The following is a 57671-nucleotide window of genomic DNA, read 5'->3' as shown; positions in this document are numbered from 1 at the left end:
CAACCACAAGAACCTCTTCCCGCTGCGCGTCGAGTTCCACGACTACTTCGAGTGGGCGGCGGCCAAGGTCGACGACATGGTCTCCTACGGCCACGAGGTCGTCTCCGTGGAACCCGTCGTGCGCGACGGCGTGATCGAGTACCTGGACGTGACGGCCCGCTCCGGCACCGAGACGGTGGTCCACCGGGCCCGCAACCTCGTCGTCGGCACCGGCCTGCGGCCCCTCATGCCCGAGGGCGTCGAGCGGAGCGACCGCGTCTGGCACACTTCCGAACTGCTCGCCAAGGTCGACGGCCTGGAGGGCACCGGCCCCGCCCGCCTCGTCGTCGTCGGCGCCGGCCAGAGCGCCGCGGAGAACGTCGCCTACCTGCACCGCCGCTTCCCCGACGCGGAGATCTGCGCCGTCTTCTCGCGCTACGGCTACAGCCCCGCCGACGACAGCGGCTTCGCCAACCGCATCTTCGACCCCGCCGCGGTCGACGAGTACTACACGGCGCCCGACGACATCAAGCGCAAGCTGATGGAGTACCACGGCAACACCAACTACTCCGTGGTCGACATCGACCTCATCGACGACCTCTACCGGCAGGCGTACCGGGAGAAGGTCCTCGGCGCCGAGCGGCTGCGCTTCCTCAACGTCTCCCGCCTCACGGGGGTCGAGGAGGGCCCGGACGGCGTCCGCGCCACCGTCACCCACCTCGTCACCGGCGAGGAGAGCGTCCTCGACGCCGACGTCGTGGTCTTCGCCACCGGTTACCGGCAGGCCGACGGCCTCGGCCTCCTCGGCGACGTGGCCGACCGCTGCCACCGCGACGAGCGGGGCCGCGTCCGCGTCGAGCGGGACTACCGCGTCACGACCGACCCCGAACTGCGCTGCGGCATCTACCTCCAGGGCGGCACCGAGCACACCCACGGCATCACGTCGTCGCTGCTCTCCAACACCGCGATCAGGGTCGGCGAGATCCTGGAGTCCATCGTCGAGCGAGGACCCCGGCACCTCTCCGGCCCGGTCCGCCCGGTCGCCGACGGGATCGGCACGGCCCGCTAGGGCGGGTGCCGGACGCCGCCTGGCAGGCGGACTTTCGGCACACGTCCGGGTCCCGCTCACGTCCGGGTCCGGCTCGCGCCCCGGGTCCCGCTCCGGAACCCCTGCCCGCCTCTCCGGGGCGGACGGCACCGCTTCCGCGACACGCCCGACCGGGCCCGGCCCGCCCGGCAGCCCCCCCGGGCCGCCGCCCGGCCCGGGACCCACCCCCGGCGGGAGGCGCCCGCCGACCCGTTTCCGCTCCTCCCCACATCGTCACGCCCCGGCGGCACTCCGTGCCGGACGGGCCTGACCGCACGGTGAAAGTCCCCCCGAAAGGAACATTCGTGTCCACTGGTTCACGCCCCGCGCCGAAGCGGTTCGTCAGGAACGCCCCCCGCGTGGCCGTCGCCGCCGTCGCCGCGCTCGCCCTGTCCGCCTGTGGGGGCGGCACGGAGAAGACCGGGGGGGCCGAGCCCCCGGGTGGGCCGGACGCGACCGCGCCGTCGGCCGGGGCCTTCCCGGTGACCGTCGCGCACAAGTACGGCACCACGACGATCGACGCCGAGCCGAAGAAGGTCGTCACGCTCGGCCTCTCCGACCAGGACGCGGTGCTCGCCCTGGGCGTCAAGCCGGTGGGCTCGGTGGACTGGTTCAAGGAGAAGCCGTACGGCAAGTGGCCGTGGGCCAAGGACAAGTGGGGCTCCACCCCGCCGCAGATCGTCGGCGAGCGCGACGAGTACAACATCGAGAAGATCGCGGCGCTCAAGCCGGACCTGATCGTCGCCCAGTACTCGGGCATGAAGAAGGAGCAGTACGACACCCTCTCCAAGATCGCCAAGGTCGTCGCCCAGCCCAAGGACCACCCGGACTACGGGGCCCCCTGGCAGGTCATGACCCGGCAGATCGGCAAGGCGCTCGGCAGGGGCACCGAGACCGAGAAGCTCATCACCGACGTGGACGCCCGCTTCAAGTCCGTCCGGGCCAAGCACCCCGAGTGGGCGACCAGGACCCTGACCGTGGCCGACAGCTTCGAGGCCGGCAAGTACTCGGCGTTCACGAAGACCGACCCCAAGTCGATCTTCTTCGCCGAACTCGGCTTCAAGCTGAAGCCCGAGATCGACACCCTCGCCAAGCCGGGCTGGAACGTCGCCGAACTCAGCGCCGAGAAGCTGAACGTGCTCGACGTCGACCGCCTCGTCTGGGTCACCTCCAGCACCGAGGCCAACGACCGCGTCAAGGCCGAGCCGCTCTACAAGAAGCTCAAGGTCAGCCAGGAGAAGCGCGACCTGTTCGTGCCCTACCAGAACCCGGACATCGGCGCCGCCTTCTCCTTCAACACGGTCCTCTCGATCCCCTACGCGATCGACCGGATCGAGCCGCTCCTGACGGCCGTCAAGTAACCGCCGAAGGGAAACCGCCGGCGCACCCCCCTCCCGCGGCCCGCCCGCCCGCCGACCCGGCGGGCGGGCGGCGGCCGCCGCCCCGGACCGCCGTGCCCCGCCGCACCTCACCGACGCACCACCAGGGAAAGGCCCTTTCGAACGATGTTTGACGTCGAGTCGGACCGGACGACCACCGCCGGACTCCCCCTCACGGGCGGACAGTCCGGAATCTGGCTGGCCCAGCAGATCGAGCCGGACGGCTCGGCCTACAACATCGCGTTCGTCCTCCGGCTCCACGGAGACATCGACCCCGACCGCCTCGAGGCCGCCGTCCGGCGGACCGTGGAGGAGGCGGAGAACCTGCACGTCCGGATCGGCGACGCCGGCGACGGCCCCCGGCAGACGCCCACCCGCTTCCCCGTCGACGTGCTCCGCGTCGACCTGCGCGGCGAGCCCGACGCCCGGGAGGCGGCCCACCGCTGGATGGAGGCCGACCGCGACCGCCCCGCCGACCCGGCCGGGGGCCCGCTGTTCGCCCAGGCGCTCCTCAGGGTCGCCGACGACCGGATCTGGTGGTACCAGCGCTACCACCACCTCCTCGTCGACGGCGCGGGCGTCGCCCTGATCGCCCGCCGCGCCGGCGACCGCTACACGCTCGGCGACGCGGCCCCCGCCCCCGACTGGTCCCTCGCCCGGCTCGTCGGGTCGGACACCGCGTACACCGGCTCCGGGCGGTACGAGACGGACCGGGCCTACTGGCGGGAGCGGATGGCCGGCCGGCCCGAACCGGTCCGCCTCGTCCCGCGCTCCACCGCTCCCATGCGCCGCCGCGTCCGCGACACCGTCGCACTCGACCCCGCCACCACCGCCCGGCTGCGCGCCCGCGCGGCCGAGTCCGGCGTGCCCACGTCCCGCCTCCTGATCGCCGCCGTCGCCGCCCACCTGCACCGCGCCACCGGCGAACAGGACCTCGTCCTCGGCCTCCCCGTCACCGCCCGCCGGGACCCCGCGACCCGGGGCGTCCCCGGCATGGTGTCCAACATCCTGCCGCTGCGCCTCTCCGTCCGCCCCGACACGACCGTCGCCCGGCTCCTGGACGACGTCGCCACCGCCGTCTCCGAGGCGCTCGCCCACAGCCGCTACCGCGCCGAGGACCTCGCCAGGGACCTCGGCCTCACCGACGGCGTGCGGGAACTCGTCGGCCCCACGGTCAACGTCCTGCCCCAGCCCGAAGGGGTCCGCTTCGGCGGCGCCGAGGCCGAGTTCGTCCCCCACTGGCTCGGCCCGGTCGGCGACCTCGCCCTCACCTTCGGGGACTTCGGGGAGGACCACGCCCTCCAGGTCCACCTCGACGCGGACGCCGACGTCTGCGACGAACGGACCCTGGCCGGGCACCGGCGGCGCCTCCTCGCCGTCCTGCGGGCCTTCACCGGGGACCCCGCCCGCCCCGTGGGACACATCGAGCAGACCTCCGAGGAGGAACGCGCCCTCCTCCTCGGGGAGTTCGGCGTCTCGCCCCGGCCCGCGCCCGAGCTGACCTGGCCCGCCGCCTTCGCCGAACGCGTCCGCCTCGCCCCCGGAGCCGTCGCGCTCGTCTGCGAGGACCGCGAACTGACGTACGCCGAACTCGACGCCGCCGCCAACCGCCTCGCCCGGCTCCTCATCGCCCGGGGCGTGGGCGCCGAGGACGTCGTCGCCGTCGCCCTGCCGCGCTCCCCGGAGCTGGTGACCGCCCTCCTCGCCGTCATGAAGGCCGGCGCCGCGTACCTGCCGCTGGACGCCGACCACCCCGCGGACCGCATCGCCTACATGCTGGACGACGCCGGCGCGCGCACGGTCCTGACCACCCGCGAGCTGTCCGCCGCCCTGCCCGACGCGCCCGGCACCGCCCGCGTCCTGCTCGACGACCCGGACGTGGCCGCCCGGTGCGCGGCCCTCGACCCCTCGGACCCCGCCGTCCCCGTCGCGCTCGACCAGGCCGCGTACGTCATCTACACCTCGGGCTCCACCGGCCGCCCCAAGGGCGTCGTGGTCTCCCACGACGGCATCGGCAGCCTCGTCGCCACCGCCACCGACCGCATCGGGATCACCGCCGAGAGCCGGGTCGTGCAGTTCGCCTCCGCCGGCTTCGACGTGACCGTCTGGGACCTCGTCATGTCGCTGTGCGTCGGCGGCCGCGTCATCGTCGTCCCCACCGAGCGCCGCGTCGCCGGACCGGCCCTCACGGACTACATCGCCCGCCACCGCGCCACCCACATGATCCTGCCGCCGTCCCTGGTCTCCGCGCTGCCTCCGGAGTGCGACCTGCCCGACGGCTCCGTCCTCGTCGTCGGCACGGAGGCCGTGCCCGCCGAACTCGTCGCCCGCTGGGCCGGCCGCGTCCGGGTCGTCGTCGCCTACGGCCTCACCGAGGCCACCGTCAACTCCACCCTCTGGACCGCCGACGCCGCCCGGCCGGGCCCCGCCCCCATCGGCCGCCCCGACCCCAACACCCGCGCCTACGTCCTCGACTCCGCCCTGCGCCCCGCCCCCGTCGGCGCCGAGGGCGAGCTGTACGTCGGCGGACGCGGCCTCGCCCGCGGCTACCTGGGCCGGCCGGGACTCACCTCCGAACGCTTCGTCGCCGACCCGTACGCGGACGAGCCCGGCGCCCGCATGTACCGCACCGGCGACCGGGTCCGCTGGAGCGCCGACGGCAACCTCGAGTTCCTCGGCCGCGCCGACGGCCAGATCAAGATCCGCGGCCACCGCGTCGAACCCGGCGAGGTCGAGAGCGCCTTCATGGCCTGCCCCGGCATCGCCCAGGCCGCCGTCCTCGCCCGCGACGACCACCGGGGCGTCAAGCGCCTCGTCGGCTACCTCGTGGCCGAGGCCGGCACGGACGCCGGGGCCGCCGACGACGCCGTCGCCCGGGCACGCGCCCGGATCGCCGCGACCCTCCCGGCCCCCATGGTCCCCTCCGCCCTCGTCCGCCTCGAAGGACCCCTGCCGCTCACCCCGAACGGCAAGCTCGACCGCCGCGCCCTCCCCGAGCCCCGGTGGACCGCGATGGCCGGCGACGACGCGCCCACCACCCCCGCCGAGACCGCGCTCGCCGCGCTCTTCGCCGAAGTCCTCGGCCTGCCGTCGGTCGGCGTCCACGACAGCTTCTTCGAACTGGGCGGCGACAGCATCGTCGCGATCCAGCTCGTCAACCGCGCCCGTGCCGCCGGCCTCGGCCTCACCCCGCGCGACGTCTTCCGGCTCCGCACGGTCGCGGCCCTCGCCGGGGCCGCCGCCCCCGTCGGCCCCGGCACCGCACCGGCGGCGTCCCCGGCGGCCGTCCTCGACGAGGACGCCCTGCCCGTCTCACCGCTCCAGGAGGGCTTCTTCTTCCACGCGGCGTACGACGACGGGGCCGACGACCTCTACGTCGTCCAGGAACTCCTCGACCTCGCCGGGCCCGTCGACCCCGGCCGGCTGCGGCGCGCGCTCCAGCTCCTCCTCGACCGGCACCCGCTGCTGCGCGCCTCCTTCCGCCAGCTTCCCGGCGGCGGGGTCGTCCAGCGGATCGCGGACCGCGTGACCCTCCCGTGGTCCGAGGCGGACACGGACGGCGCCGGCCCGGACGAGATCCTGCGCCGGGACCGCGCCCGGGGCTTCGACCTGGCCGAGCCGCCGCTGCTGCGCGCCACCCTGATCCGGGACGGCCGGCGCCACCGCCTCCTGCTCACCCTGCACCACATCGTCGCCGACGGCTGGTCCGTCACCGTCCTGCTGCGCGAACTGAACGCCGCCTACGCGGGCGAGACCCTGCCCGAGCCCGCCGACCCGCGCCCCTACCTGGCCTGGCTGGCCACCCGCGACCGCGACGCCGCCCGGGAGGCCTGGCGCGGGGCGCTGGCCGGCCTGGAGGGCCCGACCCGGCTGCCCGACCCGGCCGGCACCCCCGCCGGGGACGCGGCACGGACGCCGCGCACCCGCACCGAACGCGTCGACGTGCGCCTGTCCGAGGACCTCACCGCCGAGCTGACGGCCCGCGCCCGGAGCGGCGGCCTCACCCTCGGCACCGTCCTCAACGGCACCTGGGCCCTGCTCCTCGGCGGCCTGACCGGCAGCGGGGACGTCGTCTTCGGCACCACCGTCTCCGGCCGCACCACCGAGGTCGAGGGCCTGGACGCGGCCGTGGGCCTCTTCGTCAACACCGTGCCCGTACGCGTCCGCCCCCGCGCCGGCGAACCCCTCGTCGCCCTGCTGCGGCGCGTCCAGGACGAACACGCGGCGCTCCTCGACCACCAGCACCTCGGCCTCGCCGACATCCAGCGGCTCGCGGGCGGCGGCGAACTCTTCGACACCCTCGTGGTGTTCGAGAACCACCCGGCCGCCGCCCCCGCCGAAACCCCCCTGGTCACCGGCGGCGAGGTGCTCGACGCCGTCCACTACCCGCTCGCGCTCGTCGCCGAGCCCCGCGACGGACACCTGTCGCTGCGCTTCACCTACGACCCGGCCCGCCTCGACCGGACGGCCGTGGCCGTCGTCGCGCACCGCTACGAGGCGCTGCTGCGCACCTTCGCCACCGACCCCGGCCGCCGGACGGCCCGGATCGGGCTCCTCTCCGAGCGGGAGACGGAACGCCTCGCCCGGCTGAACGCCACCGACCACGCGCTCCCCGACCCGGACGCCACCCTCGCGACGCTCTTCGCCGCCCGCGCGGCCCGCACCCCCGACGCGCCCGCCGTCGTGTACGAGGGCACCACCCTCACGTACGCGGAACTCGACCGGCGCGCCGAGGCCCTCGCCCGGCGGCTGCGGGCCCGGGGCGCGGGACCCGAGGAGTTCGTCGCCGTCGCCGTGCCCCGCTCGGCGGAGCTGATGGTCGCCCTGCTCGCCGTCCACAAGGCCGGCGCCGCCTACCTGCCCGTCGACCTCGACTATCCCGCCGACCGGGTCGCGTTCATGCTGGCCGACTCCGGCGCGCGCACGGTCGTCACCACCACCGGGGCCGCCGGCCGGCTGCCCGGCGCGCCCGGTCTCGACGTCCTCCTCGCGGACCGCGAGGAGGAGGCACCGGACGCGCCCCGCGTCCCGGCGGGCCCCGACCACCCCGCCTACCTCATCTACACCTCCGGCTCCACCGGCCGCCCCAAGGGCGTCGCCGTCACCCACCGGGCGATCGTCAACCGCCTCGCCTGGATGCAGGGGGAGTACGGGCTGACCGCCGGCGACCGGGTCCTGCAGAAGACCCCGGCGAGCTTCGACGTGTCCGTGTGGGAGTTCTTCTGGGCCCTGACCGAGGGCGCCACCGTCGTCCTCGCCCGCCCCGACGGCCACCGCGACCCCGAGTACCTGGCCGGACTGATCCACGCCGAGCGGATCACCACCCTGCACTTCGTCCCGTCGATGCTGGCCGCCTTCGTCCAGGCCCTGGAGGCCGCGCCCGGCGGCCCCGACTGGGCGGCGTCCCTGCGCCGGGTGTTCTGCAGCGGCGAGGCGCTCACCGGCCCCGACGCCCGGCGCTGGTCGGAGCTGACGTCCCGGACCGGCCGGGAACCCGTACCGCTGCACAACCTGTACGGCCCCACCGAGGCCGCCGTCGACGTCACGCACTTCCCGTACGAGGGCGGCACCGACCCCGCCGTCCCCATCGGCCGGCCCGTCTGGAACACCCGCCTGTACGTCCTCGACCCCTTCCTGCGGCCCGTCCCGGACGGCGTCCCCGGCGAGCTGTACCTCGCCGGTATCCAGCTGGCGCGGGGCTACCACGGCCGGCACGGCCTGACCGCCGAACGGTTCGTCGCCGACCCCTTCGGGGCGCCCGGCACCCGCATGTACCGCACCGGGGACCTCGTACGGCGCCGGCCCGACGACACCGTCGAGTACCTCGGCCGCACCGACCGGCAGGTCAAGATCCGCGGCAACCGCGTCGAGCCGGGCGAGATCGAGGCCGCCCTCGCCGCCCTCCCCGGCGTGGCCCGCGCGGCCGTGACCGTCCGCGACGGCGCCCTCGTCGGCTACGCGGTGCCGGCCCCCGGCGCCCCCGCCCCGGACGCCGCCGCCCTGCGCGACGGCCTCGCCGGCGTCCTGCCCGCCCCCATGGTGCCGAGCGCCGTCGTCGTCCTCGACGCGCTGCCCCTGACGCCCAGCGGCAAGCTCGACCAGAACGCCCTGCCCTCGCCGTCCGCCGCCCCCGGGGCGGGCGGACGCGCGCCCCGCGACGCACGCGAGCGCGCCCTGTGCGAGGTCTTCACCGCCGTCCTCGGCATCCCCGGAATCGGCGCCGACGACGACTTCTTCGTCCTCGGCGGCGACAGCCTCACCTCGATCGCCGTCGCGACCGGGGCCCGTGAGAAGGGACTGGCCATCAGCCCGCGCGACGTGTTCCAGCACCGTACGCCCGCGGCGCTCGCCGCCGCGGCGAGCGCCGCACCCGAGGCCTCCCGGGAGGACGGCGCCCCCGGGGCGACCCCCGACGTGACCGTCTCCGCGACCGACGCCGGGCAGGCCGCCGCCGCGCTCCGGGCCGTGCTCGCGCAGCAGGACCGGGTCGATCCCGCGCTCCGGGCCCTCCTCGACCGGCTCACCGCCGCGGGCGCCCCCCAGGAGCCCCCGGCCCCGGCCGCCCCGCTCGGCGGCCTGGAACTGACCGAGGAGGAGACCACCCGCGTCGCGGAGACCGCGGGACTGCCCGTCACCGACGTCTGGCCGCTCTCCCCGCTCCAGGAGGGCATGTACTTCCACGCCACCTACGACACCGGGGACGCCCTCGACGTCTACCTGTCCCAGGAGACCCTGGACCTCGACCACCGCCTCGACGCCGGCCGGCTGCGCGCCGCCTGCCGGGCCCTCCTCGACCGCAACGAGGGCCTGCGCGCCGGATTCACCAGCGACGGCCTGCCCCGGCCCGTCCAGTTCGTCGTGGACGGCGCCGAGATCCCCCTGACGGAGACCGACCTGTCCGGACTGCCCGCCGACGAGCGGGACGCGCGCGTGGAGGAACTCCTCGCGGCCGACCGCCGGCAGCGCTTCGACCTGTCGGCCCCGCCCCTGTGCCGCCTCCGCCTGATCCGCCTCGCCGACGGCCGCGACCGGCTCGTCGTCACCCACCACCTCATCCTGTGGGACGGCTGGTCCGCCTGGCTGTTCCTGGAGGAACTGTTCACGCTGTACGAGAACGGCGGCGACACCACCGGCCTGCCCGCCCCCGGCTCGTACCGCGACTACCTCGCCTGGCTGGACGGACAGGACACCGCCGAGGCCCTCGCCGCCTGGCGCGACGCCCTGGCCGGCTTCGACGAGCCGACCCTGGTCGCCCCGAGCGGCCGCGACGCGGGCCCGGTCATCCCGGCCGACTTCGACGCGGTCCTGACGCGGGACACGAGCGACCGGCTGCGCGCCGCCGTCCGCCGGCACGGACTCACCCTGAACACGGTCCTCAACGCCGCCTGGGGCCTGGTCCTCTCCGCCGTCACCGGCCGCCGCGACGTCGCCTTCGGCACGGCGGTCGCCGGACGCCCCGCGGACCTGCCGAACGCCGCCGGCATCATCGGCATGTTCCTCAACACCGTTCCGGCGCGCACCGCGTTCGCCCCCGACGAGCCGCTGCTCGACCTCCTGCGCCGCCTCCAGGCCGAACGCGCCGCCGTCATGCCCCACGAATACGTGGGCCTCGGAGCCCTCCAGCGGGAGACCGGCCACCGCCGCCTCTTCGACACGCTGTTCGTGCTCCGCTCCGCCGACGGCGAGGACCGGGCCGAGGCGCTCCGGCGGCGGCACGGCATCACCGGCGTGTCGAACGTCGACGGCACCCACTTCCCGCTGACCCTGATCATCACCCCCGAGGCCCGCCTCCGGGTCACCCTGGCGGCCCGCCCCGACCTGTTCGGCGCCGAGGCCGCGACCACGGTCCTCGACCGGTTCACGGCCGTCCTGGAGCGGCTCGCCGATCTCCTCGCCGGACCGGACGCCGCCACCACCCGCACCGCGGCCCTCGACCTGCTGCTCCCGGCCGAACGCGCCGCCCTGACCGCCGGGTCCGCCGCGGGCCGCGAGCCCGTGCCGAACGAGACCGTCGCCGACATGCTCGCGGCCCAGGCCGCCCGCACCCCCGACGAGACCGCCCTGGTCTTCGGCGAGCGGTCCCTCACGTACGCCGCGCTCGACGCGCGCGTCAACCGGATCGCCCGGCTGCTCCTCGCCCGGGGAGCGGGCCCCGAGAAGGTCGTGGCGCTCGCGCTGCCCCGCTCCCTCGACATGGTCGCCGCGCTCTTCGCCGTCCTGCGCACCGGCGCCGCCTACCTGCCCCTCGACCTCGACCACCCGGCCGACCGGCTGCGCCTCATGGTCGAGGACACCGGACCGCTGTGCCTGGTGTCCACCACCGCCGTCGCCCCGGCCCTGGCCGCCGCCGCGCCCGAAGTCCTCCTCGACGACCCGGCCGTCGCCGCCGCACTCGACGCCCTGGACGGCGGCGCGGTCACGGACGCCGAGCGGCCCGCGTTCGCGCACGACGTCCCGGACCGCCTGGAGCACCCGGCGTACGTCATCTACACCTCCGGCTCCACCGGCCGCCCCAAGGGCGTCGTCACCCCCTACCGGGGCCTGACGAACATGCAGCTCAACCACCAGGAGGAGATCTTCGCCCCGGCCATCGCCTCGGCCGGCGGACGGCGCCTGCGCATCGCGCACACCGTCTCCTTCGCCTTCGACATGTCCTGGGAGGAACTGCTCTGGCTCGTCGAGGGCCACGAGGTCCACGTCTGCGACGAGGAGCTGCGCCGCGACGCCGAGGCGCTCGTCGCCCACTGCGACCGGCACCGGGTCGACGTCGTCAACGTGACCCCCACCTACGCCCAGCTCCTCGTCGAGGAGGGCCTGCTCGACCACGACGAGGCGGCCGGCAAGCACCGGCCCGCCCTGGTCCTCCTCGGCGGCGAGGCCGTCTCCGACACGGTGTGGAACCGGCTGCGGGACACGGACGGCTGCTACGGCTACAACCTGTACGGACCGACCGAGTACACCATCAACACCCTCGGCGGCTCGACGGACGACAGCGCGACCCCCACGGTCGGCCGGCCCATCCGCAACACCCGCGCCCACGTCCTCGACTCCATGCTGCGCCCGGTCCCCCCGGGCTGCCCCGGCGAGCTGTACATCGCCGGCACCGGCCTGGCCCGCGGCTACCACGACCGCCCCGGCCTCACCGCCGAACGCTTCGTCGCGGACCCCTTCGGGGAGCCCGGCGAGCGGATGTACCGCACCGGCGACCTCGTGCGGCAGCGGCCCGACGGCCTCCTCGACTTCCTCGGCCGCACCGACGACCAGGTCAAGATCCGCGGCTACCGCGTCGAACTCGGCGAGATCGCCACGGCCCTGTCCGCGCACCCCGGGGTCGCCCACGCGGCGGTCGTCGTGCACACCGGCACCGGCACGAAGCGCCTGGTCGGCTACTTCGTGCCGGAGGACGGCACGGAGCCCGGCGAGGAGACGGTCCGGGACCTGCGCGCCCACCTCAAGGCCGCGCTGCCCGACTACATGGTCCCGTCCGCGCTCGTCGCCGTGGACACCCTGCCGCTGACCGTCAACGGAAAGCTCGACACCAGGGCCCTGCCCGCCCCCGACCCCGCCCGGACCGGGGGTGCCGGGCGCGCCCCGCGCACCCCGCGCGAGGAGACGCTGTGCGCGCTCTTCGCCGAGGTCCTCGGACTGCCCGCGGGAAGCGTCGGCATCGACGGCGACTTCTTCGACCTCGGCGGCCACTCGCTCCTCGCCACCCGTCTCGTCAGCCGCGCCCGCACGGTGCTCGGCGCCGAACTCGCGATCCGCGACCTGTTCGAGGCCCCCACGGTCGTCGAACTGACCGAGCGCGCCGACCGCGCCACCGGCCCCGCCCGGCCCGCCCTGACGGCGGCCGGGCGCCCCGGGGAACTGCCCCTCTCCCACGCCCAGCAGCGCCTCTGGGTCGTCCAGCAGATCGAGTGCACCTCCGCCGCCTACAACTTCCCGCTCGTCCTGCGACTGCGCGGCACCCTCGACACCGGCGCGTGGGAGGCTGCCCTGGCCGACGTCACCGCCCGCCACGAGGCCCTGCGCACCGTGTTCACGGAGCGCGACGGACACGTGTTCCAGCGCGTGCTGCCCGCCGGGGAGGCACGGCCCGCCGTCGAGCGGCTGACCGCCACCGAGGACGAACTGCCCGGCCTCGTCGACGCGGCCGTCAACCGGCCCTTCGACCTCGCCGCCGAACTCCCGCTCCGCGCCGCCGTCGTGGAACTCGGCCCCGAGGACCACGCCGCGATCCTGCTCCTCCACCACATCACCACCGACGAGTGGTCCGACCGCCCCTTCCTCCGCGACCTCGCCACCGCCTACGCGGCCCGGACCGCCGGCACGGCGCCGGAGTGGGAGCCGCTGCCCGTCCAGTACGCCGACTACGCCCTCTGGCAGCAGCGCCTCCTCGGCGACCCGGCGGACCCCGACAGCACGGCCGCCCGGCAGCTGGAGTACTGGCGCACCGCCCTCGACGGCGCGCCCGAGGAGCTGGAGCTGCCCACGGACCGGCCGCGCCCGGCCCGGCCCGCGTTCACCGGCGCCGAACTCGACGTCGTCTTCGACGCCGACGTCCACGAGGGCCTGAAGCGCCTCGCCCGGGAGACCGGCGCCAGCATGTTCATGGTGGCGCACGCCGCCGTGGCCACCCTGCTGCACCGCCTGGGCGCCGGGACCGACATCCCCCTCGGCGCGCCCATCGCGGGCCGGGGCGACGAGGCCCTCGACGACCTCGTGGGCTTCTTCGTCAACACCCTCGTGCTCCGCGCCGACCTGAGCGGCGACCCGAGCTTCACCGAACTCCTCGCCCGGATCAGGGAGACCGACCTCGCCGCGTTCTCGCACGCCGACGTGCCCTTCGAAGCGGTGGTGGAGAAGCTCAACCCGACCCGGTCGCTCTCCCGCAACCCCCTCTTCCAGGTGATGGTCGGCTACCACGCCCGCACCGGCGACGCCCTGGAACTGCCCGGCCTGCGCGCCGAGTACCTGCCCTTCCACGTCCGCTCGGCCAAGTTCGACCTGGTCTTCAGCTTCACCGAACGCGTCCCGGCCGACGGGGGCCCCGGCGCCCTGGGCTGCCGTCTGGAGTTCGCCACCGAACTCTTCGACCGGGAGACCGCCGAACGGCTCGGCGAACGCCTCCGCACGCTCGTCGCGGCCCTGGCCGCCGACCCCGGCCTGCCCGTCTCGCGGGCCGAGGTCCTCGGCGACGACGAACGCCGCCTCGTGCTCGGCGAGTTCAACGCCACGGAACGCGAGGTCGACGAGGAGACGTTCCCCGCCCTCTTCGCGCGCCGGCGCGCCGAACGCCCCGACGCGGTCGCCGTCGTCGACCGCTCCCGCTCCGTGACCTACGCCGAACTCGACGCCCGCGCCGACCGGGTGGCCGGCCTCCTGGCCGCCCGCGGCGTGGGAGCCGAGAGCGTCGTCGGCGTGGCCGTGCCCCGCTCGGCCGACACGGTCGCCACGGTGCTCGCCGCCATGAAGCTGGGAGCCGCGTTCCTGCCGCTCGACCTGGTCCACCCGGCCGACCGCCTCGCGTACATGATCGAGGACTCGGGCGCGGCCCTCGTCGTCGGCACCGAGCAGGTCGCGGGCAAGATCCCCGGCGTGCCGGGCGTACCGGTGCTGCTGCTCGACGATCCGGCGGTCGCCGCCGAACTGCGCGACCTCCCGGCGACCCCCCTGGGGAGCGGCCCCGCCGCCCTGGACACGGCCGCGTACGTGATCTACACCTCCGGCTCCACCGGCCGCCCCAAGGGCGTGGTCGTCCCCCACGAGGGCATCGCCAGCCTGGTCGTCACCGCCGTCGACCGGATGGGCCTGGAACGCGACAGCCGCGTCCTGCAGTTCGCCTCCGTCGGCTTCGACGTCTTCGTCTTCGAACTGGCCATGGCGCTCTGTCACGGCGGCCGGCTCGTCCTGATCACCGACGAGGCCCGCGTCGCGGGCCCCGCCCTCACCGACTTCCTCGCCGCCCAGCGGATCACCCACATGATCCTGCCGCCGTCCCTCGTCTCCGCGCTGCCGCCCGGCTGCGCGCTGCCCGAGGGGTCCACCGTCCTCGTCGGCACCGAGACCGTGCCGCCGGACCTCTTCGAGCGCTTCGGCGACACGGCCCACCTGATCTGCGCGTACGGGCTCACCGAGGCGACCGTCAACTCCACCCTGTGGTCCGCCCGCGAGCACCCCGGCCGCCCGTCCGGCCGGGTGCCCATCGGCCGGCCCGACCCCAACACCCGCTGCTACGTCCTCGACGAGCGCCTCAGGCCGGTCCCGCCCGGCGTCGCGGGCGAGCTGTACGTCTCCGGACGCGGCCTCGCGCGCGGCTACCTCGGCAAGCCCGGACTGACCTCGGAGCGGTTCGTGGCCGACCCGTACGGCCCGCCCGGCAGCCGCATGTACCGCACCGGCGACCGCGCCCGCTGGCGCGCCGACGGCAACGTCGACTTCCTCGGACGCGTCGACACCCAGGTGAAGGTGCGCGGCTTCCGCATCGAACTCGGCGAGATCGAGGCGGCGCTCACCTCCCACCCGTCGGTGGCCCAGGCCGCCGTGGTGCCCGACCGCGACGGCGACATCGTGCGCCTGGTCGGCTACGCCGTGCCGGAGACGGGCGAGGAGGCGCCCGAACCGCAGGAACTGCGCGCCCACGTGGCCGGCGTCCTGCCCGAGTACATGGTCCCGGCGCTCGTCGTCCCGCTGGACGGCCCGCTGCCCCTCACGCCCAACGGCAAGCTCGACCGCAAGGCGCTGCCCGCGCCGGACTGGGCCGCCATGACCGGCGACGCCCGCCCGGCGAACGCGACGCAGGAGAAGCTGGCCGGACTGTTCCGCGAGATCCTCCGCCTCGACCGGGTCGGCGTCCACGACAACTTCTTCGCCCTCGGCGGCCACTCCATGGCCTCGATGCGGCTCCTGAGCCGCGTCCGCACCGAGTTCGGGGTCGACCTGAGCATCCGCGACGTCTTCGACGCCCTCACGGTCGCCGGCCTGGAGGCCAAGCTGAAGGGCGCGGCCGCGGCCCGCCCGGCCCTCCTCCCGGGCGGCGACCGCGAAGGACCCCTGCCGGCCGCGCCCGTGCAGCGCAGGCAGTGGGACGCGCACCACCGGGCCCCCGCCTTCGACCACGCCCTGGTGCTCCGCGCGCCGGGCGCCCTGGACGCGGAGGCCCTGGAGGCCGCGCTCGCCGACGTGGCCGACCGCCACGAACCGCTGCGCACCGCGTTCGCCGAACGCGACGGCGTCCTGCACCTCGTGCCGGCCGGACCGCCGGTCCTGGTGCGGGAGGAGTGCGCGGACCCGGAGGCCCGGGCGCGCGAACTGGCCGGGGGAGCACCCGACCCGGAGCACGGCGCCCCGCTGCGGGCCCACCTCCTGACCGGTCCCGACGGGCGGCAGTCGCTGCTCCTGTGCCTCCACTACCTGGCCGTCGACGAATGGTCGGTCGTCCCCCTCTTCCGCGACCTGACGTCGGCGTACGCGGCCCGTACGGAGGGCCGGGCGCCCGGCTGGGAGCCGCTGCCCGTCTCGTACGCGGACTACGCCCGCTGGGCCCGTGAGGTCCTCGGCGACCCGGACGACCCGGACAGCCGGGCGGCCCGCCAGCTCGCCCACTGGCGGCGGACGCTCGACGGCGTGCCGGCCGGACCGGTCCTCCCGTCCGACGGCCCGTCCACGTCCGCGCCCGGCGCGGACCACGTCGCCTTCGTCCTGGACGAGAAGCTGCACGCGGCCGTCGACGAGCTGGCCCGGACCACCGGGACCAGCATGTTCATGGTCCTGCACTCCGCCCTGGCCGCCCTGCTCACCGCCCGCGGCGCGGGCACGGACCTGCCCCTCGGCACGATGGTCGCGGGCCGCTCCGACGACCGGCTCGCGGACCTCGTGGGCTGCTTCTTCAACACGGTCGTCCTGCGCACCGACACGGCCGGGGACCCGGCCTTCACGGAGCTGCTGTCCCGCGTCCGGGAGACCACCCTGAGCGCCCTCGACCACCAGGACGTCCCCTTCGAGGAGGTGGCCCGGGCGGCCGGCCTGCCCCCTGAGGGCCCGCAGGTCATGGTGATCCACCACGAGCAGGCCGACCTCGACCGCCTGGAGGGCGGCATCGGTTCCCTGGACGTCGTGCCCACCGGCTCGTCCCGGGCCCGGCTGACCCTGGGCTTCCACGAACCACGGGACGAGGGGCCGGTCCACTGCGCCCTCGTCCACGCGACCGACCTGCTCGGCCCGGCCGGGGCACGACGGCTCGCCGACGAATTCCAGAGGCTGCTGCGCACCGCGGTCGCCGACCCGGAGCAGCCGCTCTCGGAACTGTTCACCACCATGTCCACGAGGAGTGACGACGCATGACCACCAACCCGTTCGAGGACCCGCAGGGCCGATTCCTGGTCCTGGTCAACGAGGAGAACCAGCACTCGCTGTGGCCGTCCTTCGCGGAGGTGCCGGCCGGATGGCGCACCGTCTTCGGCGAGGAGACGCGGGAGGCCTGCCTGGAGTACGTGGAGACCCACTGGACCGACCTGCGCCCGGCGAGCCTGGCGGCCGGGCGGAGCTGAGGAACAGGAAACGGGGAAGGGCCCCCTCCTTCGGGAGGGGGCCCTTCCCCGTTTCCGTCGTTCCCGGCCGGGGTGCCCCGGGCGGCGCTTCCGCCGTTCGCGGGCTGCGGGCTGCGGGCTGCGGGCTGCGGGCTGCGGGCCGTGGTTCATGGTTCATGGCCTTACGGTCCGCAGTCCGCGGTTCATGGCTTACGGGGCGCGGCGCGGCCCGCAGTCCCGGACCGGGGGCCGGCGTCCCCGTCAGTCCCGTACGGCGGCCGGCTCGCGGCGGCTGTCGGACCAGGCCGACCACAGCTCGGCGTAGCGTCCGCCCGCCGCGACCAGCTCGTCGTGGGTGCCGGTCTCGACGACACGGCCCCCGTCGAGCACGACGATCCGGTCCGCGGCGGCGGCCTGCGGCAGCCGGTGGGCCACCATCAGGCCCGTACGGCCCTCCAGGGCGCGCAGGGCGGCCGTCTCCAGGACCCGGGCGCCCGCGCTGCCGGCGTCGGCCGTCGCCTCGTCGAGGAGGGCGACGGGAGCGTCCGTGAGGACGAGCCGGGCCAGGGCCAGGTGCTGGGCCTGGGTCACCGTGAGCCGGTGACCGCCCTCGCCCACGACCGTGGCCAGGCCGTCGGGGAGCGCCTCGGCCCACTCCAGGGCGCCGACGTGCTCCAGGGCCGCGCGCAGTTCCGCGTCCGTCGCGTCCGGCCGGGCGAGGCGCAGGTCCTCCGCCAGGGGCCCGGCGAAGACGTGGACCTCCTGGCTGATGAGGGCGACCGTCCGCCGGACGCCCGCCGGGCCCAGCTCCCGGGTGTCCACGCCGCCCAGGAAGATCGTGCCGGTCTCCGGGGCGTGGACGCCCGCGATCAGCTTGGCGAGCGTGGTCTTCCCCGCGCCGCTGGCGCCGACCAGGGCGACGCGTTCGCCGCACCGCACGTCGAGGTCGACCCCGTGGAGCACCGGGTGGCCGTCCACGTAGGCGTGGCCGAGCCCCGTCACCTTCACCGAGCCGTCCACGGGCACGGCGGGCCGTTCCCCGGGCTCCCGCTCGGCCGGGAGGTCCGTCACGCCGACCAGCCGGGCGAGGCCGGCCCCCGCGGACTGGGCGTCGTCGATGAGGAAGAGGGCGGCGTTGATCGGGTTGAACAGGCCGAGGAAGTAGAGCGCCGCCGCCGTGGCCGTGCCGACGCTCACCGATCCGGCGTCGACCAGGAGGAAACCGGTGACGAGGAGCGAGGCCAGGCCGAGGAACTCGGCGGCGTTCAGGCGGGAGAAGAAGCCGGACACCAGGCGCATGCCGCTCGCCGCCAGGTCGACGGCCGTCCGCGACCGCCCTTCGAGCAGGTCCGTGTGACGGCCGGTCAGCCGGAACGCCCGTACGGTGCGCACGCCTCCGACGCTGTCGAGCAGCTGGTGCTGGAGGGCGCCGGTCGCCACCCGCTGCTCGGCGTAGATCCGCGCGGCGCGCGGGATGTACCAGCGGACGGTGAGGACGTGGACGGGGACGGCGACGAGGACGGCGAGCAGGAAGCGCCAGTCGAGGACGGTGAGGCCCACCAGGGTCAGGACGATGGTGAGGAAGGCGCTCGCGAACTCGGGCAGGGCCTGCCGGACCACCCGCGCGATCAGGGTGACGTCACCCGTGACCCGGGCGGTCAGGTCGCCCGAACCGGCCCGTTCGACCCGTTCGAGCGGCAGCCGCAGCGCCCTGTCGATGAACCGTTCCCGCAGGTCCGCGAGGATCGTCTCGCCGAGCCGGGCGACCAGCGACTTGCCGACGGCGGTCGCCACGCCCCGGGCCACGGCCACGGCGAGGAGCAGCGCCGTCGGCACGGTCAGCGCGGCCGTGCCGCGCCGGTCCACGACCAGGTCCACGATCCGTCCGAGCAGCGGCGCGGTCAGCAGGCCGATGCCGGTGCCGGCGACCAGGACGGCCAGCGCCGCCGCGGCGAGCGGCCGGTGCCGGCGCAGCAGCCCGCGGACGACGGCGAGGGTCCGCGCGCCGGTCGCGGTGGGCAGGAGCTCGCGTTCGGGCGTGCCGGGTCCGTTCATCGTCCGTCCTTCGTCCTTCGCCCCGGTGCTCCCCGGGGCGCCGTCCGGTCCTTCCGGTCCTTCGCGGTCCTTCGCGCCGGTGTCCCGGCTCCTTCCGTCCGGGGCGGCCGTCACGCCAGCACCACCGAGCGGTAGGCCTCGTGGGAGGCGACGAGTTCCGGATGGCTGCCCCGGGCGGTCACCCTTCCCCCGTCGAGCACCACCACGACGTCGGTCCCGGCGAGCAGGGCCGGGCTGGTGGTGACGAGGATCGTGGTGCGGCCCCGGCGCAGCTCGCGCAGCCGGGAGGCGATGCGGGCCTCGGTGACCGCGTCGACGGCCGTGGTCGGGTCGTGGACGACCAGGACCGGGGGGTCGGCGGCGAGCGCGCGGGCGAGCGCGACCCGCTGGCGCTGACCGCCGGAGAGGGAACGGCCCCGCTCGGCGAGGACGGTGTGCACGCCGTCGGGCAGGGCCTCGGCGACGTCGTCCGCCGCGGCGGCGGCGAGCGCCGGCCCGACGTCCGGCGCGCCGTCGCCCGCCCCGGCCCGTACGTTGGCGAGGAGGCTGTCCTCGAACAGGTCGGCGTCGTGGTGGGCGACCAGGACCGCCCGGCGGGCGTCGCCGGGGTCGAGGTCGGCCAGCGGCACGCCGTCGAGCTCCACGCTCCCCGCGTCGGGTTCCCGTTCGCGGCCCAGGCAGAGCAGCAGGTCGTTCGCGGCGGCCGGGTCCCGGGAGACCACGCCGACGACGCTGCCGGGCGCGACGTCGAGGTCCACGCCGCGCAGCGCGCCGTGGGTCAGGCCCCGCAGCCGCAGGCGTCCGGTGACGGGGGAGGGGAGGGGGACCGTCCCCGCGGCGACCGCCGGAGGCGAGGCGAGGACCTCGGCGATCCGGTCGGCCGACGCGCGGGCCTGGGCGAGTTCGCCGTTGACGTAGGCGAGGAGCTGGAAGGGCCCCAGGAGGTACTGGGCGAGGCCGACGGCCGCCACCAGGTCGCCCACGCTGATCGTGCCGCGCATCGCCAGATGGGCGCCGACCAGGCCGATGACCGCGATGAAGACGCCCGTCAGGGCGAGGACGGCCCCGTCGTGCCAGGCCCGGCTGCGGGCCGCCCGCAGCGCCGACGCGAGGGAGCTCCGGCTCGTCTCCCGGTAGCGGGAGACCGCCGCGCGCTCGGCCCCGATGCCCTTCAGGACGCGGAGCCCCGCCACCAGGTCGGCGGCGACGCCCGACGCGTGGGCGGCGTGCTCCTGTTCGACCTCGCTGCGCCGCTCCAGCGGGCGGCTGATGAGGTGGCCGATCCACAGCAGGGGCGGCACGCCGAGGAGGACGAGCAGGCCGAGGGGGACGGAGACGCGGAGCAGGGCCACCGCGCTGACGGCGAGTCCGGCGAGCGCGGACAGCGCGTACGGCAGGGCGGAGGCGACCGAGCCGACCCGGCGGGCGTCACCGGTCGCGACGGCGGTCAGCGCGCCCGGGAGGCGGCCGGCGTCGGCGCCGCCCCTCGGGTCGAGGACCCGGGCGGCGAGGTCCTGCCGGATGCGGTGAGCGGCGTTCTCGCCCGCGCCCTCGGCGAACCGGGCGGAGATCCGGTAGCAGGTGGACAGGACGAGGAAGAGCCCGGCGAGGAGGAGGAGCCGGTGCAGCAGCGCCCCGGAGGAACCGGTTTTTATCGCCTCGTCGATGGCCAGGCCGACGACGACCGGGACGAGGGCCTCGCACCCCTGGTGGGCCACGGCGAGGACCGACGCCCCGCCGATCCGGCGACGCTGGTCGCCGAGTGCTCTTCGGAGGACATGGCCTCCCGTTGGTCCTCCGGCGGGCATGCGGCGCCTCCACGAAGAGAGAGGATGGTTAGGTAAGGCTATCTTAATGATTCGGGGGGTCGAGGGGTCCCGTTACGGCCCTGGGGGACGGGGGGTCCCGCGACGACTCTGGGGGACGGGGGGTCCCGCGACGACTCTGGGGGTCGAGGGGTCCCGCGACGGCCCGTCAGGCGTGGGGAGCGCGCCGGGCCGTGGGCGCGGAGGCCGCGTTGACCAGCCGGGGCCGCCCGGTTAGGCTCACCTAAGTTGTCTTGTCCGGCACGTCGAGCGGCGTGCGGCGCACCCGCCCCGGACCGGTGTCCGGACGGGGCGTGAACCGCCGTCAGGGAGAGTGGCTGTTGTCCGTCGAAACCCGGGCGGAGCACGGAGTGGGGGCCGGCGGGACCGCCGCGCCCCCCGCGCGCCCGGCCGTCAACGCCCTGCGCGGCGCGGGACTCCTCGTGACGCTCGCGGCGCTGCTCCTCGTCTCCCTGGTCAGCGTCTGGACCGGCACCCGGGGAATCCCCTTCGGCTCCACGTGGGACCTCCTGTGGCACCCCGACGGGTCCGAGGCCTCCGTCATCGTCCACGACTACCGGCTCCCCCGCACCCTCCTGGGGCTCCTCGTCGGAACGGCCCTCGGCCTGTCGGGCGCCCTCATGCAGGCCCTGACGCGCAATCCGCTCGCCGACCCCGGCCTCCTCGGGGTGAACCTGGGCGCCTCCGCCGGCGTCGTCGTGGCCATCGCCTTCCTGGGCGTCGCCTCCCCCCTCGGCTACGTCTGGTTCGCCCTCGCCGGGGCGGCCGTCGCCTCGGTCGGCGTCCACCTCCTCGGCTCCTCCGGACGGAAACTCGCCACCCCCGACCGGCTCGTCGTCGCCGGGGCGGCGGTCACCGCCGTCCTGTACGCCTTCAACTGGGGCGTGCTGCTGTTCGACCCGGAGGCCTTCGACCAGTTCCGCTTCTGGACGGTGGGCTCCCTCGCGGGCCGCTACCACGACATCGTCCTCCTCGTCCTGCCGTTCGTCGCCGTCGGCCTGGTCGTCGCGCTCGTCCTCGCCCCCTCCCTCAACGCCCTCGCCATGGGCGACCGGATGGGGCGCGCCCTCGGCGTGAACGTCGGCCGCACCCGGTTCCTCGCCGCCCTCGCCGTGATGCTGCTGTGCGGGGCGGCCACCGCCGCCGCCGGACCGATCGGCTTCGTGGGCCTGGCCGTGCCGCACGTCGCCCGGTTCGTCGTCGGTGCCGACCAGCGCTGGGTCCTCCTGTACTCGGCGCTCCTCGCCCCCGTCCTGCTCATCGGGTCGGACGTCCTCGGCCGCGTCCTCGGCGCTCCCGGCGAGGTGCAGGTCGGCATCGTCACCGCCTTCCTCGGCGCCCCCCTGTTCATCGCGCTCTGCCGCCGGCGGAAGCTGGTCATGCTGTGAGCCCCTTCGTACGGAAGCCGGTCGTGCCCGTGAGCCCCGCCGCAGGGAAGGCCGCGCCGTGAGCGCCGTACGGGAGGCGCGGACCCCCGCGCCCGGACCGGGGGAGGCCCCCGCGCCCCGCCCGGTCGGCGGCCGGGTCGTCCGCGCCGGCCGGGGCGCCGTCTCCCTGCGGATACGGGGCCGCACGGTCGCCGTCACCGTCCTGCTGCTCGCCGCCCTGGTGCTCGTCGTCGGGACCACCCTCACCACCGGGGACTTCCCGCTCACCGTCGGGGAGGTCCTCCGCGCCCTCACCGGCAACGACTCCGGGGCCGCCGACTTCGTCGTCAACACCCTGCGCCTGCCCCGCGTCCTGACCGCGGTGTTCGTCGGCGCGGCCCTCGCCGTGAGCGGGGCGATCCTGCAGAGCCTCACCCGCAACTCCCTCGGCAGCCCCGACGTCATCGGCTTCACCAACGGCTCCGCCGTGGGCGCCCTCGTCGTCATCGTCCTCCTGCACGGCAGCATGACCCAGATCGCCTCCGGCGCCCTGATCGGCGGCCTCGCCACGGCCCTCGCCGTGCACCTCCTCATGATCGGCCGGGGACTCCAGGGGTTCCGGCTCGTCGTCATCGGAGTCGGCGTCAGCGCCCTGCTGCTCGCCGTCAACTCGTACCTGATCACCCGCGCCACCTTCCAGGAGGCCGTCGAGGCCCAGGCGTGGCTGATCGGCAGCCTCGGCAACCGGACGTGGACCCACGCCAACGCCGTCGGACTCGCCCTCGCCGTCCTGCTGCCCCCGGCCCTCCTCCTCTCCCGCCGCCTGGCCCTCGTGGAGATGGGCGACCTCACCGCCACCGCCCTCGGCGTGAACGTCGGCCGCACCCGCACGGCCCTCCTCGTGATCGGCGTCTCCCTGGCCGCGTTCGCCACCGCCGTCACCGGCCCCATCTGGTTCATCGCCCTGGCCGCGCCGCAGGCGGCGCGCCGGCTCACCCGGTCGCCCGAGCCCGCGCTGCTGACCTCCGCCCTCATGGGCGCCGTCCTGCTCGCCCTGAGCGACCTCGCCGTCCAGCGGGCCTTCGCGCCCGCGCTCCTGCCCGTGGGCACGGCGACCGGCGCCCTCGGCGGGATCTACCTCATCTGGCTGCTGATCACCGAGTCGCGAAAGAGCCGCGCATGACCGCAACGAACCCCCCGGGACCCCGGCTCCGCGCCGAGGACCTCACGCTCTCCTACGACCGCCGGACGGTGGCCACCTCCCTCAGCGTCGACATCCCCGACCACTCCTTCACGGTGATCGTCGGGCCCAACGCCTGCGGCAAGTCCACCCTCCTCTCGGCGCTCGCCCGGATGCTCACGCCCCGGGCCGGACAGGTCTACCTCGACGGCGCCGCCATCGCCTCGTACCGCTCGCGCGAGGTCGCCCGCCGGCTCGGCCTGCTCCCGCAGAGCTCCAGCGCGCCCGGCGGCATCACCGTCGGCGACCTCGTCGCCCGCGGCCGCTATCCGCACCAGCGGCTCCTGAGGCAGTGGTCCGCCGAGGACGAGGCGGCCGTGACCGGGGCCATGCGCCAGACGGGCGTCCTCGACCTCGCCGACCGGCCCGTCGACGACCTCAGCGGCGGCCAGCGCCAGCGCGTCTGGCTCTCCATGGTCCTGGCGCAGCAGACCTCCATCCTGCTCCTCGACGAGCCCACCACCTTCCTCGACATCGCCCACCAGGTCGAGGTCCTCGACCTGTGCGCGGCGCTCCACGCCCGCGAGGGGCACACCGTGGTGGCCGTCCTGCACGACCTCAACCAGGCCTGCCGCTACGCCACGCACCTCATCGTGATGCGCCCCGGCGGCGTCATCGCCGCCCAGGGCGACCCGGCCACCGTGATGACCGCCGAACTGGTCGAGGACGTGTTCGGGCTGCCCTGCCGGATCATCGACGACCCCGAGACCGGCACCCCGCTCATGGTGCCCGCCGCGCCCAGGCGGTACGACGCGGAGGGTGCCGGCGGCACGGCGCTCGCCACGGCCCCCTGACCTCCCCGGAGCGGGGCCCGGCGGGAAGCGCCGTGCGCGCCCGGAGCGACCGCGCGCGGACGGTCGCGCCGGGGCCCGCGCCGGCGCGCGGTCACGCGCCCCGGACCCCGGGCGGGGCGGCGGGCCCGGGGCGGAGAGGCCTAGACCCCGGGGTCCGGGACCACGAGCGTGCCCGGCCCGTCCTCGTCGGAGAGACCGCGGAGGAGGGCGTGCGGCACCCTGCCGTCGACGATCCGGGCCCCGCGCACGCCCCCGCGGACCGCCCGCAGGCAGCCCTCCATCTTCGGGACCATGCCGCCGGACAGGCGGGGGAGCAGCGCGTCCAGTTCACCGGCCGTCAGCCGGCCGACGACCTCGGTGCTGCGGGGCCAGTCCGCGTACAGCCCCTCGACGTCGGTCAGGACCACCAGCCGTTCCGCGCCGAGGGCCACGGCGAGCGCGGAGGCCGCGAGGTCGGCGTTGACGTTGTAGACCTCTCCGTCCGCGCCCCGCGCGACGGGCGAGACGACGGGGATGCGGCCGGCGTCCAGGAGGGCGCGCACGGCGGCGGTCTCCACGGCGACGACCTCGCCGACGAGACCGATGTCCACGGGCCTGCCGTCCACCCACGCGGGGCGCCGCACGGCGGTCATGGTGTGCGCGTCCTCGCCCGACAGGCCCACGGCGAAGGGGCCGTGGGCGTTGAGGGCGCCGACGAGCTCGCGTTGCACCTGCCCCGTCAGCACCATGCGGACCACCTCCATGGTCTCGGGCGTGGTCACCCGGAGGCCCGCCTCGAAGCGGACCTCCAGGTCGAGGCGGTCGAGCATGGCGCTGATCTGCGGTCCGCCGCCGTGCACCACGACCGGCCGCAGGCCCGCGTGCCACAGCTCCACGACGTCCTGCGCGAAGGTCCGGTGGAGCGCCGGGTCCACCATGGCGTTGCCGCCGAACTTGACGACGACCGCCCGGCCCCGGAGCCCTCCGGCCGGGAGCGGACCGGGGGCCGGAAGCGGGTCGGAAGCCGGGGGCGCACCGGAAGCCGGGAGCGCGCCGGAGGCCGGGGGCGCACCGGGAGGGGGAAGCGGACCGGGAGCCGGAAGCGGGCCGGGGGCCGGGAGCGCGCCGTTCACGGGGCCACCCCGTTCGTGGGCAGGCCCAGTCCTTCCGGCAGTCCGAGGGCGACGTTCATGCTCTGCACCGCGCCGCCCGCGGTGCCCTTCGTCAGGTTGTCGACGGCGCTCACGCAGACCAGCCGTCCGGCGTCCGGGTCCACGGCGAGCTGCACCTGGACCGTGTTGGAGCCGAGGACGGCTCCGGTCGAGGGCCACTGCCCGGGCGGCAGCAGCCGGACGAACGGCTCGTCGGCGTAGGCGGTCTCGTACACCGCGCGCACCGCGTCCGGTCCCGCCGCGAGCGCTTCGGGGCGGAGGCGGGCCGAGCAGGTGGCGAGGATGCCCCGGGGCATGGGGGCGAGCGTGGGGGTGAAGGAGACGGTGACGCGCTCGCCGGCCGCCAGGGAGAGGTTCTGGACGAGTTCGGGGGTGTGCCGGTGGCCGCCGCCGACTCCGTAGGGGCTCAGGGAGCCCATCACCTCGGCGCCGAGCAGGCGCGGTTCGAGGGCCCGTCCGGCGCCCGACGTCCCGCCGGCCGCGACGACCACGGCCTCCGGCTCGACGAGCCGGGCCGCGTACGCGGGGAACAGCGCGAGCGTGACCGCCGTGGGGTAGCAGCCGGGCACGGCGATCCGCCGGGCTCTCCTCAAGGCGTCGCGGGCGCCCGGGAGTTCGGGCAGGCCGTAGGGCCAGGTGCCGGCGTGGGGGGTGCCGTAGAAGCGTTCCCAGGCCGCGGGGTCGCGCAGCCGGAAGTCCGCCCCGCAGTCCACGACCAGCGCCCCGGGCTCCGCCTCCCGCGCGTACGCGGCGGACCGCCCGTGCGGCAGGGCGAGGAAGATCACGTCGTGACCGCGCAGGGCGGCGGCCGAGGTCTCGTCCAGGACCCGGTCGGCGAGCGCCGCCAGATGGGGCTGCACGGAGCCGAGCGGGCGGCCCGCGCTGCTGTGCGCGGTCACCGCGCCGATCTCCACGCCGGGATGCGACAGCAGCAGGCGCAGGATCTCCCCGCCCGCGTAGCCGCTGGCACCGGCCACCGCGACCCTTACGGTCATCTTCTTCCGTCTCTCTCCGTGCGTAGGGAACGCCGTTCCGGGGCGGGAGCGCGGGACCCGGGCCCCGCTCCGGCGGACGCGGGCCGCGCCACGGGTCCGGCCCGCGCCTCTCCGGTTCCGGACCTCCCCGGTCCGGACCTCCCGGTCCCGTGCGGGCCCGGAGCCGGGCTTCGTTCGCGAAAGCGCTCACGGCTTCTCGGGGAAACGCGAGGGCGGAGGTGCCCACATCCCCTTGCCCCGGACGTGGCTTAGCTGAGCCTAACCTAAGTTGGTCTTGTGCGGGGGCGTCCGGACGGGTCCGCCGACGGGCCGTTCCCGCCGAGCGGCCCGGCCGGGTCCGGCGTAGGGTCCGCCCATGGGACAGCCCGCGGACGCGGACGACGAGGACGTCTTCGGCGGGGGGCGGTGGGACGCCGTCCTCGCCGACACGATGCGCGAGACCGGGGCCTCGGTCGGCCTCGTGTACCTCCGGGTGCCGGGCGAACGGACGCTGCGCCTGGCGCTGGTGTCGGGCGTTCCGCGGGAGATCGCGGCCCCCTGGGTCAGGGTTCCGGTCGACGCGCCGGTCCCCGTGGTCGACGCCATGCGCGACCGGAGGCTCGTGTGGCTGGGCGGCCGGCAGGAGATCGCCACCCGCTACCCGCGCCTGGGGATCGTGCTGCCGTACGACTTCCTGCTCGCGGCCGCCCCGATCGCCGACGACGGCGCCGTGTGGGGCGGAGTCGTCCTGCTGTGGCCGGTCTGGCACCCGCCCCGGCTCGACCGGCACGAGCGCGACGTGCTCGACGCCTGCGGGCGCCGGGCGGCGGACCTCCTGCGCCGGGCGGCCGGCCGGCGGCCGGAGTCCTACCCCTCGGAACCGCGTTTCGTGCGTGCGGACCGGCCCGCGGAGGCCGACCCCGCCCTGGCCCGGGCCGCCCTCCACTTCACCGAACGGCTGCCCGTCGGGTGCTGCGCCCTGGACCTCGACGGACGCCTCACCTTCCTCAACTCCGCCGCGGCGGAGATGGTCGACGCCGGTGCGGCGGCACTGCTCGGCAGGCGTCCGTGGGAGGCGCTGCTCTGGCTGAACGAGCCTGCCTTCGAGGACCGTTACCGCGCGGCGGTGGTCACCCGCCGGCCGACGTCGTTCACCGTCGCGCGACGACCGTCCGTGCGGCTCCTGTTCGAGCTGTATCCGGACGCCACCGGCGTCAGCGTCCACATCACCCGGGTGGCGGGACCCCCCGGGGCGGACGGGGGAGAGGGCGGGGGAGCGGCGTCCGGACCGGGGGAGGAGGACGGGGACGGTGGTGGCGCGTCCGGCGCGGAGGGGAGGGGGGACGGAGCCGCCGTGCCCGTGCCGGGGGTGCTCCCGGCCCCCGTTCCCCCGGCGCCCCCGCCCGGGGAACGGCCCCGGGACGCCGGGGAGTCCGGCCCGTCCGCCCCGCCCTCCCGCCGCGCCCAGCCCGTCGGCGCGGCGGCCGTGTACCACCTCATGCACCTGGCGGCCACCCTGGCGGAGGCGGCCGGCGTCCACGACGTCGTGGACCTCGCCGCCGACCAGATCGTGCCCGCCTTCGGCCCCCGGGGCCTCGTCCTGATGAGCGCGGACGAGGGGCGGCTGCGCATCATCGGGCACCGGGGCTACACCCAGGAGTTCGTGGACCGCTTCGACGGCACGCCCCTGACCGCCGAGGTCGCCGACGCCCGGGTCCTCGCCACCGGCGTGCCGCTCTTCTTCTCCTCGCCGGAGGAGCTGTACCGCGCCCATCCGCACGCCCCGCGCTACGAGGACCGCGCCGCCTGGGCGTTCCTGCCGCTGATCGCCTCCGGCCGCCCGGTGGGCTCCATGATCCTCTCGTACGACCGGCCCCGCCCCTTCCCCGCGTCCGAGCGGGCGCTGCTCACCTCCCTCGCGGGGCTGATCGCCCAGGCCCTCGCCAGGGCGCGGCTCTACGACGCCAGCCACTCCCTGGCGCGCAGTCTCCAGACCAGCCTGCTCCCGCACGGCCTGGCCCCGTTCCCGGGGATCGCGGCCACCGCCCGCTACCTGCCGGCCGGTCACGGCATGGACGTGGGCGGCGACTTCTACGACCTCGTCCGGGTCGCCCCCGACACCGCCATCGCCGTCATCGGCGACGTCCAGGGGCACGACACGAACGCCGCGGCCCTCATGGGGCAGGTGCGCACCGCCGTCCACGCGCACGCGACGGCCGGGGCCTCCCCCGGCGACATCCTCGCCCGTACGAACAGGCTCCTGACCGACCTCGACCCGGGCCGTTTCACCAGCTGTCTGATCGTCGCGCTCGACCTCGTCCGCCACCGCCTCCGGCTCGCCACGGCGGGCCACCCGCCGCCGCTCCTGCGCGCGCCGGACGGGACGACCCGGCTCCTGGAGGTCCCGCCGGGGCTCCTCCTCGGGATCGCGCCGGACGTGGAGTACACCACCGTGGAGGTCCCCTGGGAGCCGGGTGCCGTCCTCGCCCTCCACACCGACGGGCTCGTGGAGGCCCCTGGCACCGACCTCGGCGCCGCCACGGCGGAGCTGGCCGGCCGTCTCGCGCGGTCCCGGCCCGGAGACCTGGACGCCCTCGCGGACGGCCTGATCCGGCACGTGAGGGACCCCGCGCGCCGCACCGACGACGTCGCCCTCCTCCTGGTCCGCCGCGACCCCTGACGCCGCCCCCCTTGCTGTACCTATCGAATATCGATAGCTTGTTATCGGTATTCGATCGAAGGGGATGTCATGGGGAAGTGGACGGTGCTCGCTCTGCGGGCCGTGATCGCGGTGCTGCTCGCCGGTTCGGTCTTCGTGGAGGCGGTGATGGTGCCGCTCCTGGCCGCCGACCTGGAAGGGCTCAGGCCGGAGTACGCCCACCTCCGCACGCCGCTGCCGGTGCTCCTGGTCCTGGCCGCGCTGACGGCCCAGACCGTACTGGTCTGCGTGTGGCGGCTCGTCACGATGGTGCGGCGCGGCACGGTGTTCTCGCACGGCGCCTTCCGGTACGTGGACGCCGTCACGGGCGCCTTCGCGTTCGGCGCCGTCCTGGTGTTCGCGTTCGCCGCCCTCCTGGCCCCCGGCGAGGCCGTCGCCCCCGGTGTCGTCCTCCTGGTCTGCGGGGCGAGCCTGGCGGTCCTGGGCGTGGCCCTGATCGTGCTCGTGCTGCGGACGCTGCTCGCCCAGGCAGTCGAGCGCGAGGCCGAGGCGACGCGGATGCGGGCCGAGCTCGCCGGGGTGATCTGATGCCGGTCGTCGTGGACATCGACGTGATGCTGGCCCGCCGCAAGATGTCCGCGGGCGAACTCGCGGAACGCGTCGGCATCACCCCGGCCAACCTCGCCGTCCTCAAGAACGGCCGCGCCAAGGCGGTGCGGTTCGCCACGCTCGGTGCCCTCTGCGACGCCCTCGACTGCCAGCCCGGCGACCTGCTGCGCTGGGAGGCGGAGGAGCCGGAAGGGGCGGAGAAGCCGGAAGGAGCGCAGGGGCCGGAGGAGGGGGCGGTCGGCGCGGTGGCGGTGGCCGCGGAGAACGGCTGAGGACGCGGAGAACGGCTGAAGGCGCGGCCGGGAGGGACCGCGCGGGCGGCCCCTCCCGGCCCGGAGGGCGGCTGGTGGCGGGGCGTCAGTCCGCCGGGCCCGGGACCGTGCGGGAGAAGTGGCGGGCGGTGGGGACGAGCATCGCGCCGGCCGGTACGAGGAAGCAGGCGGCGGTGCACGCGACGAGGACGGGAGTGACGCCGAACGCCTCCACCGCCGGGGCGATCAGGGCGAGGCCGACCGGGGCGAGGCCGTAGGAGACGAGGAAGTCCAGCGAGGAGACGCGGGCCAGCTTGTCCGGGGCCACCTCGCGCTGTGTCGCCGTGAACCAGGGCACGTTGAAGAGTTCGATGCCGATCCCGGCGACGGCGTACGCGGCGACGACCACGGCCGGGTGCACGGGCAGCGCCAGGCTCAGCGGGGCGAAGCCGTACGCGGCCAGGCCCGCGAAGGCGGCCCATCCCTGGGAGCGCGGCCGCAGCCGGGCGACGGCCAGGGCCCCGCAGAGGGCGCCCACGGTGTACGCGGTCATGGCCGAGGCCAGGACCCATGGGGTGCCGTAGCGGTCCCGGCTGATCAGCGGCAGCGCGACGCCGGTCGCGGAGTAGCCGAGGGTGATGACCGCGACGAGGGCGGCGAGCCCGGCCAGGAACCAGGGGTGCCGGCGCGCCTCGTGTATGCCCTCCAGGAACTCGGCGCGGAACCCGGCGCGTTCGGCGGCCCCGCCGGCCGGTGCGACCGGGTTCGCGCCCCTGCCGGGGGCGAGCGCGGCGACCAGCCAGAGCAGGCCGATGCCGAGCAGCAGCGTGCGGACGTCGAGGACGGCCGCGAGCAGGGCGGTCAGGGCGGGCCCGGCGAGCGTGGAACTCCGCACCGCCAGGGTCATGGCCGCGTTGGCCCGCCGGCGTCCCTCGGGGGCCACGGTCTCGGCCGTGAGCGCCTGGAACGCCGGCCGGCAGGCGCCCTGTCCGGCGCCCGCGAGCGCGGCGGCCGCCGTCATCAGGACGAGGGACCTGCCGAGTCCGGCGGCGAGGAGGGGGGCGGCGGCGGCCGCCGCGAGGGCCGACCCGAGGACGACCGCCCGGCGCGAGTGGCGGTCCGCGAGCACGCCCCCGACGGCGACGGCGGCGAGGAAGCCGGCGGTGCGCGTGGCGAGGACGAGGCCGAGTCCGGCGGCGTCGAGGTCGCGGTGGAGCACGGCGAGTCCCAGGACGAAGGGAAGGGCCCAGGTCGCGAGGCCGGAGGCGGTGGTGCCCGCCCACAGGCGCAGGAACGCCGGGTCGCGGAGGATCGAACGCGGCGGGGGAGCCGGGGACTTGGCCCCCGCCGAAGTGGGTGTGGTCGTCACGGTGCGGATGCTCCTCGGGGACGGGGCGGGCGGCGCCGGAGGCCGCCCGGGGGTCGTTAATGGAAATGATTTCCATTACAGTACCCCTCGAACGCGGCACTCCTGCCCGGTGCGCGACCATGCCCGCCCTTCCAGACCGGAGACCCCATGCGCCACCCCACCCGCCTCGGCATCGCCCTGGCCCTCGCCCTCGCCACCGCCGGCTGCTCCCCGGCGGCCGGCGGGCCCGGGACGGCCGGCCCGGCCGCCACCGGGGCGGTCTCCGTGACCAGTTGCGGCCGCCCGATACGCCTCGCCGCACCCCCGCAACGGGCCGTCGCCCTCGACCAGAGTTCGACGGAGATCCTGCTCGAACTCGGCCTCCAGGACCGGATGGCGGGAACGGCCAACCTCAAGACGAAGATCCCCGCGCGGTACGCCGCCGCCTACGCCGAAGTCCCCGTCATCGCCCCGAAGATCGCCACCGGTGAGCAACTGCGCGCCGCCGCACCCGACTTCGTCGTCGCCGGCTCCACGGACCTCTACACCGGCGACCGGGCCGGCACCCGCGAGGAACTGGACGCCCTGAAGGTCCCCGCCTTCGTCAGCGCCGTCGACTGCCCCCGGCAGAACCCGCCCGGCCGGACCTCCTTCGAACTGCTCTTCTCCGACTACGAGAACCTGGGCCGGATCTTCGGCGTCGGGGAACGGGCCGGCCGGCTCGCCGCCGCCCAGCGGGCCGCCGTCGCGGAGGCCGCCCGGGCCGGGGCCTCCCGGGGCGCGGACCGCCCCACCGTGGTCTACCTCTACTCCGTCTTCAACGGCATGCCGTACGTGGCGGGCGGGACCGGCCTGCCCAGCGAGATGAGCCGCGTCGTCGGCGCGAAGAACGCCTTCGACGACGTCGCCGAGGACTGGCCCGAGGTCTCCTGGGAGGAAGTCGCCGAGCGCGACCCGGACTTCATCGTGATCGGCGACCTCTCCGAACGCGGCCGCCCCGGCGACAGCGCCGCCGAGAAGCGCGCCACCATGGCCCGCCACCCGGTGATCTCCCGCCTCGCCGCCGTCCGCGACGACAGGATCATCGAGGTGCCCGGCATCGAACTGGACCCCTCGGTGCGCTCGGTGCACGCCCTCGGCCTCCTCGCGGACGGCATGAGGAGGCCCGGCCGTGCCCACTGACCCGGCCCTCCGCGAGACCCCGGCGGCCCCGCCGGAACCCACGCCGCCGAACGGCTTCCCGCCCCCGGCCGACCCGCTGCTCCCGGCCGCCAGGACGGAGAGGTCCGGCGGACCCCTCGCCCCCCGCCCCGGGACGCCCGGCCGCCTCCCGGCACTCCTTCCGTCCACCCGCCCCGCGCCCGTCCGGCTGCTCCTCTTCCTCCTCTCCGCCGGCGTCCTGGCCGCCTCGGTCGCGGTGGCCGTGCGCACCGGCACCGCCGACACCGGCTGGTCCGCCCTCGGCCGCGCCCTCGGCACCCGGCTCGGCCTGGACGTCGAACCGCTGCCCCCGCTGCTCGACTCCCTCGTCTGGGACCTGCGGCTGCCCCGGGTCCTGATGGCCGCCCTCGTCGGCGCGTCCCTCGCGGTCTGCGGCACCGTCCTCCAGGCGGTCACCCGCAACGCGCTCGCCGACCCCTACCTCCTCGGCGTCTCGTCGGGCGCCTCGGCGGGAGCCGTCACCGTGATCGTCCTCGGCGTGGGCGCGAGCACCCTCGGGATCACCGGCGGAGCGCTCGCCGGAGCACTGCTCTCCTTCGGGCTCCTCCTGCTGCTGTTGCGGCGCACCGGCCTCGACTCGGTCCGGATCGTCCTCACCGGCGTCGTCGTCGGCCAGCTCTTCGCCGCGCTGACCTCGCTCGTCCTGATGGCCTCGGCCGACGCGGACACCACCCGGGCCGTCACCCACTGGCTCCTCGGCTCGATGGCACCCGCCCGCTGGGACACCGTCGTGGCCTGCGCCGTCGTCACCCCCCTGGGCCTGGCGGCCGCGTGGCTCTGCTCGAACGCCCTCGACGGACTCGCGTTCGGCACCGACACCGCCGCCTCCCTCGGCATCGGCGTGCGGCACACCCGGCTGCTGCTGCTCGCCGTCACGGCCGTCCTGACCGCCGTGGCCGTGGCCACCGTCGGCGCCATCGGCTTCGTCGGCCTGATCGTCCCCCACGGGGCACGGTTCCTCGCCGGGCCCGCGCACCGGGTGCTCGTGCCGTACGCGGCGCTCGCGGGCGCGGTGTTCCTGGTGTGGACCGACGCGCTCGCGCGGACCGCCTTCGCCCCCCGCGAGGTCCCGGTCGGCGTGATCACCGCCCTGCTCGGCGTACCGCTCTTCCTCCTCGTCCTGCGCAGGCGGGGTGAGCTGTGAGGATCACCGCAGAAGCGCTGAGCTGGTCGGTGGCGGGCACCCGCGTCGTCCACGACGTCAGCGCCGACATCGCGCCGGGGGAGACCGTCGGGCTCCTCGGCCCCAACGGCTCGGGGAAGTCCTCGCTGCTGCGCTGCCTGGCCGGACTGCGGACCCCCGACACCGGCACGGTCCGGTACGACGGCGCGTCCGTACGGGACTGGAGCGCGCGCCGGATCGCCCGTCACGTCGCCTTCGTGGAACAGGACTCGGCCGCCGACAGCGACCTGCGGGTCGCCGACGTCGTCGGCCTGGGACGGACCCCGTTCCGCGACCGCTGGCGCGGACCGGACGCGAACGACCGCGCGGTGGTCGCCGCCGCCCTCGAACGCCTCGGCCTCACCGCGCTCGCCGGCCGCTCCTGGAAGGCCCTGTCGGGCGGCGAACGCCAACGCGCCCACATCGCCCGCGCCCTGGCCCAGCAACCGTACGGACTGCTCCTGGACGAACCCACCAACCACCTCGACGTCCGCCACCGGCTGGAGCTGATGGAGCTCCTGGCCGGCGCCGGCCGGACGGTCCTGGTCGCCCTGCACGACCTGTCGCTCGCCGCCCGGTACTGCGACCGGCTGCTGCTCCTGCACCACGGCCGCCTGGTCGCCTCCGGCACCCCCGCCCGGGTCCTCACCGCCGAACGGCTCGCGGAGGTCTTCGAGGTGGACGCCGCGCTCACCACCGACGCCCTGGGCCACCCCACCGTCACCTACCGGGGCCCGCTCGGCGCCTCCCGCCCGTGAACCGCCTGTCCCCCTGCCGAAAGGAAAGAACGATGTCCCGAACCACTCCGACTCCCGCCACCCCCACCCCTCCCGCCGCCCCCGCCCCTCCCGCCGCCCCCGCGACGACGGCGACGACCGTCGACGCCCTCGTCGAGGAGGTCCTCGCGGGCGCCCACGGCCCGCTGCCCTCCCGGTCCGTCGCCACCAGCGTCTTCTGGATCCACCACGGCACCCGGCTGGCCGGCGGCGACACCACCTACCTCAACCAGTACGTGCTCGTCCGGCTCGGCGGCTCCTTCGGCGGCTGCGCCTTCGAGGCCGGCGACATCGACCCGGAGATCTGCCGCGAGGCGTCCGGCGCCCCGCTCGACGTCCTGCTGCGCGACGCGCCCCGCCCGCTCCGGATCGCCGCGCTGGACGCCCACCTCTCCGAGGCCCGCCCCCACCGCACCGCCGACGGCGCCGAGCCCGTCGTCCTGCCCGCCGGCACCCCCGAGGTCCGCGCGCGGGCCCGGGACACGGCCATCGCCGGCCTCCTCGACGTCGAACCGGGCACCGAGGTCGGCCTCATCGGCGTCGTCAACCCCCTGGTCGCGGCCATCCGCGAACGCGGCGGCACCCCGCTGCCCTGCGACTTCAACCTGCGGACCACCCAGTGGGGCGACCCCGTCACCGCCGACATGCACGAGGTCCTGGACCGCGCGCAGGCCGTCGTGGCCACCGGAATGACCCTCGGCAACGGCTCGTTCGACACCGTCCTGGAGCGCTGCCGCACCCGGGGCGTCCCGCTCGTCGTCTACGCGCAGTCCGGCAGCGCCGTGGCCCGCGCCTTCCTCGGCGCGGGCGTCACCGCCCTCTCCGCCGAACCGTTCCCCTTCTCCCAGTTCAGCGCCGGGGAAACGGTCCTGTACCGCTACCGGACGGCGGCCGGCGCGTGATCCCCACAGGCCCGGCGACCACTCCTCCCCCCGCCGCGCTCCCGGCACCCGTCCGCACCGGCACCGGGTCCGCCCCCCGCCACCACGGCGAACTCCTCCAGGGCGTCTTCCTCGACGCCTCCGGACACCGGTGCGCGGGCCTGGTCACCCTCCCGCTGCCGGGCCCGGGCAGCGGCGCCGTGTTCGTCCCCCGGCCCGGCACGCCGCCCCGGGCGCTCACCGTCGTCCCCGCCGGGCGCGTCAAAGCGGCCAGGGCCGCCGCCCTCGCGGTGGCGGAGTGCGCGGCACGGACCGGCCGGCCCGCCTGCGGCGGGGAGGTGCGGCTCACCGGGGACATCCCGGTGGGCCTGGGCATGGGCAGTTCCACCAGCGACGTCATCGCCACCCTGCGCGCGGTCGCCGACGCGTACGGCCTGCGGCTCGACCCCGGCACCGTCGCCCGCCTCGCCGTGCGCGCCGAGACCGCCTCCGACCCGCTGATGCTCGACGGCCGCCCGGTCCTCTTCGCCCAGCGGGAGGGCCGCGTCCTCGAAGTCCTCGGCCCCGCCCTGCCCCCGCTGACCGTGGTGGGCTGCCTCCTCGGCGGAGGAGCGCCCGTGGACACCCTCTCCCTGCCCGCGCCCGAACCCGACGACGCCGACGTGCGGGCCGGGGAGCGGTCGCGCGCGCTGCTGCGCCGGGCGGTCGCCACCGGGGACGTGCGCCTCCTCGGCGCCGTCGCCACCGCCAGCGCCCGGCGCGGCCTGCGGAGGCTCGGCCACCCCGAGTTCGAGGCCCTGACCGGCATCGCCCGGCGGGCCGGGGCGGCCGGGGTGCAGATCGCGCACAGCGGCGCCGTCGCGGGCGTCCTCTTCGACCCGGCCGTTCCCGGCCTGCGCCGCCGCCTGGACGGCTGTCTGCGCGCCCTGGACGCCCACGGCATCCCCACCACCCGTACCTTCACCACCAGCAAGGAGCTTCCGCATGGACCAGCACGTCGCGGAGTCGGTCGGCAGACCGGACCTGATACGGCTCGACGAACGGCTCGTCTGCCTGCGCTTTGAGACGATGAAGGTGGTGTCCGCCCTCGCGGCCGTGCGCCATCTGCTCGACACCCGGACGGTCCGCCCCGGCGACACCCTGGTCGACAGCTCCAGCGGCATCTACGCGTACGCCCTCGCCCTGGCCTGCCACCGCTACGGGATGCGCTGCCACATCGTCGGCTCGGCGACGGTGGACCGCACCCTGCGGGTCCAGCTCGCCGTCCTCGGGGCGACGCTGGAGCAGATGGAACCCTGCGACGACCTCAAACTCGACCAGAAGCGCCGGGTCGGGCGCATCCGCGAAATCCTCGCCGAACACCCCGAGTACCACTGGATGCGGCAGTACCACGACGCCATCCACTACCTGGGATACCGGAGCGTCGCCGACCGCGTCCGCGAGGAGATCGGGACGGACGGGATCACCCTCGTCGGCGGGGTCGGCTCGGGAGCCTCCACGGGCGCCCTCGCCCGCCGGCTGCGCGAGGCCCCCGGCGCCGACGTCGAACTCGTCGGGGTCCAGCCGTACGGCAGCGTCACCTTCGGCGCCGCGCACGTCTCCGACCCCGAGATCATCATCGCCGGGATCGGCAGCTCCATCCCCTTCGGGAACGTCTCCCACGAGCTGTACGACGTCCTGCACTGGATCTCGTTCGACGCGGCCCTCGCCGGGAGCGTCGACCTGCTGCGGCGCCACGCGGTCTTCGCCGGCCTGTCGGCCGGCGCCGGCTACCTCGCCGCCCGCCACGAACGCGCGCGGACCCCCGGACGCACGGTCCTCCTCGTCGCCGCCGACACCGGGCACCGCTACGTCGAGACGGTGTACGCCCGTCACCGCGAGGCCGCGCGGATCGAGGACCTCGCCCCGCGCGACGTGACCGACCGGAGCGCCCTCGACCTGCCGTGGTCCCGGATGCGGTGGAACCGGGCCCCGGCGCCGTGACGCCCCGCCCTCAGGAGGACAGGGGCGTCCGGAGCGCGCTCCCGCCGCCCGCCCAGGCGTCCAGCACCCGGGCGCCGAGCCGGTCCTCCAGGAACCCGGTCGCCGCGATGCCGAAGGCGACGTCGGGGGCGAGGTCCGGTTCGTCCTCCAGGAGGCCGCCCACGACCTCCCGGCGCACCAGCTGCTCGTGGACCGCGTCGGCCTCCACGTGCTCGTCGTAGTACCGCTCCGCCGCCGGCCCCGCGCCCGTCCGCCGCATGGCCGTGACGAGCCGGGCCGCCGCGGGCGGCGAGGTCACCTCGACGACGGCGAAGTGCCCCACGAGGGCGCCGCGCAGCCGCCGGTGCAGACCGAACAGGGACGACAGGTTGGCGACGGCCAGCGCCTCGGCGCCGGCCGCCTCCACGTACCCGCCGTACTCCGGGTCGAGCCCCAGGTCCGCCATGAGTTCCGCGTAGAGCCGCTCGTGCATGTGCTCGGCGCGCCCGCAGCCGAACTCGTCGTACTCGATCGCGACCATCGCCGCCTTGGCCCGGCCGCGCAGCCGGGGGACGACCCACAGGTACGGGTCGGCCTCCCGGAGCTGGGTCACGGAACGCAGCGCCGCGTACTCGCGCACCTGCCACCACTCGCCCCGCGAGGCGAGGAGCGCCGAGACGCCGGTGGCCTCGGCCGGCTCCACCAGCAGGGCGCCCAGCTCCTCGTCCACGTCCCGGTGGTCGCGGCAGTCGTGGCGCAGCGCGCTCTCGAAGCGGTGCTCCAGGAGGGCGCGGGTCCTGAGCAGGTGCGGGTCCCATTCGAGGGCGTCGGGAACCCCGTCCCAGCCCCGGTGGTGCAGGCCGTAGCAGAGGTGGAGGGCGAGGTGCAGGTCCTCGCCGTACGGGTCGAGGCGCGCGGCGTCCGTGCCGTCCGGCAGCGACCCGGCGTCCCCCAGCAGGCGCCGCCGGACCGCCCCCGACACCTCGCCGCGGGCTTCGGGCATCCGGGGCGCACGAGTGCGCGGGGGCGTGAGCCTCGGGGCGGCGGTCACGAGTCCCGGCCTTCCGCCGTGCCGCCCGCCGGGCGGGAGCGCCGCTCCCGGCGGCGGTGGCTGGTGTCGCAGAACGGCGCCCGCCTGCTCCGCCGGCACATGCACAGGGCGACCACGGGCCGCTCGCAGTGCCGCACCGACCCGTCGGGCATGAGGACGTCCACCGGCCCCTCCACGAGCATCGGCCCGTCCTCGAGCGGCCTGAGGAGGGGCGGTCCGGTCCGCGGGGGGCCGCCGTCCGCCCGCACCGCCCGCGCGGCCTCGGACCGCGTGTCGGGGAAGGCCCGGGAAGCCGGGGAATCCGGGGAAGGGGACACCACACACCACCTGTCGGTTCTCGGATCGTTCTCGTGAGCGGCTGCCCGGACGGCCCCCGTCCATGCGCGGGCGGCGGGAAGGGGCGTCACGCGCGGGACGCGCGGATCACCACCAGCTCCTCGGCACGGGTGCCGGGCGGGACGAGGCCCCGGGCGGCGAACCAGTCCTCGCGGGAGGACATGACCGGCCCGAAGGGCTGGACGCGGCGGTCGGTCACCCGGGCGCGCAGCCCGGCCCGGCGCAGCCCGTCCAGGGTGGCCGTCACCCCGGAGAGCGACGACTGGACGACGAGCAGGGTGCCGGTGGGCGTGAGCAGTCCCGGCACCCGGGCGCAGACCCGGTCCAGGAGCAGCCGCCCGTCCGTGCCCGCGTCCCACGCGCGCCGGGGCCCGCGCGTGGGGAGCGCCGGGTCCTCGCACGGCACGTACGGGGGGTTCACCGTGATCAGGTCGAAGCGTTCGCGTGCCACCGGGGCGTCCAGGTCGCCCCGGAAGAGCCGCACCCGGCAGCGGTGCCGGAGCGCGTTGAGCCGTGCCGTGGCGACGGCGGCCCGCGAGATGTCCACGGCGGTGGCCCGGGTGCCGCGCAGGGCGGAGGCGACGGCGACGACGCCCGTTCCCGTGCACAGGTCGAGCGACCGGGCGCCGTGCGGAAGTTCCTCCCGCGCCAGTCGCGAAAGGAGCAGCGCGGTGTCGCCCTGGGGCGCGTACACCCCGGGGAGCCGGTACACCCGGGGCGGCTCCGCCGTCCCGCCCCGGAGGGCGGTGGTGGTGCCCTCGTCCACGGAGGGGGTCACTTGGGTCACGGGATCACCTTCCTGCCGGAACCGGAACCGGAACCGAGGCCGGAACCGGGGCCGGGGCGTCCGGGGCCCCGGACTCCCGGTCCACCGGCGCCCACGCTTCTCCGCCGCACGTCGTCGGCGCGCTCACGGTCCCGTTCCTCAACGGCCCCGCCCCTGCTCGGAGGAGTCGGCGGGCGGCTGCCAGGAGTCCCGCTTCGCCTCCGAGGCCGGCGGCTGCGCGACCCGGGAGGGCTGGCGCCGCTTGCCCACCCGCCGGGAACCCCACCAGAACGCGCCGATCAGCAGGGCGGCCACCACGATCCCGACCACCGGCAGCAGCATCGAGGAGGACCCCTCGGCGGCCAGCGGGAAGGACTGCGGGGAGGCGGACAGAGTCGAAAGGAGCATGATCGCCCTTCCTGTCGGGGACGGGACCGGCCAGTTCAGAACGGCGGGTACCCCCGAGGAGATGAACCATTCGCGCCGCTCTTCTCCGCCCCGCCCCGGCCCCCCAGGACCGGGCCGGACCGGACCGCGCGGAGCCGGCGTCGTCCCGCCCGCCCGTCGGGGGACGCCTCCCCGGCGGGCGGGAAACCCGGCCCGCCGGAAGGAAACCGGCGGCGTCCGATGAGTTTCCCCGTGATCCACGGTCAGGGATCATGGCCGGCACGAGCGCGAACGAAGCGCGTACCGGCCCGGCGCGACGCCGACCGGACACGAGACACCGAGGAACCCGAGATGCGCACCCTGATCAGCACCGCCTTCATGTCGCTCGACGGCGTCGTGGAGGCCCCGGGCGGCGAGCCCGGCTACCGGAACGCCGGATGGACCTTCAAGGACGTCGAGTTCCTGCCCGAGGCGTTCGAGATCAAGGGCCGGGAGCAGGAGGAGGCCGCGGCGATGCTGATGGGCCGGGTCAGCTACGAGGCCTTCAGCCCGGTGTGGCCGGACATGGCGGACTTCGCCGGCTACGGGGCGATGCCGAAGTACGTCGTCTCCACCACCCTCACCGAGGGCGACCTGGTGACGAACTGGGGCGAGACCACGATCCTGCGCTCGCTCGACGAGGTCGCCGCGCTGAAGGAGACCGAGGGCGGCCCGGTCGTCGTGCACGGCAGCGCCTCCCTGAACCGGGCCCTGTCGGACGCCGGCCTGATCGACCGCTACCACCTCCTCGTCTTCCCGCTCCTGCTCGGCGCGGGCAAGCGTCTGTTCAGCTCCGCGGACAAGGACACCCAGAGGCTGAGGCTCGTCGAGCACGAGGCGTACGCCAACGGCCTGCAGAAGCAGGTCTTCGACGTCGTCCGGTGACGGGGCCCCGCCCTCGGCCGGCGCCTCCACCGGCGGTCTCCGCCCGTCAGCCGCCCCTCCCGGGCGCCGGTGACGGCGCGCCCGCCAGGCCGTCGCGGGCCATGCCGTACTCCCGGGGGTGGCGGTCGGCGCCGGGAAGGGCGAGGACGGACTCGAACTCCCGCCGCGCCTCGGCGAACCGGCCCGCCGCCGCGTAGGTGGCACCGAGCCGGACGCGGACCTGCATCTCCAGCCACGTGCTGGTGTGCCGGGTGAGCGCCGACAGGGCCTCGTGGTGGGTGTCGACGGCCGGGCCGAGACGCCCCAGGGCGTGCTCGGCGGCGGCGAGCCGGGAGAGGGCCGCCGCGCGCAGCGGCGCGTCGTCGGCCTCGCGGGCCAGGCCGGCCGCCCGCCGCAGCAGTTCGACGGCCTCCGCGGTCCGGCCGAGGGCCAGCCGGGTCTCGGCGACGAAGCACAGGGTGCTGCCGATCGTACGGGGCCGGCCGCTCTTCTCGGCGAGCGCGAGGGCGGTCGCGCAGAGGTCGTGGGCCTCCTCGTAGCGGCCCCGCTGGTGCTGGATCGCGCCCAGGTTGCAGGTCACGATCCCGGTCAGCCAGTCGTCACCGAGTTCGGCCGCCCGTTCCACCGCCTCCTCCAGGAGGGCGGTCCCCTCCGCGACGCGGCCCAGCGTCCACTCCGCGACGCCCGTGCCGGCGGTGGCCCTGACCCGGTCCCGGGGGTCGCCGTGGCCGGAGGCGTGCTCCAGCGCCCCGGCGAACCAGGAGCGCGCCTGCCGGAACCGGCCCTGGTGGACGGCGACGAACCCCATGCAGTTGCGCAGCGAGGCGGGCATCCGCCGGTCGGAGGCCCGGTCCGCGCAGGACAGGGCGAGTTCCAGGGCGGCCCGGCACTCCTGGGGGTGCCCCTGGCGGAGCAGGTGGTCGACCAGGGCCTCGGCGATCCAGCAGGCGTGGTCGAACTCCTCCGCCGCGACCGCGTACGCCACCACGTCGACCAGTTCCCCGCCCGCCGCGTCCAGCCACGCGGAGGCCTCCCGCCAGCCGGCGAACGGGGAACCCGTGCCGTCGGGGCCGGTGGGGAACGCCTCCGGGCCCCAGTCGGCGGCGAGCCGGCCGGCGGTCGTGTAGAGCCGCAGGACGGCGTCCCGGCCCGCCGCGGCCTCCGCGGGCGCCTCCGCGGCGAGGTGCCGCGCGTGCGTCCGCACGAGATCGTGCAGCCGGTAGCGGCCGGGGTGCGGCTGCTGCACCAGGCTCGCGTCGACCAGGTCCTCCAGGACCTCCTCGGCGTGCCCGGGGGAGCGGTCCAGCGCGGCGGCGAGGGTGAGGGCGTCGAAGCGGGCGGTCGGCGCCAGGCCCAGCGCGCGGAAACCGCGCCGCAGACCGGGGGCGAGCTGGTCGTACGACATCCGGAAGGCGGCCTCCACGCTGCGGTCCTCGGCCCGCAGCTCGCCGAGGCCGCGCGCGTCGTCGGACAGCCGGCCGGCCAGGAACTCCAGGGTCCACGAGGGGCGGTTCTGCAGCCGGGCGCCCGCGATGCGCAGGGCGAGGGGGAGGCCGCCGCAGCGCCGGGCGAGTTCACGGGCGGCCTCGGGTTCGCGGTCCGCCCGGTCCGGGCCGAGGAGGTCGCGGAGCAGACCGACCGCGACCCCCGTGTCCAGGGGCTCCACGGTGAGCCGCACGTCGGCGTCGAGGCCGGGCAGGCGCCGGCGCCCCGCGACGAGGACCCGGCTCCCCGGCCCGGCGGGCAGCAGCGGACGCACCTGCTCGGCGCTGCGGGCGTCGTCCACGACCAGCAGCAGCCGCAGTCCGCTCGTGGCGACGCGCCAGGCGGTGACCAGCTCGGTCAGGTCGTCGGGGCCGTCCCCCTCGCGGGGCCCGTCCGGTTCGTCGGGGACCTCGTGGCCCCGGTCGCGGACCGCCCGCAGCAGCCGGTGCAGGGCCCGTCCCGCGTCGACCGCCTCGTGGGCGGCGCCGTGCGCGTGCAGGTCCACGAACAGGCAGCCGTCGGGGTACTGGCCGGCGAGCGTCCGGGCGGCGTGCACCACCAGGGCCGTCTTGCCGACGCCCGCCGTGCCGTCGACGGTCATCACGGACACCACCCCCGGCGGTGCGGGAGCGGTGAGGAGGGCGAGTTCCGCCTCACGGCCGATCAGGCGGACGGTGTCGCCCGGGAGTTCGTTCCTGCGGCGCGGGCGGGGCGCGGGCCGGCCGGGGTGCCCGTCGGGCCGGGGGCGGGGGAGACCGGAGGGGGCGGGGTCCCCGGCGGGGTGGTGCGGGGGGCCGTCCTCCCGGGCGCGGCCGGGGGCGGGGCCCTCCCCGGGCCCGGCTTCGCTCCCGGGCCCGGCTTCGCCCCCGGGACCGGCGCCGCCGGGGCCCCGTACCGGCACGGGGCCCCGGACGTCCGCCGCGTTCCGGCCGGCGGGCTCCCCGGCCGGTGCCGTCCGGCCGAGCAGCAGCGCGTCGTCCCGGCGCAGGACGGCCTGGTGCACGCGGCGCAGTTCCCCGCCGGGCTCCATCCCCAGCTCGTCGAGGAGGCGGCGGCGCGTCTCCCGGTAGACGCCGAGGGCCTCGGCCTGCCGGCCGCTGCCGTACAGCGCGCGCATCCGCAGGGCGGCGAGCGGTTCGTCGTGCGGCCGGGCCAGGGGCGCCGCCATGAGGCAGTCCAGGGCCTCCGGGTGGCGCCCGAGCAGGAGGAGGCACTCCGCCCGGTCCTGGAGCAGCGTCCGCCGCTGCCGGACGAGGCGCTGCCGCTCGCTCTCCGCGAGCGGTCCCGGCACCCCCGGCAGGGGTTCGCCGTGGAGCAGTTCCAGGGCCCGGCCGCCGTGGGCGAGCGCCGCGTCGAGGTCTCCGGCGGCCCGCGCGTCCCGGGCCCGGGCGGCGAGCCCCGCCAGCTCGGCGAGGTCGGTCCCGGCCTCCTCGGACACGAAGCGGTAGCCGCCCTGTCCGCCGAGGATCACCGACCGGCCGGGCCCGGCCCCCGGCGCGTCGAGGGCCTTGCGCAGCGAGTAGACGTAACTCGGCAGGACCCGGTGACCGGTGCCGGGGGGTTCGGCGCCCCAGACGTCGTCGAGGAGCCGTCCGTACGTCACGAAGGCGGGTGCGCGCAGGACCAGGGCGGCGAGGACCGCCTGCCGGCGCACCGGACCCAGGGAGATCCGCGTACTCCCGCGGCGGGCCCGGACGGGTCCGAGCAGGTCGATCCGCACGGGTCCCTCCGCTCCGGCCGGAGCGCCGCCCGCCCCCGCTGCCCGCTCGCCCACGTCGTCGTCCCCGTCCTCGCCCGTGCGCCCCGTACCCGCGCAGTCTTTCCAGCCGCTTCCTTCCACAGGATTTCATCGTCGTCGTGGCGCGGTGCGGCAGGGTGGGGCCGGTCGTGCGGCGCGCGTGCTGTCCTCCGGTCCGGGGGAGGGCGGGGAGCCCCACGACCCGGGGGCGGACGCCTTCCCCGGGCCGGAGACGGCACCGTGCGCTCAGCCGCGGAAGGCGGCGGGGCGCTCGGGGGAGGCGGCGGCGAGGGCCTCGGTCACGGCGTCGGCACCGGCGCGGAGCCCGTAGACGGGGGTGCCGGGCTGCTGCCGCCAGGAGTCGTCGACGCCGCCGGCGTCGACGGTGTCGAAGCCCAGCTCGTCGATGAGGGCGCGGACGGTGTTCTTGGCGGCCTCGTCGTCACCGGCGACGGGCACGGCCATGCGCTCGGGGTCCCCGGCCGGGCGGGGCCGGTCGAGGATGTCCTGCGCGTAGGTGCCGTTGAACGCCTTGACGACGGGGTGCCCCAGGTGGTTCTGCGTCCAGCGGCTCTCGGTCAGGCCCTCGTCCTCGATGGCGGCGATCCGGCCGTCGCGCTCCCGGGGGTAGTAGTTGCAGGTGTCGAGGACGGCGAAGCCCTCGGCGGCCCCGGCGAAGAGCTTCTCGGGCAGGTCGGGGACGTTCTTCAGGGGGACGGTCACGACGACCAGCTCGGCGCCCCGGGCGGCCTCGGTGACGGGCACCGGGGTGGCGCCGGTCTCCTCGGCGAGCGCGGTGAGCGTCTCGGGCCCCCGGGAGTTGGCCACGGACACGGTGTGGCCGAGGGCCGTGAGACGACGGGTCAGGTTGCCGCCGATGTTGCCGGCGCCGATGATGCCGATCTTCATGAGACGTCCTTCGTGAGCGCGGGGAAGCGGGCCCGGCCCTGCCCCGGTGTGCGTTCCGGGACCCGGCCGGTGCGGCACCGGTGAGCGCCGCGGGCTTCTCTTCGGTGAGCAAGAACACCACGGTTCCGGGCTTTCTTCCGGACGCGCGGCCCTTCCGGCCGGTCCGTGTCCGGCCGGCGGGACCGCGTCACCCGGCGGGCGGGGCCGCCCCGGCCTTCACCGGCGAGCGGTCACGGCGCCGTCCCGCGCGTCATCACGTACGTGTTCCCGCTGTCGGGGTCGCCGTAGAAGAAGAACAGCTCCAGGGCGCCGTGCGCGTTCCGGCGCACGTGGAAGCGCCACGTGTACGTCGACGGCGGTTCGGGAGCCGGAACGGCGGCCGGGGTCGCGGAAGCCCGCGTCCCGGTCCCGGTCCGGGCCGTCATGACCACCCGGAGGTCCTGTCCGTCGGCGTCGTCCGTCAGCTTCCAGTCGCCCGTTCCGGAGAGCCGCCAGCCCTCGTCGAAGTCGAACTCCTGTCCGTCGAGCCGGCGCAGGAGGGCCGTTCCGTCCGGGCGGAGCGTCAGCCGGGTCTCCTCGCGGTTCACCCACTCCCCGGCCGCCTCGGCCGCCGTGGCGTCGTGGAGCCCCGTGCCCTCGTAGTACTGGGAGGGGCCCGCGCAGGCGGTCACCGCGGCCAGTGCCGCCCCGACGGCTCCGAGGGCGAACGCCCGGCGGTACACCTTGTTCTTCTCCACCTTCGGGCCCCCGGCTCCGCTCGGATCGGCCCACCGGTCGGACGGGCTTCGACGGGGCCCACCCTGCCAGACCGGTTGAACGCGTTCAACTCCGGGGTCCCGGTGACGGGAACGGCGCCCGCCCGGTGGCCGGGGGCGCGGGGGAACGGGGGAACGGGGCCGGGGGAGCGGGGCGCACCGGCACGGCCGGGACCGGGGCACCCGGGCCGGCGCCGGCCGGCCCGACGCCGGTCGGGCGGTGTGCGGACCGGACGGTGCGCGGGCCGTGCCGGGCCCCGATCCGGTGACGCCCGCGCGGGTCAGTCGCCCCGGCGGACCCGCGCGGCCCGGCGGGCCTCGGCGGTCTTGCGGGCCTCGGCGGCGCGCCGGGACTCGTTCTTGGCGCGGCCCGGACGGCCCGGGACCGTGCCGATGCCGCGGAAGGCCGCTCCGCCGCGCTTGACGCCCTCCTGGCTCGGCGCGCTGCCGGCCACGGGCACGCCCGTCGGCTTCCGGGCGCCGGTGATGCGGGTCAGCGCGGCCTCCCCGGAGCGGACCTGGGTGACGTGGGGACGGATGCCCGCGTCCGCCATGACGCGGGCCACGTCCCGGCGTTCCTCGGGCGTGACGAGGGTGACGACGACGCCGGACTCGCCCGCCCGCGCGGTGCGTCCGCCGCGGTGCAGGTAGTCCTTGCCGTCGGCGGGCGGGTCGACGTTCACGACGAGGTCGAGCGCGTCGACGTGGATGCCGCGCGCCGCCACGTCGGTGGCGACCAGGACCGTGACCTCACCGGTTCTGAAGCGGTCCAGGGTGCGGGTCCGCAGGGGCTGGGACTTGCCGCCGTGCAGGGCCGCCGCCCGTACGCCGCTGCCGAGGAGGTGCCTGGTGAAGCGGTCGACGGCGTGCTTGGTGTCGAGGAACATGATCACGCGCCCGTCGCGGGCGGCGATCTCCGTGGCGGCGGCGAACTTGTCGGCGCCGTGCACATGGAGCACGTGGTGCTCCATGGTGGAGACGGAGGCGGTCGACGGGTCGACGGAGTGGACGACCGGATCGGCCAGGTAGCGCTCGACGAGCAGGTCGACGTTCCGGTCGAGCGTGGCCGAGAACAGCATGCGCTGGCCGCCGGGGCGCACCTGGTCGAGCAGTTCGGTGACCTGCGGCATGAAGCCCATGTCGGCCATCTGGTCGGCCTCGTCGAGGACGGTGGTCCCCACCCGGTCGAGACGGCAGTCCTTGCGTTCCACGAGGTCCATGAGGCGGCCCGGGGTCGCGACCAGGATCTCGGCCCCGTCGCGCAGCGCGGTGGCCTGCCGGCCGATCGACATGCCGCCGACCACGGTCGCCTGACGCAGCTTCAGGGCGGACGCGTAGGGGGCGAGCGCGTCGGTGACCTGCTGGGCCAGTTCCCGGGTGGGAACCAGGACCAGGGCGAGGGGTTTGCGCGGCTCGGCCCGGCGCCCGGCGGTGCGCACGAGCAGCGGCAGCCCGAAGGCGAGCGTCTTGCCCGACCCGGTCCGTCCGCGTCCGAGGACGTCACGGCCCGCGAGGGCGTCGGGCAGGGTGGCCGCCTGGATGGGGAACGGTTCGTCGACGCCGAGGCGGTCGAGTACCCGGAGCACCTCGGGCGGCAGTCCCAGCCCGGCGAAGCCGGTGGCCGGGGCCGGGGTCCGGGGGGCGGACGTGTCCTCCCGCGCGTCGTGGCGCCGGGTGTCGTCCGTACGGGGGGTGTCGTTCATGGGGAGGAACCTTCCTCGAAACGGCGCGCCCCGAGGAATTCGCGACGGGCCGCAGCCCGTGGATCACCGCGACGTACCGGACGCGTCTGCCTGCGGACCCGGGCCGGCCGAAAGTGCGGAGAGCGGCGTCCGGTCCGTGGAGAGGCCTGGAAAACACAACGAGCCGGGGCCCTCACCACACGGGTGGGGGCCCCAGCTGCGCCGGACGTGTCGACGTCAGGCGGGGAGGATGTTCTCCGCCTGCGGGCCCTTCTGGCCCTGCGTGACGTCGAAGGTCACCTTCTGGCCTTCCTGGAGCTCACGGAAGCCGGAGGTGGCGATGTTGGAGTAGTGGGCGAACACGTCCGGGCCGCCACCCTCCTGCTCGATGAAGCCGAAGCCCTTTTCCGAGTTGAACCACTTCACGGTGCCATTAGCCATGTCATATCTCCTTCGGGGCGTAGCCCTGGGAACCGCACTGTGCGATCCCCGGCGTCGCCGTGATGATTGCCCCGTCCGGAAAACTGCACCGAAAACACGACAAGTGCCTGACGATGTCGAATCGTCGAAGGCACTTGTAAGTATTTGGGAACCACAACTGCAACTGATGTCGACTGTAGCACGTCCCGGGCGCCCCGTGCGCGAAATTCTCAAATTTCTCACCCGGAACCGCCGGGAACAAAATCCCGGCCGCCGCCCGGGGCCCCGCGGACCGGTGCGCCGGCCCACGGGGACGGCGGCGCTCCGCACCCCGGGCGGGGGTGCGGAGCGCCGCCGGAGAGCGCGGGGGTCAGACCGCCGGGGACGGGAAGGTCGGGTACTCCACGCCGGAGACGTGCTGGACGACCCGGATGACCTGGCACGAGTAGCCGAACTCGTTGTCGTACCAGAGGTACAGGATCGCGTTGTCGCCGTCGACCTTGGTCGCCCCGGCGTCCACGATCGACGCGTGGCGCGAGCCCACGAAGTCCATCGAGACGGCGTCGGGGGCCGTGGTGAAGTCGATCTGGCGCTTCAGCGGCGAGTGCAGCGAGACGTCGCGCAGGTACTCCAGGACCTCGTCGCGGGTGGTCTCGCGGCCCAGGCGCAGGCTCAGGATCGCGATCGAGACGTCCGGGACGGGGACGCGGATCGAGCTGCCGGTGATCGGGGCCTTCAGGTCCGGCAGCGCCTTGGCGACGGCGGAGGCGGCACCGGTCTCGGTGATCACCATGTTGAGCGGCGCGGAACGGCCGCGGCGGTCGGCCTTGTGGTAGTTGTCCAGGAGGTTCTGGTCGTTCGTGAACGAGTGGACGGTCTCCACGTGTCCGCGCAGCACGCCGTACTCGTCGTCCATCGCCTTCAGCGGCGGGACGATCGCGTTGGTGGTGCAGGAGGCGCAGGACAGGACGCGCTCGTCCGGCTTGACCGTGTCGTGGTTGACGCCGTGCACGATGTTCGGCACGTCGCCCTTGCCGGGCGCGGTCAGGACGACCTTGTCGATGCCGGGGCGCAGGTGCTTGGACAGGCCCTCGCGGTCGCGCCACTTGCCGGTGTTGTCGATCAGGATGGCGTTCTCGATGCCGTACGCCGTGTAGTCGACCTCGGAGGGGTCGTTGGCGTGGATCACCTTGATCGTGTTGCCGTTGGCGACGATGGAGCCGTTCTCCTCGTCGACCGTGATCGTGCCCTGGAACTGGCCGTGGATGGAGTCGCGGCGCAGCAGCGAGGCGCGCTTCACGAGGTCCTGGTCGCCACCGCCGCGGACGACGATCGCGCGCAGCCGCAGGCCGTTGCCGGAGCCGGCCTTCTCGATGAGGAGGCGGGCGACGAGGCGGCCGATGCGGCCGAAGCCGTAGAGGACGACGTCGCGCCCGTCACGGCGCTCGATCTTGTTCTCGCCGAGGGCGCCGGCGACGGCCTCGGCGGTGAACTCCGCCACCGACAGGCCGCGGTCGTCGCTCTTGTAGTCGGCGGCCAGCATGCCGATGTCGATCTGGGACGGGCCGAGGTCGAGGGTGGTGAGCGTCTGGAGGAAGGGGAGCGTCTCGGTGACCGACAGCTCCTCGCCGGCTATCTGCCGGGCGAAGCGGTGGGTCTTGAGGATGCTGACCACCGACTTGTTCACCAGGGAGCGGCTGTGGAGGAGGACGGTGACGTCCTGCTCCCGGTGCAGCTTCCCGATGATCGGGATCATCGACTCCGCGATCTCCTCGCGGTTCTTCCAGCTGGTGAACGAGTCGTCATTGACAGTCACAAGTTTATCTTTCGAGCTAGGCGGCGCTCATATGGTAACCCCCGGCTCGTTCGATCGATCAAGGGGTGCCGTGTGTGACGAAGGCCCTTCGGGCCCCGGAGGGGTGGGGAGCGGTGGGGGACCGGAACCCGGAGCACGAGGGGCGGGACCTCCACGGGGCCGGGGCGGCCCGCCCGGGGACCGGGGCCGCGCTCCGCATGTCCCGGCCGAAGGGGAGGAGACCCTTCTTCCGTCCGCTCGCGTCAGTGCGTTCCGGCGGCGTCCCCGGGTTCCGGTACGCAGGTCACCTCGTCGCGCGGGGTGTAGTGGGTCCGGTAGGTCTCCCGGCCGACCTCGGCGCCACCCTTCTTGAAGACCCGGTCCACCGAGATGTCGAAGCCCTCCAGGGGCGGCTGGGGCACGCAGGCCTTGCCGGTGCCCTCGCGCTTCGCGGGCCGCGTGAGACGGGTGCGCGGACCGGCGACCGCCTCCACCGAGTCGTACTTCTTCGTCCCGAGGAAGCTCACCGTGACCGAGGAGTCCGTCGCGCTCGCCTTGATGTAGATCGGCTTGCCGGTGTCGTTGAGGAACCTCAGGTCCAGGCTGCCCCAGGCGACGGTCGCCTCGCGGCCGGCGGGGTAGCGCTCGATGTAGAAGGAGTGGGCGCCGTGCTCGACCGGCTTCACCCCGGCGAAGAACATGGCGTTGTAGACGGTGGTGGCCATGGCCGACACGCCGCCGCCGGGCGCGGAGCGGTACTGGCCGTCGAGGATCATCGTGCCGTCCACGAAGCCGTTCTCCGGGGTGCGCTCGCCGACCGTCCTGTTGAAGCTCCACACCGCGCCGGGCCGCACCAGCGAACCGTCGATCAGCTCGGCCGCCCGGCCGATGTTCTTCGTCCGGTACGGGGCGGAGGGGAAGTTCACCGTGAACGACGACATCTGCTCGGTGATGCCGAGCCGGGCCAGTGACGCCGAGGTCAGGTCGGGGTCGGTGACCTTGGTGGCCACCGTGGCGGTGCGGGCCGCCGCCCCGGTCCTGGTGAGCAGCGGGCGCACGGCGTCCCCGAGGGCCTTCGCGGTCACCTCGTGGCCCGGACGGCCCTCCGACTCCACGACGACCCTGCCGTTCCGCACGCCGAGGGCCGACTCCGTGGGCGCGTTCGTCAGGGAGGCGAGCGGCCGGGCCACGTCCGGGTCGCGCCGCAGCGCGTCCGCGTCGAGGTGTCCGCTGAGGCGCCCGCCGTCGTTCTTCACGGTGAGGTGGTCGCTCAGGGTGGCCGGGGAGATCCGCAGGCGCTCGCTCCCCGCCGTGAGCGTCACGGGGCCGGAGACGGCGGGCTTCGCGTACGTGTCGAGGAAGCGGGTGACCTCGGCGTCGGACAGCTTCGGCGCGGTCAGGGCGACGGGAAGGGTGACCGGTGCCGCGCCGGTGGCGGCGGGGTAGGCCGCGCGCAGGGCCTCGGCGGCCCGGGCGGTGTCCAGTTTCCGCCCGGTGACCGGCCGGGTGGTGACGACCTCCCCGTCGCGGAAGGAGACGGAGCCCTCGCGGACCGCGCGGTCGTTCTTCTCCGCCAGGCCGGCCACGACGGCCCGGGTCCTGGCCTCGTCGTACGCGAACACCGGCCGGATCTCGCGCGCCCCGGAGGAGAAGAGCCGCCGGACGACCGTGACGGGGTCGCGGGAGGGGTCGGCGGCCCGCTCGACGGTCTTCGCCACGTCCACGGTCAGTCCGGCGGCGGCCGGGTCCACACCGATGGTGGAGGCGGCGTCGTCACCGACCCGCACGGGTATGGGGGCCTTCCAGCCGGCCGGGGCCCCGGCGGCGAGCTTCGCCTCGGCCCGGGCGCGGCTCATGCCGCCGATGTCCACGCCGGCGACCCGGGTGCCGGCGGATATGTCGTCCCCGGTGGCGAGCAGCCCCGCGCCGTACAGGCCTCCGGCGGCGACGGCGGCCACGCCCGTCGCGATCGCGGCCGTCCTCAGACGCGGACGGCGCCCCTCGCGGGGCGTCGGGGCATGGTGGGTCGTGGGGCGGGGCACGCGCTCTCCCGGTGCGTCGAGGATGGGGGGGGGAACCCCTCGACGGTACGCCGAAAGAGTGTCTTGTGTATATAAGGGCTGTTTGACCTGCGGCAATGCGGAATGGTCCGGAATGTGTGCGGAGGGTGGCGGCCGTCGCGGCGGCGGCCCGGCCGGAGCGGGGACGGCGGGCCGGGGGCGCGTCCGGGGCACTTCCCGGCGCCGCCGGGGGCTTCCCGCCCCGCCTGGTAGGTTCGCGTGAGACGCAGGCGGGGCGCGGGCCCGGGGGGAGAGGCGGCACATGGCGGCGAGCGGGCGACGGACCGGCAGGCCCACCCTGGAGGAGGTCGCCGCGAGGGCCGGGGTCGGCCGCGGCACCGTCTCCCGGGTCATCAACGGCTCCCCCAAGGTGAGCGAACAGGCCAGGACCGCCGTCCAGCGGGCCGTCGCCGAACTCGGCTACGTTCCCAACCGGGCCGCCCGCGCCCTCGCCGGCAGCCGCACCGACGCCGTCGCCCTGGTGATCCCCGAGACCGAGGCGCGGCTCTTCGCCGAGCCGTACTTCCTCGACCTCATCCGCGGAGTGAGCGCCGAACTCTCCGACGCCGACAAGCAGTTGCTGCTCACCCTCATCCGCAGCGAGCAGGAGCGGCAGCGGTTCGAGCAGTACCTCGCCGCCCAGCGCGTCGACGGCGTCCTCCTCGCCTCCGTCCACGGCGACGACCCGCTGCCCGACCGGATCCGCGCCCTCGGGCTGCCCGCCGTCCTCAACGGCCGCCGCTCCCAGGGGGAGACCGTCGCCTTCGTCGACTCCGACAACACGGGCGCCGGCCGGACCGCCGTCGCCCACCTCGCCGCGCGCGGCCGGCGGACCATCGCCACCGTCACCGGACCGCTCGACATGTACGTCGCCCGCTGCCGCCTCGACGGCTACCGCGAAGGCCTCGCCGAAGCGGGCCTCGCGCCCGACGGGGCGCTCGTCGCGAACGGCGACTTCACCGAGGAGGGCGGCCGCCGCGCCATGCGCGAACTCCTGGACCGCCGGCCCGGCCTGGACGCCGTCTTCGCCGCCTCCGACGTGATGGCGGCGGGCGCGCGGGCCGTCCTGCGCGAGGCGGGCCGCCGGGTCCCCGAGGACGTCGCCCTCGTCGGCGTCGACGACTCGGCCGTCGCCCGGCACATGGACCCGCCGCTCACCAGCGTGCGCCAGCCCACCGAGGAGATGGGCCGCACCATGGCCCGCCTCCTCCTCCGGGAGATCGCCTCGCCCAGCGAGCCCGACGACCAGCCCCGCCGGATGCTCCCCACCGAACTGGTGGTCCGGGCCTCCTCCTGACCGCCCGAGCCGCCCGCCCCGGGGCCTCCTCCTGACCGCCCGCGCCGCCCGCCCCGGGGCCTCCTCCTGACCGCCCGCGCCGCCCGGGGCCGCCTCCGCCGGGACGGGTTCCCGCGCCGCCCGGGGCCGCCTCCGCCGGGACGGGCCCCCGCCGGGATGCGTCCCCGTCCCCGCGCGCGCCCCGTCCGCCTCCCGCGGCGCGGCCGTGCCGCGTCCGGCGTGTCGTTCGGGTGAGTCCAGCGGGCGGGCCGGGCGGGCGTGGGTTCGAATCGGGACATGGCTTCCTACGACAGGCCCCGCACCGGCGGCTCCCCGAGGCCGCCGAAGACCGGTGACACCTGGTGGTACGCCGCCGTGGCCCGCGAGGCCACCAGTTCGTTCACCTCGCGCGTCCGCGCCCGGACCCGGGGCGGCTGCCTCGTGTCCGTCCTCCTCCTCGCGGTCGTCTACGCGGGGCTCGTCCTCGCCGCGACCGGCCGCCGCTGGGGCGACGCCGCCACGACCGGCCGGCGCGCCGACACCACGGCCGCCGCCCTCCTCCGCGACCACCCCTCCCTCGCCGGGCTCACCACCCTCTCCCTGGTCCTCGGCTGCGTCCTCATCCTCGCCGCGGGCCTGATACGCGGGCGGTACGTCCTCACCGCCACCGCGGCCGGCGGCGTCGTCACCGCCCTCGCCCTCACCGGCCTGCTCCAGCTGTACGCGCCGCGCCCCCGCCCCTCCGGCGGCGCCCTCGTGCCCAGCGGTTTCCCCAGCGCCCAGACCACCCTCGCCCTGGGGATCGCCCTCGGCCTGGCCCTGGTCGTCCCCTACCGGCTGCGCGCGCCCGCCGTCGGCGCCGCCACCCTCTGGGCCGCCGCCGTCGGCGCGTACACCCTCGGGGACGGCCGGCACCGGCCCGGCGACGTCATCGCCGCCGCCCTGGTCGTCCTCGCGGTCTTCTGCGGCCTGCTCGCCCTGCGCGCCCGCAGGGGCGAGGTGCGCCCCGGTCCCCGGCGCGGACTCGCCCCGCTCGGCCTCCCGGTGCTCGTCCCGCTCGCCCTCGTCGCGGCCGGCGGCCTCGGCGCCGGGTTCTGGCTGCTCGGCGACGCCCTCGCCCTGCCCGCCGCCGCCCCCTACGACCCGGCCGAACTCCGCCTCGCCCACCGCTGCGGACAGGCCCTCGCCACCGGCGTGACCGCCGCCACCGGCCTCGTCCTGCTCGCGCTGCTCCGCCACGTCGACATCGAGGGCCCCCCGCCCCCGTACCACCTCGGCCCCTTCGCGGAGGCGGCCGGGGCGCCGGAGGAGGCCGAACTCGTGGGGCCCTTTACCGAGGACCGCGATCACGAGATATCTTGATGTCGAGCAATCTCGCATACGCAGACGTGGAGCGGAGCACCCTGGTGACTGACTCGACCATCATCTACACCCACACCGACGAGGCGCCTGCCCTGGCGACGTACTCGTTCCTGCCCGTGATCCAGGCGTATGCCTCGCAGGCCGGCGTCACGGTCGAGACGCGGGACATCTCCCTCGCGGGCCGCATCATCGCCGTCTTCCCGGAGTACCTGGAGGAGGGGCAGCGCATCCCCGACGCCCTCTCCGAGCTGGGCGAGCTGGCCAAGACGCCCGGGGCCAACATCATCAAGCTGCCGAACGTCTCGGCGTCCATCCCGCAGCTCAAGGCCGCCGTGGCCGAGCTCCAGGCCCAGGGCTACGCCCTCCCGGCCTACCCGGACGACCCGAAGACCGACGAGGAGCGCGAGATCCGCGCCCGCTACGACAAGATCAAGGGCTCGGCCGTCAACCCGGTCCTGCGCGAGGGCAACTCCGACCGCCGCGCCCCCGCCTCGGTGAAGAACTACGCCAAGGCCCACCCGCACCGCATGGGCGCCTGGACCCCCGAGTCCAGGACCAACGTCGCCACCATGAGCGAGAACGACTTCGCCTCCACGGAGAAGTCCGTCGTCATCGACGCGGACGACACCCTGCGCTTCGAGTTCACCGCCGCCGACGGCACCGTCTCCGAGCTGCGCGAGCCGTTGAAGGTCGTCGCGGGCGAGGTCGTGGACGCCGCCGTCATGCGCGCCGCCGCCCTGCGCACCTTCCTGAGCGAGCAGGTCGCCCGCGCCAAGGCCGAGGGCGTGCTCTTCTCCGTGCACCTCAAGGCCACCATGATGAAGGTCTCCGACCCCATCGTCTTCGGCCACGTCGTGCGCGCCTTCTTCCCGGCGACCTTCGCCAAGTACGGCGAGGCCCTCGCCGCCGCCGGCCTCTCCCCGAACGACGGCCTCGGCACCATCCTGAACGGCCTGGACTCCGTCCCGCACCTGGGCGAGGAGATCAAGGCCTCCTTCGAGGCCGAGCTCGCCCAGGGCCCCGCCCTCGCGATGGTCGATTCCGACAAGGGCATCACCAACCTGCACGTGCCGTCCGACGTCATCGTCGACGCCTCGATGCCGGCCATGATCCGCACCTCCGGCCACATGTGGGGCCCGGACGGCCAGGAGGCCGACACCCTCGCCGTCCTCCCGGACCACAGCTACTCCGGCGTCTACCAGGCCGTCATCGAGGACTGCCGCGCCAACGGCGCCTTCGACCCGTCGACCATGGGCTCCGTCCCGAACGTCGGCCTCATGGCGCAGAAGGCCGAGGAGTACGGCTCCCACGACAAGACCTTCGAGATGAAGCAGGCCGGCACCGTCCGCCTGGTCGACTCCGCGGGCGACGTCGTCCTGGAGCAGGAGGTCGCCGAGGGCGACATCTTCCGCGCCTGCCAGACCAAGGACCTGCCGATCCAGGACTGGGTCAAGCTCGCCGTCACCCGCGCCCGCGCCACCGGCGCCCCGGCCGTCTTCTGGCTGGACGCCGAGCGCGCCCACGACGCCCAGCTGATCGCCAAGGTCGAGCGGTACCTGCCGCAGCACGACACCGAGGGCCTGGACATCAGGATCATGTCCCCGGTCGAGGCGACCAAGTTCTCCCTGGAGCGCATCCGCCGCGGCGAGGACACCATCTCGGTCACCGGCAACGTCCTCCGCGACTACCTGACCGACCTCTTCCCCATCCTGGAGCTGGGCACCAGCGCCAAGATGCTGTCGGTCGTCCCGCTGATGGCGGGCGGCGGCCTCTTCGAGACCGGCGCCGGCGGCTCCGCCCCGAAGCACGTCCAGCAGCTCGTCAAGGAGAACTACCTCCGCTGGGACAGCCTCGGCGAGTTCTTCGCCCTGGCCGCGTCCTTCGAGCACCTGGCGACCAGCACGGGCAACTCCCGCGCCCAGGTCCTCGCCGACACCCTCGACCGCGCCACCGGCACCTTCCTCAACGAGGACAAGTCGCCGACCCGTCGCCTCGGCGGCATCGACAACCGAGGCAGCCACTTCTACCTGGCCCTCTACTGGGCCCAGGAGCTGGCCGCCCAGACCGAGGACGCGGACCTGGCCAAGGCCTTCGCCCCGCTCGCCGAGACCCTCGCCGCCAACGAGGCGAAGATCGTCGACGAGCTGGTCGCCGTCCAGGGCTCCCCGGCCGAGATCGGCGGCTACTACCAGCCCGACCCGGCCAGGGCCGCGGCCGTGATGCGCCCGTCCGCCACCTTCAACGAGGCCGTCGCCTCCCTCGCCTGATCCGCCGCGCCCCGTACCGCCCCGGCCGGAACGCCCTTCCGGCCGGGGCGGTCCCGTCGGTGGCGCATACGGCATCCGGGTGTGAACCTGGATGGATGAGTTGGGCATCTTGGACGACCACCGGTGTCTACACCGGGCGAGGTGGGGTCCTGACCGACGAGGTCGGGACCGTCACGGGCGATCTGACCGTGCACACCACCTGGACCGAGCGCGAAGCGCGTGTGGCCGTGCAGTACAGCGGCGCGTCCGACTGGTTCACCATGTCGGGAAGTCCCGTCCCCTGCGCATCGGAGGAGGAGAGCCGCGAGCTGCACGACGTCGTCGTGGCAGCCGTCCGGGAGGGCAACGGGGCCACGGTCCCGACGCTGCCCGGACCCCTGGTGTAGGGCCCCGCGCCCGCGCACCCGACCGGCCGGGCGGGCCCGCACCCGGGTACCGTACGCGTGCGGACACCGCTCGTGTCCGGCGGCAAGAAGTGTTATCCCTCCCGCGCCCACGGGTCTCCGGAAGACGGGGGACACGGACCAGGGACGAGGGAGCAGACCCATGCACAGCGACGAGCGCCGCACCACCGCGCTGGTGGAGGCGGCGGCGGCCGGCGACCCCGATGCCAGGGACGCGCTGGTCCGCGCCCACCTGCCGCTCGTCCACAACATCGTGGGCAGGGCCCTCGACGGCCACGCCGACACGGACGACATCGTCCAGGAGACGATGGTCCGCGCCCTCGGGGGCCTCGCAGGCCTCCGCGACCCCGCCAGGTTCCGGTCCTGGCTCGTCGCCATCGCGATGAACGGGATACGGCGCCGCTGGCGCGAACGCCAGCAGGCCCCCGTACCCGGTCTCGACCACGCCGTCGGCCTGGCCGACCCGGCCGGCGACTTCACCGAGCTCACCATCCTCCGCCTCGGCCTCTCCGGACAGCGCCGGGACGTCGCCCGCGCCACCCGCTGGCTCGACGGGGACGACCGCGAACTCCTCGCCCTGTGGTGGCTGGAGGCCGCCGGCGAACTGACCCGCGCCGAACTCGCCGAGGGACTCGGCGTCCCCCCGCGGCACGCCGCCGTCCGGGTCCAGCGCATGAAGGAGCGCCTGGAGACCGGGCGGGCCGTGGTCCGCGCCCTGGACGCCCTCCCGCCCTGCCCGGAGCTCACGGAGATCCTCGTCCCCTGGGACGGCGTCCCGTCCCCGCTCTGGCGCAAGAGGATCGCC

At 75.5% G+C, this 57671-nt stretch carries 38 protein-coding genes (2 of these 38 only partly in view); 22 read left to right on the top strand and 16 right to left on the bottom strand.

The window, feature by feature from the left end:
- The 4 genes from ACZ3IL_RS25630 to ACZ3IL_RS25615 form a co-directional block, all read left to right on the top strand.
- Nucleotides 1–1048: the 3' portion of a lysine N(6)-hydroxylase/L-ornithine N(5)-oxygenase family protein gene (locus ACZ3IL_RS25630; protein WP_467393849.1), read on the top strand. Its footprint begins 305 nt before the window's first position; only the last 1048 of its 1353 coding nucleotides appear in the window; its start codon lies off the left edge, out of view; it ends in the stop codon at nt 1046–1048.
- A gap of 323 nt (nt 1049–1371) precedes the next feature.
- On the top strand, nt 1372–2427 hold the full coding sequence (locus tag ACZ3IL_RS25625; RefSeq protein ID WP_467393847.1) for an iron-siderophore ABC transporter substrate-binding protein: 1056 nt from the start codon (nt 1372–1374) through the stop codon (nt 2425–2427).
- Between the two features lie 144 nt (nt 2428–2571).
- On the top strand, nt 2572–16788 hold the full coding sequence (locus ACZ3IL_RS25620) for an amino acid adenylation domain-containing protein (RefSeq protein WP_467393845.1): 14217 nt from the start codon (nt 2572–2574) through the stop codon (nt 16786–16788).
- The gene (locus ACZ3IL_RS25615; RefSeq protein ID WP_467393843.1) at nt 16785–16994 is read left to right on the top strand and encodes an MbtH family protein; all 210 of its coding nucleotides are present in this window, start codon (nt 16785–16787) and stop codon (nt 16992–16994) included. Before ACZ3IL_RS25620 ends, ACZ3IL_RS25615 begins: the two co-directional genes overlap by 4 nt.
- Before the next feature lie 240 nt (nt 16995–17234).
- Here ACZ3IL_RS25615 and ACZ3IL_RS25610 read toward each other — a convergent pair whose 3' ends face one another.
- Both ACZ3IL_RS25610 and ACZ3IL_RS25605 read right to left on the bottom strand, forming a co-directional pair.
- Nucleotides 17235–19028 (bottom strand): ABC transporter ATP-binding protein, encoded by a 1794-nt coding sequence (locus ACZ3IL_RS25610; RefSeq protein ID WP_467393841.1) that lies wholly within the window; start codon nt 19026–19028, stop codon nt 17235–17237.
- A 110-nt stretch (nt 19029–19138) separates the two neighbouring features.
- Nucleotides 19139–20836, bottom strand: coding sequence for an ABC transporter ATP-binding protein (locus ACZ3IL_RS25605; protein ID WP_467393839.1), 1698 nt, complete (start codon nt 20834–20836; stop codon nt 19139–19141).
- Nucleotides 20837–21174: 338 nt separating this feature from the next.
- Between ACZ3IL_RS25605 and ACZ3IL_RS25600 the strand changes: the two genes are divergently transcribed.
- From ACZ3IL_RS25600 to ACZ3IL_RS25590, 3 genes are read left to right on the top strand one after another with little or no spacing between them, the layout of a single operon-like run.
- Complete coding sequence (locus ACZ3IL_RS25600) at nt 21175–22242, top strand: FecCD family ABC transporter permease (RefSeq protein WP_467393837.1); 1068 nt, start codon at nt 21175–21177, stop codon at nt 22240–22242.
- A 58-nt stretch (nt 22243–22300) separates the two neighbouring features.
- Nucleotides 22301–23404 (top strand): FecCD family ABC transporter permease, encoded by a 1104-nt coding sequence (locus ACZ3IL_RS25595; protein ID WP_467393835.1) that lies wholly within the window; start codon nt 22301–22303, stop codon nt 23402–23404.
- The gene (locus ACZ3IL_RS25590; protein WP_467393833.1) at nt 23401–24255 is read left to right on the top strand and encodes an ABC transporter ATP-binding protein; all 855 of its coding nucleotides are present in this window, start codon (nt 23401–23403) and stop codon (nt 24253–24255) included. Before ACZ3IL_RS25595 ends, ACZ3IL_RS25590 begins: the two co-directional genes overlap by 4 nt.
- Nucleotides 24256–24395: 140 nt before the next feature.
- On the opposite strand, the gene argB is transcribed toward ACZ3IL_RS25590, so the two are convergent.
- Nucleotides 24396–25367, bottom strand: a complete 972-nt coding sequence (argB, locus tag ACZ3IL_RS25585; RefSeq protein ID WP_467393831.1) for an acetylglutamate kinase — start codon at nt 25365–25367, stop codon at nt 24396–24398.
- Nucleotides 25364–26401, bottom strand: coding sequence for an N-acetyl-gamma-glutamyl-phosphate reductase (gene argC, locus ACZ3IL_RS25580; protein WP_467393829.1), 1038 nt, complete (start codon nt 26399–26401; stop codon nt 25364–25366). Before argC ends, argB begins: the two co-directional genes overlap by 4 nt.
- A gap of 355 nt (nt 26402–26756) precedes the next feature.
- Here argC and ACZ3IL_RS25575 point away from each other — a divergent pair, with 355 nt between their 5' ends.
- The 3 genes from ACZ3IL_RS25575 (at nt 26757) to ACZ3IL_RS25565 (ending at nt 29920) form a co-directional block, all read left to right on the top strand.
- A complete protein-coding gene (locus ACZ3IL_RS25575) occupies nt 26757–29060 on the top strand; it encodes a SpoIIE family protein phosphatase (RefSeq protein ID WP_467393827.1) in 2304 nt (767 codons plus the stop codon).
- A gap of 69 nt (nt 29061–29129) precedes the next feature.
- The gene (locus ACZ3IL_RS25570; protein WP_467393825.1) at nt 29130–29627 is read left to right on the top strand and encodes a DUF2975 domain-containing protein; all 498 of its coding nucleotides are present in this window, start codon (nt 29130–29132) and stop codon (nt 29625–29627) included.
- On the top strand, nt 29627–29920 hold the full coding sequence (locus ACZ3IL_RS25565) for a helix-turn-helix domain-containing protein (RefSeq protein ID WP_467393823.1): 294 nt from the start codon (nt 29627–29629) through the stop codon (nt 29918–29920). Before ACZ3IL_RS25570 ends, ACZ3IL_RS25565 begins: the two co-directional genes overlap by 1 nt.
- 85 nt (nt 29921–30005) lie before the next feature.
- Here ACZ3IL_RS25565 and ACZ3IL_RS25560 read toward each other — a convergent pair whose 3' ends face one another.
- Nucleotides 30006–31268, bottom strand: a complete 1263-nt coding sequence (locus ACZ3IL_RS25560; protein ID WP_467393821.1) for an MFS transporter — start codon at nt 31266–31268, stop codon at nt 30006–30008.
- Nucleotides 31269–31415: 147 nt separating this feature from the next.
- On the opposite strand from ACZ3IL_RS25560, the gene ACZ3IL_RS25555 reads away from it, so the two are divergent.
- From ACZ3IL_RS25555 to ACZ3IL_RS25530, 6 genes are read left to right on the top strand one after another with little or no spacing between them, the layout of a single operon-like run.
- A complete protein-coding gene (locus ACZ3IL_RS25555; protein WP_467393819.1) occupies nt 31416–32429 on the top strand; it encodes an ABC transporter substrate-binding protein in 1014 nt (337 codons plus the stop codon).
- The gene (locus tag ACZ3IL_RS25550) at nt 32419–33612 is read left to right on the top strand and encodes a FecCD family ABC transporter permease (RefSeq protein WP_467393817.1); all 1194 of its coding nucleotides are present in this window, start codon (nt 32419–32421) and stop codon (nt 33610–33612) included. Before ACZ3IL_RS25555 ends, ACZ3IL_RS25550 begins: the two co-directional genes overlap by 11 nt.
- Nucleotides 33609–34388, top strand: coding sequence for an ABC transporter ATP-binding protein (locus ACZ3IL_RS25545; protein ID WP_467393815.1), 780 nt, complete (start codon nt 33609–33611; stop codon nt 34386–34388). The genes ACZ3IL_RS25550 and ACZ3IL_RS25545 overlap by 4 nt, the downstream gene beginning before the upstream one ends.
- Nucleotides 34389–34420: 32 nt before the next feature.
- Nucleotides 34421–35308: a Rossmann-like domain-containing protein gene (locus ACZ3IL_RS25540; RefSeq protein WP_467393813.1), complete on the top strand. Its 888-nt coding sequence runs from the start codon at nt 34421–34423 to the stop codon at nt 35306–35308.
- Nucleotides 35305–36351: a GHMP family kinase ATP-binding protein gene (locus ACZ3IL_RS25535; RefSeq protein WP_467393811.1), complete on the top strand. Its 1047-nt coding sequence runs from the start codon at nt 35305–35307 to the stop codon at nt 36349–36351. Before ACZ3IL_RS25540 ends, ACZ3IL_RS25535 begins: the two co-directional genes overlap by 4 nt.
- On the top strand, nt 36272–37270 hold the full coding sequence (locus ACZ3IL_RS25530) for a pyridoxal-phosphate dependent enzyme (RefSeq protein ID WP_467393809.1): 999 nt from the start codon (nt 36272–36274) through the stop codon (nt 37268–37270). Before ACZ3IL_RS25535 ends, ACZ3IL_RS25530 begins: the two co-directional genes overlap by 80 nt.
- Nucleotides 37271–37280: 10 nt before the next feature.
- Here the strand turns inward: ACZ3IL_RS25530 and ACZ3IL_RS25525 are convergent, their stop codons facing one another.
- The 4 genes from ACZ3IL_RS25525 to ACZ3IL_RS25510 form a co-directional block, all read right to left on the bottom strand.
- On the bottom strand, nt 37281–38252 hold the full coding sequence (locus ACZ3IL_RS25525; protein WP_467393807.1) for an iron-containing redox enzyme family protein: 972 nt from the start codon (nt 38250–38252) through the stop codon (nt 37281–37283).
- Nucleotides 38253–38296: 44 nt separating this feature from the next.
- The gene (locus ACZ3IL_RS25520; protein WP_467393805.1) at nt 38297–38482 is read right to left on the bottom strand and encodes a CDGSH iron-sulfur domain-containing protein; all 186 of its coding nucleotides are present in this window, start codon (nt 38480–38482) and stop codon (nt 38297–38299) included.
- Between the two features lie 221 nt (nt 38483–38703).
- Nucleotides 38704–39348, bottom strand: a complete 645-nt coding sequence (locus ACZ3IL_RS25515) for a HemK2/MTQ2 family protein methyltransferase (RefSeq protein WP_467393968.1) — start codon at nt 39346–39348, stop codon at nt 38704–38706.
- 213 nt (nt 39349–39561) lie between these two features.
- Entirely contained in the window at nt 39562–39810 is a 249-nt protein-coding gene (locus ACZ3IL_RS25510) for a DUF6479 family protein (protein WP_467393803.1), read from the bottom strand.
- Nucleotides 39811–40140: 330 nt separating this feature from the next.
- Between ACZ3IL_RS25510 and ACZ3IL_RS25505 the strand changes: the two genes are divergently transcribed.
- The gene (locus ACZ3IL_RS25505; RefSeq protein WP_467393801.1) at nt 40141–40713 is read left to right on the top strand and encodes a dihydrofolate reductase family protein; all 573 of its coding nucleotides are present in this window, start codon (nt 40141–40143) and stop codon (nt 40711–40713) included.
- A 46-nt stretch (nt 40714–40759) separates the two neighbouring features.
- Here ACZ3IL_RS25505 and ACZ3IL_RS25500 read toward each other — a convergent pair whose 3' ends face one another.
- From ACZ3IL_RS25500 to ACZ3IL_RS25470, 7 genes are all read right to left on the bottom strand, one after another.
- Nucleotides 40760–43918, bottom strand: coding sequence for an AfsR/SARP family transcriptional regulator (locus ACZ3IL_RS25500; RefSeq protein ID WP_467393799.1), 3159 nt, complete (start codon nt 43916–43918; stop codon nt 40760–40762).
- Nucleotides 43919–44182: 264 nt separating this feature from the next.
- Nucleotides 44183–44845 carry an NADPH-dependent F420 reductase gene (locus tag ACZ3IL_RS25495; protein WP_467393797.1) on the bottom strand — a complete coding sequence of 221 codons (663 nt, stop codon included), beginning with the start codon at nt 44843–44845 and terminating at the stop codon, nt 44183–44185.
- 230 nt (nt 44846–45075) lie between these two features.
- Nucleotides 45076–45582, bottom strand: coding sequence for a hypothetical protein (locus ACZ3IL_RS25490; RefSeq protein WP_467393795.1), 507 nt, complete (start codon nt 45580–45582; stop codon nt 45076–45078).
- Between the two features lie 299 nt (nt 45583–45881).
- Entirely contained in the window at nt 45882–47303 is a 1422-nt protein-coding gene (locus ACZ3IL_RS25485) for a DEAD/DEAH box helicase (protein WP_467393793.1), read from the bottom strand.
- 216 nt (nt 47304–47519) lie between these two features.
- Nucleotides 47520–47723: a cold-shock protein gene (locus tag ACZ3IL_RS25480; protein ID WP_015031667.1), complete on the bottom strand. Its 204-nt coding sequence runs from the start codon at nt 47721–47723 to the stop codon at nt 47520–47522.
- A gap of 349 nt (nt 47724–48072) precedes the next feature.
- The gene (locus tag ACZ3IL_RS25475; protein WP_467393791.1) at nt 48073–49518 is read right to left on the bottom strand and encodes a glyceraldehyde-3-phosphate dehydrogenase; all 1446 of its coding nucleotides are present in this window, start codon (nt 49516–49518) and stop codon (nt 48073–48075) included.
- 242 nt (nt 49519–49760) lie between these two features.
- Nucleotides 49761–51539, bottom strand: coding sequence for a VanW family protein (locus tag ACZ3IL_RS25470; RefSeq protein WP_467393789.1), 1779 nt, complete (start codon nt 51537–51539; stop codon nt 49761–49763).
- A 280-nt stretch (nt 51540–51819) separates the two neighbouring features.
- On the opposite strand from ACZ3IL_RS25470, the gene ACZ3IL_RS25465 reads away from it, so the two are divergent.
- The 5 genes from ACZ3IL_RS25465 to ACZ3IL_RS25445 all read left to right on the top strand — a co-directional run.
- Nucleotides 51820–52854, top strand: a complete 1035-nt coding sequence (locus ACZ3IL_RS25465) for a LacI family DNA-binding transcriptional regulator (RefSeq protein ID WP_467393787.1) — start codon at nt 51820–51822, stop codon at nt 52852–52854.
- Nucleotides 52855–53130: 276 nt separating this feature from the next.
- The gene (locus tag ACZ3IL_RS25460; RefSeq protein ID WP_467393785.1) at nt 53131–54195 is read left to right on the top strand and encodes a phosphatase PAP2 family protein; all 1065 of its coding nucleotides are present in this window, start codon (nt 53131–53133) and stop codon (nt 54193–54195) included.
- A gap of 44 nt (nt 54196–54239) precedes the next feature.
- Complete coding sequence (locus ACZ3IL_RS25455; protein ID WP_467393783.1) at nt 54240–56462, top strand: NADP-dependent isocitrate dehydrogenase; 2223 nt, start codon at nt 54240–54242, stop codon at nt 56460–56462.
- Nucleotides 56463–56557: 95 nt separating this feature from the next.
- Entirely contained in the window at nt 56558–56848 is a 291-nt protein-coding gene (locus ACZ3IL_RS25450) for a hypothetical protein (RefSeq protein WP_467393781.1), read from the top strand.
- Nucleotides 56849–57008: 160 nt separating this feature from the next.
- Nucleotides 57009–57671, top strand: partial view of a sigma-70 family RNA polymerase sigma factor gene (locus tag ACZ3IL_RS25445; RefSeq protein ID WP_467393779.1) — the start only. Its footprint extends 918 nt past the window's final position; only the first 663 of its 1581 coding nucleotides appear in the window; its start codon is at nt 57009–57011; its stop codon lies off the right edge, out of view.

Source organism: Streptomyces sp. NPDC014907 (assembly GCF_055562975.1).
Note: the sequence above shows the minus strand (reverse complement) of the source record. Positions and strands in the feature narration are given on the sequence as shown.

Excerpts from the sequence above, each read along its gene's own strand:
- ACZ3IL_RS25620 (WP_467393845.1), top strand. The coding sequence starts at position 2,572 with ATGTTTGACGTCGAGTCGGACCGGACGACCACCGCCGGACTCCCCCTC.
- ACZ3IL_RS25615 (WP_467393843.1), top strand. The coding sequence starts at position 16,785 with ATGACCACCAACCCGTTCGAGGACCCGCAGGGCCGATTCCTGGTCCTG.
- ACZ3IL_RS25610 (WP_467393841.1), bottom strand. The coding sequence starts at position 19,028 with ATGAACGGACCCGGCACGCCCGAACGCGAGCTCCTGCCCACCGCGACC.
- ACZ3IL_RS25605 (WP_467393839.1), bottom strand. The coding sequence starts at position 20,836 with ATGCCCGCCGGAGGACCAACGGGAGGCCATGTCCTCCGAAGAGCACTC.
- ACZ3IL_RS25590 (WP_467393833.1), top strand. The coding sequence starts at position 23,401 with ATGACCGCAACGAACCCCCCGGGACCCCGGCTCCGCGCCGAGGACCTC.
- argC (WP_467393829.1), bottom strand. The coding sequence starts at position 26,401 with ATGACCGTAAGGGTCGCGGTGGCCGGTGCCAGCGGCTACGCGGGCGGG.
- ACZ3IL_RS25575 (WP_467393827.1), top strand. The coding sequence starts at position 26,757 with ATGGGACAGCCCGCGGACGCGGACGACGAGGACGTCTTCGGCGGGGGG.
- ACZ3IL_RS25570 (WP_467393825.1), top strand. The coding sequence starts at position 29,130 with ATGGGGAAGTGGACGGTGCTCGCTCTGCGGGCCGTGATCGCGGTGCTG.
- ACZ3IL_RS25565 (WP_467393823.1), top strand. The coding sequence starts at position 29,627 with ATGCCGGTCGTCGTGGACATCGACGTGATGCTGGCCCGCCGCAAGATG.
- ACZ3IL_RS25555 (WP_467393819.1), top strand. The coding sequence starts at position 31,416 with ATGCGCCACCCCACCCGCCTCGGCATCGCCCTGGCCCTCGCCCTCGCC.
- ACZ3IL_RS25540 (WP_467393813.1), top strand. The coding sequence starts at position 34,421 with ATGTCCCGAACCACTCCGACTCCCGCCACCCCCACCCCTCCCGCCGCC.
- ACZ3IL_RS25530 (WP_467393809.1), top strand. The coding sequence starts at position 36,272 with ATGGACCAGCACGTCGCGGAGTCGGTCGGCAGACCGGACCTGATACGG.
- ACZ3IL_RS25525 (WP_467393807.1), bottom strand. The coding sequence starts at position 38,252 with ATGCCCGAAGCCCGCGGCGAGGTGTCGGGGGCGGTCCGGCGGCGCCTG.
- ACZ3IL_RS25520 (WP_467393805.1), bottom strand. The coding sequence starts at position 38,482 with ATGCTCGTGGAGGGGCCGGTGGACGTCCTCATGCCCGACGGGTCGGTG.
- ACZ3IL_RS25510 (WP_467393803.1), bottom strand. The coding sequence starts at position 39,810 with ATGCTCCTTTCGACTCTGTCCGCCTCCCCGCAGTCCTTCCCGCTGGCC.
- ACZ3IL_RS25505 (WP_467393801.1), top strand. The coding sequence starts at position 40,141 with ATGCGCACCCTGATCAGCACCGCCTTCATGTCGCTCGACGGCGTCGTG.
- ACZ3IL_RS25495 (WP_467393797.1), bottom strand. The coding sequence starts at position 44,845 with ATGAAGATCGGCATCATCGGCGCCGGCAACATCGGCGGCAACCTGACC.
- ACZ3IL_RS25485 (WP_467393793.1), bottom strand. The coding sequence starts at position 47,303 with ATGAACGACACCCCCCGTACGGACGACACCCGGCGCCACGACGCGCGG.
- ACZ3IL_RS25480 (WP_015031667.1), bottom strand. The coding sequence starts at position 47,723 with ATGGCTAATGGCACCGTGAAGTGGTTCAACTCGGAAAAGGGCTTCGGC.
- ACZ3IL_RS25465 (WP_467393787.1), top strand. The coding sequence starts at position 51,820 with ATGGCGGCGAGCGGGCGACGGACCGGCAGGCCCACCCTGGAGGAGGTC.
- ACZ3IL_RS25460 (WP_467393785.1), top strand. The coding sequence starts at position 53,131 with ATGGCTTCCTACGACAGGCCCCGCACCGGCGGCTCCCCGAGGCCGCCG.
- ACZ3IL_RS25450 (WP_467393781.1), top strand. The coding sequence starts at position 56,558 with ATGAGTTGGGCATCTTGGACGACCACCGGTGTCTACACCGGGCGAGGT.